Below are 57,671 nucleotides of genomic sequence, written 5' to 3' on the forward strand. Positions count from 1 at the left end.
CGCGAACAGGCGGAACAGAAACACAAGGCCGAGGCCGAAAGCCTCAGGGCCGAGCGTGACAAGGCCCGCGCCGAACGCGACAGCGCGAAACAGGGCCGCGAACAGGCGGAACAGAAGCACAAGGCCGAGGTTGAAAGCCTCAGGGCCGAGCATGACGGCGAGAAAACCGCCCACGAAGAGGCCCTTCAGGCGCAGCGGGGCGAGATCGACAGGCTGACCGGTGAACGCGACGCCGCCCTGACCGAAAACGCCGATCTGAACGCCGCGTTGCTGCGCCTGACCACCCGGAACCAGGCATTGCAGGCCGATCTCGAGACGCGGTTCCATGAACTGGCCGACATCACCCGCCGGGCCGAAACCCTGGATCATGACGCCGCAACCCTTCGCGCCGACATGGCGGCCCTTGCCGCCACCCATGCAGAGACCGTCCAGGCGCAGCGGGACGAGATCGACAGGCTGACCGGCGAACGCGACACCGCCCTGGCCGAAAACGCCGATCTGAACGCCGCCCGGCACGATCTGCAGGCCACGCTGCTGCGCCGGACCGCCCAGACCCAGGCTTTGCAGGCCGATCTCGAGACGCGCTTCCGCGAACTGGCCGACATCACCCGCCGGGCCGAAGCCCTGGACCGTGACGCCGCCGCCCATGAACAGGCCGTCCTGGCGCAGCAGAGCGAGATCGACAGGCTGACCGGCGAACGCGACGCCGCCCTGGCCGAAAACGCCGATCTGAACGCCGCCCGGCGCGATCTGCAGGCCGCACTTCTGCGCCAAACCGCGGACAAGGATCTGTTGCAGGCCGATATTGCGATCCGCTTCCGCGAGCTGGCCGACATCACCCGCCGGGCCGAAACCCTGGAAGCACGGAACACCGAACTGCAGACCCGGCTGTCCGCCGCCCTGCGCGGGGGGCCCGACAACCAGCAGAAAACCGCACCGGACGACAGCGCCACCTGGCCCCGGGAACGCGACCTGATGCAGCGTGAAATAGAGCAGACCAAGGCCATCTACGACAACGCCATCGCCGATGTGGCACAGCGCCTGACGGCCCGCGACAAGAAGGTTCGGGAAATGTCGGCCACCCTGCGGGAGGTGAAACAGACACTTGCCACCACCCAGGGCGAGCTGTCCAGGGTCGGCAAGGAGCGTGACGCCCTGCAGGCCCATGTCGAAGAGCTGCACAACAGCAGTTCCTGGAAACTGACCCGGCCCCTGCGGGGCATCCGCGGCAAAATGGGCAAGTGAAACCATCTGAATCATGAAACTTCCTTCCCGCATCGTCCTTCATGTCGGCACCACGAAAACCGGCAGCACGCTGGTCCAGAACGTTCTGGATCGCGAACGCGCGGCGCTGCTCAAGCGGGGCATCCTGTTTCCCGCCACGCCGTTCACCCGCAAGGACCCGGACGATCGCAGCCGGACATCGGGCCATCTCGAACTGCTGCGCATGCTGGAGCGGGGCGACCTTTCGGCCTTCAGGAAAGAGCTGGAAGAGGCCGGAACCAAGGTTCACACCCTCCTGCTGTCAAGTGAAAGCCTGCTGGACCGTCCGCGGCCGAAAGGCTTTGAGAAGTTCCGCGAGATGCTGGCGGGCCACCGTGTCGATATCGTCGCCCTGGTCCGGGACCAGGCAGGCTGGTTGTCGTCCCTCTATTACGAGAACGTGACCAAGGGCTGGAAGCGCGAGACCCGAACCTTCGATGAATTCTGCCAGGAGGCCATCGAAAGCGGCCTGCTGGACCATGACCGGAACATCCGCGACATGGGCCGGTCGCTGAGCGCGGCATCGGTCCGGGTTCTGAACTACAACGCCCTTGCACAACGCGGCACCCTGCTGCGCGAGACGCTCGCGGCCCTGGACTGCCCTGTCGAGATCGACGAGGCCAGGACGGAACAGCGCGACAATGTCTCCTACATCCTGCCCGAGGCGGTCGAGGCCCATCGCAGGCTGAACACCCTGATGGTCGAGGCGCCCTCGGCCACCACGCTGGCGGTTTCCCATCTTCTGCGCAAGAAAACCCGTGATCTCGGGGAAACCGGTTCCCCGGCCCTTCACCCCTCGCGCGGGATACGCGAGGCCGTGCGCGAAGCGACGGCATTGTCCAACGCCGCCCTGTCGCAGGCCCATTTCGACAATGCGCCCTTCGGCCCCGACCGGGACTGGGTGGAACAACCGGTTCCCCCCCTGCGCCGTGATCTTGAAGACCGCCTGTTCGATGCCGGCCTGGGGTACTTCCTGCGCCAGGAACATCCGATATCCCTGCCCGGCGTCACGCTTGAACATCCGCCCCATGCCCTGCCCGGCCTGATCGCGAAATGCCGTTCTGCCTCCGTGATCCTCAGCTTCGAGCCCGCCCTGGCCGAGTTCCTGGCGGCGGGCCTGCCCGGCCGGTTGATCTTTGTGGCCGGCGCCGACCCCTTTCGCAGCATCGCCGCCCTTCGCGTCATGGACCGGGCCGACAGCCCCGGCCGGGTTGTCTTCCTGAAACCGGGACAGGACCCGCGAAGCGACGCCGAGGCATTCTGGCAGGCCGATTATTTCCGCCACCCGGATCTGATCCTGCTGCCGACCCGGCTGGCGCCCGATCTTCTGTCCTGCCTGCCCGAACGGATCACCCGGCCGGTCCGGGTGCAGGTGCTGAGCCAGGGCATGGGCCCCTACCGCGAGACCACCCTGACGCCCGCCCCCTGACCCCCTGCGGCATCGAAGGTCAGACCCCGTCGGGAGAGGCCAGGTTTGCCAGGATGTCGTTCAGTGGAACCTCGGCCTCGGGGGGGCGGGAGAACCGGCTCTTGCGGGGTGGAAAAGGCACGAACACGCCCTCATCCGGCATCCGTGCGGCCTGCCAGCCGCGCCAGCTCTCGCGATAGGCGGCCCTGGCCGGCGTGACCCCGTGATCGGGATGGATGCCCGTCACCGGGTTGTTCGTCAGGCTGCCGGCCCAATCCAGCGACAGGTTCGCGCAAACCGGAAAGGCCGGAGCGGCACGGCCCAGGGCCGCCGCGACCCGGCCCATCATTTCCTTGTCGGCGCCGAAGCGGGCGCAATCCCATGATCCAAGACGCTCACGAAGCAATTGGTGGTGAAACAGGGTCGATGGCGCACAGACCTGCAGCACCCCATCGAAGACTTCGCGCCCCACCGGCCTGATCTGCGAAAACCGTCCCTCCACGGTCATGCGCAGCATGGAAAGCGTGCTGACCGGCAGGGCCGCGCCCCCTTCCCCGGCCACCCGGTCCATATGCAGCGCCAGCCGCTGGGGATGGGCCCATTCATCGGTATCATGGCAGGTGATCCACTGCCCCGATGCCCGTTTCAGGGCGATGTTCCGGCTGACATAGGGCCCGACGTTCACCGCATTGCGCAGAACGTGCAGCCGGTCGTCCTCGGCCGCAATCCGGGCCAGAAGGGCCGGTGTCGTGTCGGTGCTGGCGTCATCGACCACGATGAGTTCCAGGTTGCGCCAGCTCTGGCCCAGGATCGACCGGATCGACCGGCCGATGGTGTCGCGGGCATTCCAGGCCGCCATGATGACCGTGATCTTCGGGCCACCGGTCACGGCCGGCACATCCCGGGCGGCCAGGCGCGCAAAGGCCGTTGCCCCGCGGCGCAATTGCAGCGGATCCTGCCCCAGCGCGGCAAGATAGGCATTCAAATGCCGCATCCACCGCCCCGGTTTGTGTACCAGCGCATTGCAGTGCAGGATTTCCACCGCGTGACGCGCCGAAGCGGCAAGATCCCGCCGGGCCAGTTTCAGGGCAAGCGGTGCCTGCCCGGCCTGCATCAGATCGTCCGCCGCCTTCAGCACCGCCCCCCGGTCCAGCCCCCGGGGATGGGGATGGTTCAGGTGATGCAACAGCGGGTTGGCCCCGCGCCGCCGGGCGCCTGCATGGGTCTGAAGGTAATATCGTGCCGAAAACCGCGGCCCGGGATCGTAGTTTCCGGATGCCCCATGGGCCAGGAAATGCGCGGCGGGGTCGCCCCCGGCCACTTCGGGATAGCGTTGCCGGTACCAGTCCGGTTCAAACAGGGGCGTGCCACGGATGCTTTCCAGTTTGTCGCCCCTGGCCATGCCCATGGATACCTGCCGTGATTGTCCTGCGACGGGGTTGGAAATTCGACCAAACCTTCATAAGAGCAGTGTCTAGCACCTCCCACAGGCGTCGCAAACCCGGTTCCTTCTGACGCAGCACCAGGCACGCACAACAGAAGATTGGACATGTCATGAACCGATTGCTTGGCCTGTTTTCCAGATTTTCTGCCGCTCACCTGGTTTTGTCCGGCCCCACCGGCCCCCTGGAGGGCCCCGGGGGCGGCACCATCGGCCACCTCTCGGGGGTGGAACTGCGACAGGACCGGCTGCATGTGCACGGACGGGTCGAGGCCGGCCATCCCCTGGTCACGCTGCATGTGGGTGCGATGACGGCCCAGGCCCGCCCCGGCCCCTCGGGCGGGGCCTTTGCGGTGAACCTGCCGCGCCCTGTCGGGCTGTCCCTGCGTGATTTCCGCGCCACCCTCGACATCGAGGGGGCCCCGCCCAGAACGATCACCCTGCAACGCCCCGAACCCGTGATGGCGCGCCAGGTCCTGGCCTTTGCCGCCACCCTCCTGCGCCTGGGCCCCGACATTGCCCGCTGGTATCTGCGCCAGGATCATCGCAGCAAGGCGCGGATCAAGGCGGGGCTGGGTCTGAACCGGACGATGACGGCGGCCGGCCCGGTGGCGGACGACTTGTTTTCACCGCCCCCCGCCTCCTCTGCCGACGGGGCCGCGCCACGGGGCATCACCATCGTCCTGCCCGTCTACAACGCGCTGGAGTTGCTTGAGAATTGCCTCGATCGCCTGGCGCGCCATACCGACCTGCCCTGGACTCTCGTCGCGGTCGAGGACGGTTCCAGCGATCCGGCGGTCCGCCCCGCCCTGCGCGCCTGGGCCCAAGGCAGACCGCCTGGCCAGGTGCAGTTGATCGAACAGGACAGGAACCGCGGCTTCATCGCCAGCGTGAACACGGCATTCGCCCGGATACGGGAAGATGCCGTCCGGCGCGAACAGCCGGTGATCCTGTTGAACACCGATGCCCTTGTCCCGGAAGGATGGGCCTCGCGGCTGGTCGCGCCCCTGTCGGAGGGCGCCGATGTGGCCAGCGTGACGCCGATGTCCAACGATGCCGAGATCTTCACCGCCCCTGTCATCTGCGCCCGCCAGATGCTGCAACCGGGCCAGGGCGATGCGATCGACGAGGTGGCACGCAGCCTGTCCCCCGCACGGGCCTTGGCCGAGGCGCCGACGGGCGTCGGGTTCTGCATGGCGCTGGCGCCGCGTTTCCTGGCCCTGGAACCGGGGTTCGATCCGGTGTTCGGCCCGGGATACGGCGAAGAGGTGGACTGGTGCCAGAAGACGCGGCGGCACGGCGGGCGGCACCTTTGCACCGCCAGGCTGTTCGTCGAACACCGCGGCGGCAGCAGCTTCGGCTCCGAGCAGAAGAAGGCCCTTGTGGCGCGCAACAACCGGACCGTATCCCAGAGATACCCCACCTATGACCGCGAGGTGCAGGATTTTCTCACCGTCGATCCCCTGCGCGGGCCGCGCCTGGCGCTGGCGCTGGCCTGGGCCGGGGCGGCGGCGGGGGACACCGGGGTGCCGATCTACCTGGCCCATGCCCTTGGCGGGGGCGCCGAGAACTGGCTTCAGGCCCGCATTGCCCGGGATGCCGCGGCGGGCCGGCCTTCGGTCGTCCTGCGGGTCGGAGGCAGCGAACGCTGGCAGATCGAGGCCCATGCCCGGGGCGGGGTCACGGCCGGATGGACAGAAGACCTTGCCCTGGTCGAACGGCTTCTGCTGCCGCTCAAGCGCAGGGTTGTCATCTATTCCTGCGGCGTCGGCGATCCGGACCCGGTGGAACTGCCCGCCATCCTGCTGCGCCTGCGCCGCGGCCCCGAGGACAGGATCGAGGTCCTGTTCCACGATTATCTGCCTGTTTCGCCCTCGTTCACCCTTCTGGACGGCCAGGGGGCCTATCGTTCGGAGCTCTCGCCCGCGGATCCGGCGCATGTCGCGCTGCGTCCTGACGGCACCCCCGTCGATCTGGCGAGCTGGCAGGCGGCATGGGGCACCCTTCTGCGGGCCGCCGACCGGATCCGGACATTCAGCCCCTCGAGTGCGGAAATCGTCTCTGGGGTCTGGCCCGGCCTGGAAGACCGCATCACGATGTCGCCCCATCGCCTGCCGACGCTGCCCGCGCGGATCGACGTTTCGCCCCGCGCCCCGCGCGTTCTGGGCGTTCTGGGCAATATCGCGCCCCACAAGGGGGCTGGCATCGTGCAGGCCCTGTCGCATCTCGACCAGGGCGAACGCGGCGGCAGGATGGTGTTGATCGGCAACATCGACCCGACCTATCCCCTGTCCCGTGGCTGTCCGGTTCACGGCGACTATGCCCCCGGCGACATTCCGGCCCTGGTGGCGCATTACGGGATCACCCACTGGCTGATCCCCTCGGTCTGGCCCGAGACCTTTTCCTTTACCACCCACGAGGCCCTGGCCACCGGCCTGCCCGTCCTGGCCTTCGACATCGGCGCCCAGGGCGACGCGGTACGCAACGCGCCCAACGGGCGGCCCCTGCGCCACGATCCCGACACCGCGCCGTTGCCGGCACTGCTTGCGGCCTTTGCCCGCCCCACAGGAGAGCCCTCATGAAACTGCCCTACTGGCTGCGTCCACGGTGGTCGGATTTCGGCCGGGCCGACACCCTGGACCGGGCCCGCTTTGCCCAGGACATGGCCCTGCCCCTGCCCGACCTGCAATACGTGATGTTCTTCACACCCCGGTCGGGCAGTTCCTGGGTCGCCGACATCCTGACCCGGACCCGGCGGATGGGCCGGGTCAGTGAATGTTTCAACCCCAGGTTCATGGGGTCGATGACCCGGTCCCTGAACGCCACGAGCCTTGGGGAATACTGCGCCGTCCTGCCCCGCCGCCTGCAAACCGACGGCACATTCGGGTTCCAGATCACGCAGTCCCAGAAACGGGCCGTTTTCGGGCGGGACAGGGCCTTTCTGAACCGCTTTGCCGGGCAACCCTGGGTCTGGCTGATCCGCAGCGACATCGTGCTGCAGGCGGTGTCTCTCTACAAGATGGAGGTGGGCCGGATGTCCCATGCGCCACAGATGAAAGGCCGCGACATCAAGTCCGAAGAACGCGCCCTGCCCTATGATGCCGGGCGGATCGGGTACTGGCTGGAGCATATCCTGCAGATGGAACGCAAGACCGAGGCCCTGATCGCCAAGGCCGGCATAACGCCCCTGCGGCTCAACTACGAACGCAACGCCCTTCTCAAGCCCAACCATATCGCCAATGTCATCGGCCGCCACATCGGCCGCCCGACGATGCGCATGACCCCGATCGCCAGCCCCCATTCCAAGATCGGCACCGACCAGAACGCCGCCTTCGCGGAGCGCTTTCGCGACAGCCACCGCGACCGCATGAAGCGGATCGAGGACGAACGCGCCGACATGGTGGAAAACAGTGTCTGTTACGGCCCGAAAGGCAGCTTTCCCGACGCCTGACGCCCCGGATCAGAACCGCCCGACGGCGGCCGCAAGACGGATCATCAGATCGCCCGCGGCACTTTGCCGCCAGACCCCGGCCGCCTTCGGCCCACCGGCCCTGGCCCCGCGCCCGCGGTTTTCACGCCAGGCGCGGAACCTGGCAAGGCAGGCGCGGTTCTCGGGGGTCAGGTGATCGCCCACCCGCATCAGCGCGGCGATATTGCAATCGATCCAGGTTGCATACTGCCTGTCCCAGATCATCGACAGGCGGCTGAACAGTTTTCCGGCCCCCCGGTTCGCGCCCAGCAGGTTGCCGCTGTGCTGGCGGTAATACAGGCCGGGGCGGTCGTCGTTTATCACGCAGGCCCCCAGACCCGTCATCAGCAGGTAGATCCACCAGTCATGATGGGGCACCCCCCTGTCCCGCAGGGCCAGGGGCGCGGTGCGATGCAGGATCTCTGCGGCAACCGGGTTCAGAACCAGCGTGTTGCCCGCCAGCACGTTCTGCACCAGGGCATTGCCAAAGGCCGGCGGATGGGGATGGCGGCGCGATTCCCGCCTGGGCCGCAGGGCCGCATCCGTCACGATGGTGCGGCTGGCATAGACCACCGGGCGGTCCGCATCCTGCTGCTGCGCAAGCGCCAGGGCATGCTGCAACCGGTCGGGCATCCACACGTCGTCCTGGTCGCAGAAGGCCAGCCAGGCCCCTTCGGGCCATCCTCCCCTTTCGGCCAGGGACAGGAAGTTCGCGGCACTGCCCCGGCCGGGGCCCTTCACCAGGGTGACGGTATGGCCCGGGTGGCTTTCGGCAAAGCTGCGCACGATGGCGCAGGTGTCGTCGACAGAGCCGTCGTCGCTGACATGCAGGGACCATTCTCCATGGGTTTGTGCCGCAATGGATTGCAGTTGCGCATCCAGATGCGCCGCCCCGTTGCAGGTTCCCATAAGGATACAGACATGCGCCGACATACTGAACTGTGCCACCTTCGGAATGTGGTCTGGTCAACCTGCGCCGCTCTATGTAGGAAGATACCTGATTAATCAATCGCGCCTTTCATATCCCGCTTCCTCGCAGGCCCCTGTTTCCCATGGCAGACACACCCCTGAACCTGAACGCCGTGCCGCGCAGCAAGATGCGCGCCCGTCACTGGCTGGTCATTTTCAGCTTTTTCTTCGCCGTGGTCGCCCCGACCGCGGTGGCCTGGTGGTACCTGTGGGAACGTGCCTCGCCCCGGTACGTGTCCACCGTCGGTTTTTCGGTGCGCACCGAAGAGGTGGGATCGGCCATCGAGATGCTGGGCGGGATCGCGGAGCTCTCCGGTTCCAGCGGATCGGATACCGAGATCCTCTATAACTTCATCCAGAGCCAGGAACTGGTCAGCCAGGTCCAGAAAGACCTGGACCTGCGCGGGATCTGGGCAAAGGGCGACCCGGACAGGGACCCGATCTTCGCCTATCACCCCCCGGGGTCGATCGAGGACCTGGTCCAGTACTGGCGGCGGATGGTCAAGGTCTACAATGACGGCAACGGGTTGCTGGAACTGCACGTCCAGGCTTTCACGCCGGAAGATGCCCATGCGATCGCGCAGATGATCTATGAAGACAGTTCCGAGATGATCAACCGGCTGTCGGCCATCGCCCGGGAAGATGCGACCAAATACGCCCGGGAAGAACTGGACCAGGCCGTGATCCGCCTGAAGGAGGCCCGTGAAACCCTGACCCGGTTCCGCAACCGGACCCAGATCGTCGATCCCTCGGCCTCGGTGCAAAGCCAGATGGGGCTGTTGTCGTCCCTGCAGTTGCAGTTGGCCGAGACCCTGATCGATCTCGACCTGATCAAGCTGACCGCATCGGGCCAGGACCCCCGCGTCGCCCAGCTTGAGCGCAGGGTCTCGGTCATCGAGGACAGGATGCGCCAGGAACGCGAAAAGCTGGGGTTCGGTTCGGGGCTGGGCGACAACGAGGGCAGCAATGCCTTTGCCGATCTCGTCGGCGAATTCGAGAGGCTTTCGGTGGACCGCCAGTTCGCGGAGCAATCCTATACCGCGGCCCTGGCCGCCTACGATGCCGCCACCGCCGAAGCGCGACGCCAGAGCCGGTATCTGGCCGCCCATGTCCGCCCCACCCTGGCGGAATCGCCCGAACACCCCCAGCGTTACAAGCTGCTTGGCCTCGTGGTCCTGTTCAGCTTCCTGATCTGGGCCATCCTGGTTCTGGCCGGCTATGCGCTGCGCGATCGCAGCTGATCGTCCGGCGATGGCGGCGCCATGATCATTCTCAAGGATCTGACCAAGGTCTTCCGGTTGAACGGTCGGCGCAAGATCGTGGCGAACCGGATCAACGTGACCTTCCCCACGGGCGTGTCCGTCGGGCTTCTGGGGCGGAACGGGGCCGGCAAGTCGACCCTGCTCAAGCTGATCGCCGGAACGACCCACCCCACCTCGGGGCGGGTCATGTCCACCGGCACCGTTTCCTTTCCCGTGGGTCTGGCCAGTTCGCTGCACCCCGATCTGACAGGCGCCCAGAACACCCGCTTCGTGGCCCGCATCTATGGGGCCGATACCGATGCCCTGATGGATTATGTCGAAGCCTTTGCCGAACTGGGTGAGCATTTCCACCTGCCGGTGCGGTCCTATTCCTCGGGGATGCGGGGGCGGTTGTCCTTCGGCATCAACATGGGGCTGGAGTTCGACACCTACCTGGTGGACGAGGTGACGGCGGTGGGCGACCAGTCGTTCAAGCAGAAAAGCCGCGACGTGTTCCTGAACCGCATGAAGGATGCCGGCGCGGTCTTCGTCAGCCACTCCATGGGCGCCATGCGCGAAATGTGCACCGCGGGGGCCTTTCTCGACAATGGCAAGCTCGAGTATTTCCCCGAGATCGAGGACGCGATCGACCGCTACATGTTCAGCATCGACGAAACCATGTCGGAGCTGATGCCGAAACTGCCCGAGGGCGCCGCCGAGATGAAGTTTCCGCGGGATGCGCGGATGCTCTTCGGCATCGGCCTGTCCCAGACCCGGGCGGATTGGCTGGGCGATTGCCTGCGCCGCCATCGCCCCTGCCACTTTGCCAAGACCCGCGAGCCGAACTATTTCAACACCCGCGCCAACATGTCGGACATCATACGGGACAGGCGTTTCAAGACCGCCCAGCAACTGGCACAGCGGATGCAGGCCGAAACCGGCGAGACCCAGCGCAATACCCTGCGCCTGCTCAGCGAGGTCAGCGCACTGGTCTCATTGCACACCGCCCCCCTGGAGGGCCCCGACCGGCACGACGCCTATATCGACTATCTGCTGACCGGGCGCAAAACCCAGCCCGTGGTCTGCGATTTCACCCCGGGCTATGCCCTGCTGCCCAAGGCGGAACTGACCGAGATGTCCACCGTCGGCTGGGCGCGGTTCGTGGGGGTGCTGCGCGATCCGGCCGAACGGCTCTGGGCGCAGGTCTGGGCACGACTTCCGGGGCGTAACCGCACCCCCGAAGCCTGCGAAGATGCCGCGCGCCTTCTTCTTGCGGCCCCCGAAGAAGAGCTGCCCAAATACCCCGAAACCGATTACCGCCGGATTGTCACCGACCTGGAAGAGGTTGTCGGACAACAGCGCGTGTTCTGGCTGTTCCACGAAAACCTGACCGGGCGCGCGGCCCTGCGGGCCTTCTGCGATTTCCTCGACATTCCCAACGTTCCGGAAATCAGCCTGCCCCCCCTGCCCGAAGCGGACGAACCCGCCATGCCCGATGACATACGCACCGGATTCCATCGGATTCTGGCGCCGCAGTATGACGCGATGAAGGCCCGGTTCGGCGATGATCTGCCTGCGGCATGGGGCAATGCCGGGCCCGGCGAGGGGCCCGGCGGCCGGCTGCCTCAGCCCGCTTCGGAAAACCCGGGGCGGCCGATCGAGTCATAGGCGCGGAAGCCCGCGGCCTTCACATCCGAAACCGCATAGACATTGCGCAGGTCGGCCATGTGCGGCGTCGCCATCGCCTTGGCGATCCGCTCCAGGTCGAGGGCGCGGAATTCGTTCCACTCGGTCAGCAGAACCAGCAGGTTCGCCCCCTCGCTGGCGGCATAGGGGTCTTCGTGCCACTCGACGCCCGGCAGCAGGGCCTCGCCCTCGTGCCGCCCCTGGGGGTCGATCACCCGCACGGTCGCCCCGCCGCCCACCATGGCCGGCACCAGCATCAGGCTGGGTGCATCGCGCATGTCGTCGGTATTGGGCTTGAACGTCACGCCCAGAACCGAAATCGTCTTGCCGTTGAACGATCCGCCGCACATGTCCAGCAGCTTGTCCACCATCCGCCGCTTGATGTCCTCGTTGATCTTGATGACGGCTTCGGTGATCATCATCGGCGCGGCATGTTCCTGGCCGATCCGGGCCAGGGCCTTGGTGTCCTTGGGAAAGCAGGACCCGCCATAGCCCGGCCCGGCATGCAGGAACTTGTTGCCGATCCGCCCGTCCATGCCCATGCCCTTGGACACTTCCTTGACGTTGGCACCGACCTTTTCGCAGAGGCTGGCGATCTCGTTGATGAAGGTGATCTTTGTCGCCAGGAAGGCATTGGCGGCGTATTTGATCATTTCCGCCGATTCCAGATCGGTGGTGACGATCGGAAAATCGCGCAGGTACAGCGGGCGATAGATATCGGCCATCACCTTCTGGGCGCGGTCGTTCTCCACTCCGACGACCACCCGGTCGGGCTTCATGAAATCGTCGATCGCCGCGCCTTCGCGCAGGAACTCGGGGTTGCTGGCCACATCGAAATCGAGACCGGGGTTGGTTTCGGCGACGACATCGCGCACCCGGCGGTTGGTGCCCACCGGAACGGTCGATTTCGTGACGATCACCACGTAGTCCTTGGCGATCTGCGCGATCTCGCGGGCGGCGGTCATCACATAGGTCAGATCGGCATGGCCATCCCCGCGGCGTGTGGGGGTGCCCACGGCGATGAACACGGCTTCGGCACCCTCCATCGCCTCGGCCAGGTCCAGCGTGAAGCTGAGCCGCCCGGCCTCGACGTTCTTGGCCATCAGGACATCCAGCCCCGGCTCGTAGATCGGAACCTCGCCGGCATTCAGCATCTCGACCTTGCGGGGGTCCTTGTCGACGCAGACGACTTCGTGCCCAAAATCGGAGAAACATACACCCGAGACAAGCCCGACATAGCCTGTTCCAATAACAGCGATACGCATCCTAAAATTCCTTGCCTTGAAAATCCGCACCTTTGTGCGCGACCGGTTTCCGCCGCTTCCTTCACATATTCGAAAAGAAAAGGGAACCTTGAGATAGGCCCCCCGGCGGCATTGTGGCGGGTCTTGGCCTTTGGCCTGCAAGCGCGTAGAACGCCCCTGCTGTCGTCATGCGGCATCCCGTTGAAAGATACCTGATGGTGACCCATAACGCCCCACAGATGTCAGCCCGCCGCAACCGCGGAAAGATATCCTCGTTCCGGATCATCACCGCGCTGATCCTGCGCGAGATGAGTTCGACACACGGGCGTTCTCCGGGGGGATACTTCTGGTTGGTCCTGGAACCGGTTCTCGGGATCATGTTGCTGAGCTTCATCTTCGCCTATGGCTTCAGAACCCCCCCCCTCGGGACAAGCTATGCGATCTACTTCGCCACCGGCATGATGCCCTTTGCCTTCTTCAACGACCTGAACGGCAAGGTTTCCCAGTCGATCAACTATTCCAAGGCGCTTCTTGCCTATCCGCGCGTCACATTCGTGGATGCGATGGTGGCCAGAGTCATTCTCACGCTCCTTACGCAGATGCTCGTGTCCTGCCTCGTGTTCAGCGGAATTCTTCTGGCCTTCGAGACGCGGACCGTCCTGCAGATCGAACGGGTCTTCATGGCCTATGCCATGGCCACCGCCTTTGCCGCGGGTGTGGGGACACTGAACTGCTACCTGTTCACCGCCTACCCCCTGTGGCAACGGGCCTGGGGCATTGCCACGCGCCCGCTGTTCCTGATTTCCGGTGTGCTGTTCCTGTACGAGGCCATGCCGGCGGGCATGCAGGATATCCTGTGGTACAATCCGTTGCTGCATGTCACCGGCGAGATGCGCGGGGCCTTCTATCTGCAATACGAGGCGAAATACGTCTCGCCGGCCTTCGTCTTCGGGGTGTCCCTGGTTCTGATCATCAGTGGCCTTGTTCTTCTGAGACGCTATCACCGTGACATGATGGAGCGCTGAGCCCTGCCCCGGGGCGTTGTTCTTGCGTGCCCGATGCCAAGTCTATAGCAATTTCCAGACAGGGTTGCGCAGAGGGTTCCGATGACAAAAATCACTCCGGTCGTTCTGTGCGGTGGTTCGGGCACCCGATTGTGGCCGCTGTCCCGCAAGAGCTTTCCCAAGCAGTTCGCCCGGATCGCCGGGGCGGACACCCTGTTCCAGGCCTCGGCGCGGCGGCTTTCGGAACCTTCGCGGTTCGAACCGCCGATGGTCGTCACCAACAGCGATTTCCGCTTCGTCGTGACAGAACAGCTTCTCGAGGTCGGCATCGATCCCGGCCCGGTCTTCGTGGAACCCGAAGGGCGCAACACCGCCCCTGCCATCCTGGCGGCCGCGCTCTTTGCAATGGAACGCGACCCCGACGCAGTCCTTCTGGCCGCCCCAAGCGACCACCTGATCCCCGACACCGCCGCCTTCGACAGGGCCGTGCACCATGGCCTGGACGCCATCCGGCAGGGGCGGATCGTTACCTTCGGCATCGCCCCGACGCGCCCCGAAACCGGATATGGATATCTTGAACTCTCCGCCCCCCCCGATGGCTCGGGCTGCGCGACCGACCTGGTGCGCTTCGTCGAGAAACCCGACCGGGACACCGCCGCACACATGCTGTCGGAAAGCAACTTCCTGTGGAACGCCGGGATCTTCCTGTTTCGCGCCAGGGATCTTCTGTCGGCATTCGAACGCCATGCACCCGATCTGATCCCCGATGTGCGCCTGGCCGTGGAGACGGCCGAACCGGATCTGGGCTTCCTGCGGCTGGCGCCCGAACCCTGGTCACGGCTAGAGAACATCTCGATCGATTATGCCGTGATGGAAAAGGCCGGAAACTTGTCGGTGGTTCCGTTTTCGGGCGACTGGTCCGACCTGGGCGACTGGCAGGCCGTATTCCGTGAAAGCACGCGGGATAGCGATGGCGTGGCCACATCGCCCTGCGCCCATGCGATCGATTGTCACGACACCATGTTGCGCTCGGAGAACCCCGATCTTCAGGTGGTGGGCATCGGGCTGCGCAACATCATCGCCGTTGCGATGCCCGATGCCGTCCTGATCGCGGACATGGGCCGCGCCCAGGACGTCAAGCAGGCCGTCTCCCTGCTGAAAGCCCAGGGCGCCCCCCAGGCCGAGACATTTCCCATGGATCACCGCCCCTGGGGCCACTTCGAGACACTGGCCCTGTCGGACAAGGACCGTTTCCAGGTCAAGCGTATCGTGGTCAAGCCCGGTGCGACCCTCAGCCTGCAAAGCCACATGCACCGGGCCGAACACTGGGTCGTGGTCTCGGGGACGGCGCGGGTCACCATCGACGACAAGGTTCAGCTTCTGACCGAGAACCAGAGTGTCTACATCCCCCTGGGCGCGCGCCACAGGCTTGAGAACCCGGGCAGGGTGGCGATGGTGCTGATCGAAGTCCAGACAGGGATCTATCTGGGCGAGGACGACATCATCCGCTACGAAGATCTCTATGCGCGCGGACAGGGCGCCAAGGGCTGATCCCGGTTCGAACCTTTCGCATGCGAAAGAAACCGACGGCCCGGGCGGGGCCTCAGTACCAGCGCCCGATCGCCAGCAGATGCACGACGACATCCACCGCCGTCGTAGCCGAGGACATCATCGCCGCCTGCACGAAGGTGACCTCGGACAGGCCGACCCCCCGGACCGACACGGAATGCGCCCGTTCAGCCGCCGAGAGGATGTCGATTTCCCCCGTGGCCGTCACGGCGCCGACACTGGAAAAGGCTGCCGGATATGTCCAGTTCACCACGCCCGTCCTGTAGGGATCGCCGCGGGTTCCGCTGCCATAGGCCACACGCGACCCCAGGTTGATCCGCCGGGTGCACATCTGCGTTCCGTCGGCAAACCGCGTGAAGCCGCCATTGGCGTTCGTGCCGCTCTGGAATGCGGCGCCGCTTGGCATCCCGCCCGACTGAGCCACCGTGCCCACCAGGTTGCCGGGGCTGTATCCGTAATCGGCCCGCATCAGGCGCCCCGGCGAGGTATCGGAGGGGCCGGCCTGCACCGCTTCTCCCGAGACCCGCCCGCTGGTGGCATCGAACGCCAGCGCCGTGGTCCAGGCGCCGCCATCGGGGCTGACCTTGATCGACAGGTCGTCATCGCCGCTCAGGCCGATCTCGGCCCGCCCCGAGAAATCGGTCTGATACAGCAGGCTGGCCGTGTCCGGGGCGGTGGCCTTGTTGATCTTGAGCTGATGCCCGCCCCCCGCATGGTTCAGCAACACCGCCGGCGAGGACACGGCCAGACGGTTGGTGGAATCCGCCGTGGTCGCGACGCCCAGGGTCGCGACATTGCCCAGATCAAGGCTACGGTTCTGCCATGCCGTGCCGTCGAAGACCACGCTGGTGCCGTCGGCCAGGACCTCGGCCCGCCAGCCATGTTCCGGCATGGCAAACCGCCAGGCGGCCCCATCGTAGGTGGCCACGGCCTGTTCGTGGCCGGCCCAGGCTCCGGTGGCATTTTCACCCACGATATGGCGCTGCCCCGCCACCGGCACGGCCGGGGGCGTCGGCAGATCGCGGTTCCGCACCGCAAGCTGCACCAGGGATTCGATCTGCAGAAGGGCTTCGTTGTGGGTGACATGCTTCTGCGCCTGCGAGGGCATCAGCAGCGGCAGGGACAAAACAGGCGAGGTATCGGACATTGCAGGCCTCATGTATCAGGGACCCCGCAGACGATAGGCAAGTGCCATGAACAGACCCTGATACCGGCGCGCGCAGGACGCGCCGGTCGCGCAACGCCCCCCGTGCTCAGTCGGCCTGCCCGCGCAACCAGGCTTCCAGCCTGGCACAGAAGGCATCGTCCACCCCCGCGCCCGTCAGCTCCAGGCGCCCGGCCACGGCCCGCAACTTCATCTGCGGTGAAATCCTGTGCACCGGCGCCCTGTCGAAGGAAACGCCGGGGGCCTTTTCCTTCCGGCCCGGCCGGGCCGCGGCACCCGTCCGTTTCTGCAGATCCTGTATCATGGCCCTCTCTGTCTCGGCGGTCCGCGGCCCGGAATCCGCAAGGCCCCTGCGCAGCCGCTCCCCGAGATCCGGATCGCGGCCCAGGGCCTTGGACAGTGCCAGCCCGTCACGCTCGGTCAGCGCGGCCGGAAACTGCACCACCCCATCCAGTGCCGCAACCACGGGCAGAAAGGACTTGATCTTCGAACGCCGGGCATAGGAGGCCGATGAAAACAGGCTCTGCAAGGCGGCTTTTTCCGTGTCATAGACCCCGACCTCCAGGGCCTTGGCCACGATGCGCGCCCGCTCGAAATACGACAGCCCGGCGCGGATCTCGTTTTCCTCGACCATCGCCACATAGCTGTCGGCCAGGCTTTCCGGCTGGCGCACCAGGGCCAGAACCCGGGCGAACCTGGGCGCGCCGGTCTTCTCGAACAGCCCGCGCAGGGCCAGAACACGCCGCCAGCCCGAGATCAGCCCGAAGCGGGCCGTCCCCTCGGAACTGCCGGGCAGGGACTGCACCTCGATCGGTGTCTGCTGTCCCCGCGCCGTCAGGCTTTCCTTGAGGGCCGCCATCGCCTCGTCATCGGCCTGCAGGCGGTCGCGCACCAGGAACCCCGTATCGATCTGATCCAGGTCCAGGACGCGCACCATGCGCCCTTCCTCCTCGGCCCGCACCAGAACCTCGGACAGTTCCCCCAGGGCCGCCACTGCGGCGCTGTCGCCGGCGACCTGGGCAATGGGCGGGCGCAACCCGGTGGCAATCGCGCCCTTGCGCACCGGTTTGTCGTCATCGGCGGCCCGCCCGGTTTCGGGGGACAGCATGCCCAATCGTTTGCGTTTCGCCATTCCTGTCTTCCTTCCTTCACCCGGTCCTGTCGTCCTGGGCCATCTCGTCCCGGCGCCATACGCCGACCAGAAGCCGTTTGAATGCCGCATAGGTGGCATCGAAGGCCTGTCGCCCGCGCACATAGGTTTCGCGGTTGAAATCCCGGTAGTCGGCTTCGTAGATGCCATTCACCTGTTCACCGGCCTGGCCGATCAGGGCCGTGAAATCCTGCCTGTGCGGCGACAGGACCGATCCCAGATAGACCTGCATCAGGGCGGCCAGTTCGGCCTGCTGGCTGCTGTCATAGCGGGTGACGACGGCCCGCACGGCATCCCACTCGAAATGCAGCCCCTCCCGCCCCAGGGCGCGGGCCGCCATGTTCTCGACTTCCTCGATGCTCGAGAAGGTGGAATGCAGCATGTCGAAGAACCGCCCGGTGGAATCGAATTCGAGAAAGGACGCCCCCAGCGGCACCAACAGGATATCCGCCGCCGCCAGGCCATTGATCGTCAGGTATCCAAGGGCAGGGGGGGTATCCAGGAAGATGATGTCGTATTCGTCCAGAAGGCCGTCGGCCTCGAGCCGGTCGGTCAGGGCATCCCACAGCTTCCACCCCCGCGATTGCATGCGCCAGACGGGAATCTGGAACTCGGCCCAGTAGAGGTTCAGCTGGGCCCCGATCAGGTCGATGTTGGGCCAGTGGGTCTTCTGGATCAGATCCTGCGCGCCGATCTTCAGGGCTTCGGAGAGGGTATCGTCCAGCGGCAGCGGGTCTTCGCCCCGGTCGCTTCTGGCGCGGTTGTCCCGTTGCAGATGGCTGGCGTAGTGGCGCGCCAGAAGCGGAAAGACGGTGGACCATTCATCTTCGACCCGGCCGCCGAAAATCGAGGTCATCGACCCCTGGCTGTCCAGGTCGACCACCAGCACCCGGTATCCGTCCAGGGCGGCGGACATGGCCAGGTGGGCGCAGGTCGATGTCTTTCCCACGCCGCCCTTGAAGTTCGCCACCGCCACGATCTTGGCGGGCTGACCTTCGGGGCGATAGGGCCGGTACTCCTTGGCCTGGCTTCCCTCGGCGGCGAAATGGGCGCGCAGCCGAAGAACCTCGTCCAGGGTAAACCACTTGGCCCCCCCATCCGAGGCCGAGCGGCCCTGGGGCAGGGCAGGGTTCTGGCGCAGCACCCGGCGGAAATGGGCCGCCGCCACGGGGATGAGATAGCGGGTGATCTCCCATGTCGAAAACATGCGAAGCGTCTTGCGCCCCTCCTGGTTCAACCCGCGCCCGGCCAGGTCGGCCCGCCCCCTTGCGCAGGCCTCGGCGATACGCGCAAAACCCGCGCTGTCGGTTGCCGCGCCCAGCTCCTCCATCGCCTTGTCCGGATCTATGTTGAAATAGGGGGGGAGGTCGAAGGTTTCGGATGCCATCAAAATTTCCATGTAACGCCTTTTCTCAAGCATACCACAAAAGATGGATCATGAAAGGTTTCGCGGCATTCGCACCGGATATTTTCGCAGGATTCGCCCCTGGTGGCCGTGAGAACGCCCGTTGTTGCGGGGATTTTGAGGCCGATCCCGAAAACCTCCCAAGTTATTTTTTGTTATTATATAGTTAAGGCTTTCAGGGTGTGATGCCATCCTTCTGATTTTGCGGCCTTTTCGATGATATCTTCCGGGTGTGGTGACTCTGAAACCACGCTAGGCCGATTCCGAACCCCCGACAAAGCGATTCCGAACCCCCGTCGCGGCGGAATTCGCTCTGGATCGGGCCAGTCGGCAAATCTATGGTGGGTGTCATTGAAACCACGAAGATGAAGCGGCTCGTCAGAAGCCGCGCGATCATCCACAGGGCAAGACGATCGGGGCGGGCGATGAATGCAACCAGCGTATCGGAGGGGGGCGGAGGGCTGTCACCCGTGCGTCACCCCACCCCGGATTTCTTCGTCTGCGACATTTTCGATGCGGCCCCCAAGGATGACATGGCCTCGATGGAGCATCCCCTGTTCAGCCTTGCCACCCGCCCCGACCGGCGGATCCTCAGCTACGAGCACAACGGAACCTGCATCGAGGTGACACCCAGCGTGAAAGGCCTGGCGACGATCCACGACAAGGACATCCTGATCTATTGCATCAGCCAGCTGATGGCGGCGCTGAATGCCGGCCAGGCCGTCAGCCGCACCTTGCACCTGCGGGCGCATGATCTTCTGATCGCGGTCAACCGGGAAACCAGCGGCGATGCCTACCGGCGCCTGCGCGAAGCCTTCGAGCGGCTGGCGGGCACCCGGATCACCACGAATTTCGAAACCGGCGGGCAGGAGGTGACCAGCGGCTTCGGCCTGATCGAAAGCTGGCAGATCGTGCGCAAGTCGCGGGGCGGGCGGATGGTGAGCGTTGCCGTCACGCTGTCGGAATGGCTGTTCCGGGCGGTCCTGTCGAAATCCGTCCTCACCCTCAGCCGCGATTATTTCCGCCTGCGCAAACCGCTCGAGCGGCGGATCTACGAACTGGCCCGCAAGCATTGTGGCCGCCAGCCCTCGTGGCGGGTGTCGATCGATACCCTGTGCAAGAAATCCGGGTCGGCCAGCCCGCGCCGGGTGTTCCGGAAGATGATCCGCGACATGATCGCGGCCGATCACCTGCCCGACTACCGCCTGTCCGAGGAACCCGGAGACATCATCCGTGTCACCTCGCGCATCGACTCCGGGCAGCAGGCAGGCGCACCGCCCCACCTGGAGGCCGCCACCCTGGATGCCGCGCGCGCCCTGGCGCCGGGGGCCGATGTCTATGCCCTGGTGGCCCGTTGGGAAGCGATGTGGCGCAACACGGGAAGTCCGCGCCTGCGCAGCCCCGACAAGGCCTTCCTGGGCTGGCTGGCCAAGCAGGAAGGCTGACCGGCCGGGTGGTGGACAGGCTGGGGAGGCCTTGCTAAGAGCAACCCGATATTGCTTGTGATTTGAGGTGGGCTTTGGACGTCGAGGATACGCTGCTTGCCGGCGTCAAGTTAATCACGCCGCGCCGTTTCGGCGATCATCGCGGTTTCTTCTCCGAAAGCTACAACCGCCGCGCCCTGGAGGCCCATGGCGTCGATGTGGAGTTCGTGCAGGACAACCATTCCGTGTCGCAGGAAATCCGCACCGTCCGCGGGCTGCATTTCCAGGCGCCGCCCCATGCGCAGTGGAAACTGGTCCGTTGCGGGCGCGGGGCGCTGTTCGATGTCGTGGTCGACATCCGCCAGGGCAGCCCCACCTACGGGCAGTGGGTCGGGCATGAACTGTCGTTCGAGAACGGGCGGCAGCTGCTTGTGCCCGCCGGGTTCGCCCATGGCTTCATGACATTGGTGCCGGACACGGAAATCATCTACAAGTGTTCCGACTACTATGCCCCCGAAACCGAGGGTGCCCTGTTGTGGTCCGATCCCGATGTCGGGATCGACTGGCCGCTTGCGCCCGAAGGTGCGGTACTGTCGCAGAAGGACGCCATCGCGCCGCGTCTTGCGGATCTGAAGACACCCTTTGTCCAGGAGACATGACCGATGAAACTTCTGATTACCGGGGGTGCCGGCTTCATCGGCTCCGCAGTGGTGCGTCTGGCAATCGCGCGGGGGCACGGCGTGGTCAACCTGGATGCGCTGACCTATGCCGCCTGCCTTGAAAACGTGGCGGATGTGGCGGATCATCCCGATTACGCCTTCGTCCAGGCCGATATCTGCGATCGCGCCGCCCTGGATGCGGCCTTTGCCGCACATGCGCCCGACGCGGTGATGCACCTGGCGGCGGAATCCCATGTCGACCGTTCCATCGACGGCCCCGGCACCTTCATCCAGACCAATGTCATGGGCACCTTCCATCTGCTTGAAGCGGCCCGGGCCTACTGGACGAAGCAGGGGCGTCCCGACAGCTTCCGCTTTCACCACATCTCGACCGACGAGGTCTTCGGCTCGCTCGGGGCGACGGGGCAGTTCACCGAAACCACGCCCTACGATCCGCGCAGCCCCTATTCCGCCTCCAAGGCGTCTTCCGATCACCTGGTGCGCGCCTGGCACGAAACCTACGGGTTGCCGGTGGTGCTGACCAATTGTTCCAACAACTACGGCCCTTACCATTTTCCCGAGAAACTGATCCCGGTGGTGATCCTGAATGCCCTGGCCGGGCAGCCGATCCCGATCTACGGCAAGGGCGACAACATCCGCGACTGGCTTTACGTCGAGGATCATGCCGATGCCCTGCTGCTGGTCATGGAAAAGGGCGCGAACGGCGAAAGCTACAATATCGGCGGCGAGAACGAGCGCAGCAACCTCGACCTGGTGCGCACCATCTGCGGCATTCTCGATGAGAAGCGGCCGCGCGCCACGCCCTATTCCGATCTGATCACCTTCGTGACCGATCGCCCGGGCCACGATGCGCGCTATGCCATCGACCCCACGCACCTGCGCAACGAACTGGGCTGGCGCCCCAGCGTCACGGTGGAACAGGGCCTGGAACGGACGGTGCAATGGTATCTGGACAACGAAGACTGGTGGCGGGCGTTGCAGAAACGCGATGGCGTGGGCAAGCGGCTGGGCACGGGATGAGACATCGCTCCCGCCTTTGTCCCCGGTCCTGCGAAACCCGGCCGTCATGACGGTTCTCGTCTTTGGCCGCTCGGGGCAGGTTGCCAGCGAATTGCGCCTGCTGGGGCCCTGCATCGCCCTGGGGCGCGACGAGGCCGACCTGGAAGACCCGGCGGCCTGTCGCGCGGCGATCGAAAGGCATGGGCCAGCCGCCGTCGTCAATGCGGCCGCCTTCACGGCGGTGGACCAGGCCGAAACGCAGGAAGCGCTGGCCACCCGGATCAACGGCGAGGCCCCGGGCGAAATGGCACGGGCCTGTGCCGCGCGGGGCATTCCCTTCGTGCATCTGTCCACCGATTACGTGTTCGACGGCACCGGCACCGCGCCCTGGCGCCCGTCGGACCCTGTCGCGCCGCAGAATGCCTATGGGCGCTCGAAACTGGCGGGGGAAGAGGCGGTCCGGGCGGCGGGCGGCATCCATGCCATCCTGCGCACCTCCTGGGTCTTCTCGGCCCGGGGCGCGAATTTCGTCAAGACGATGCTGCGCCTGTCGCAGACCCGTGACGCGCTGAACGTGGTCGACGATCAGATCGGCGGCCCGACCCCGGCCGATGCCATCGCCGCAGCCTGCATGACCATCGCCCGCCAGCTTGCCGCAGATCCGGCCGGATCGGGCACCTATCACTTCAGCGGAGCCCCCGACACCAGCTGGGAGTCTTTCGCACGCGAAACATTTTCCAGGGCCGGCCGGCCGGTCGCGGTGACGGGCATACCCACCTCGGCCTATCCGACACCGGCCAGGCGGCCGCTGAATTCGCGGATGGACTGCAGCAGCCTGACCCGGACCTTCGGAATCGAACGCCCGGACTGGCGCGACGGACTGGACCGGGTACTGGCACAACTGGGGCAGGTCGACTAAACCGCAGACGCACCATTTGAACGCAAGGAATTAAGATAATGACGGATCGCAAGGGCATCATCTTGGCAGGTGGTTCGGGAACGCGGCTCTATCCCATCACCATGGGAGTCTCCAAGCAACTCCTGCCGATCTTCGACAAGCCGATGATCTATTATCCGCTGTCGGTCCTGATGCTGGCCGACATCCGCGAGATTGCCATCATCACCACCCCCCACGACCAGGATCAGTTCATCCGCACCCTGGGCGACGGCAGCCAGTGGGGCATTTCCCTGACCTACATCGTCCAGGACAGCCCCGATGGCCTGGCCCAGGCCTATCTTCTGGCCGAGGATTTCCTGGCCGGCGCACCAAGCGCGATGGTGCTGGGCGACAACATATTCTTCGGCCATGGTCTGCCCGACATGCTGGCCGAGGCCCGCAGGCAGCCCGAGGGCGGAACGGTCTTCGGCTATCATGTGGCCGACCCCGAACGCTATGGCGTCGTCGATTTCGACAGTGCGGGCACGGTGCGCAGCATCATCGAAAAGCCCGAGAACCCGCCGTCGTCCTATGCGGTGACCGGGCTTTATTTCCTCGATGGTTCCGCGCCCGACCGGGCGCGCCGGGTGCGCCCTTCGGCCCGCGGCGAACTCGAGATCACCTCGCTTCTGGAAAGCTATCTTGCGGATGGGCTGCTGTCGGTCAAACGCATGGGGCGGGGCTATGCCTGGCTGGACACCGGCACCCATGGTTCGCTTCTGGATGCGGGGAATTTCGTGCGCACGCTGCAACTGCGCCAGGGCATGCAGACCGGCAGCCCGGACGAGGTGGCGTTCCAGATGGGATGGATCGACAAGAAGGCGCTTCTGGAGCGCGCGTCGACCTTCGCCAAGAACGACTATGGAATCCACCTCAGGGCGCTTGCACGCGAAACCGACCACTAGTCGGGCGCAGGCGGCCGGGAATCTGTACCTCGTTGCGACTTTGAGGTAACGCTGGCCTGGGATGTACGGAAATACGGGTGAAGATGCATGAGTACTGAAGCTGGGGTCGTCATGGTCACGGGAACCGCACGGGGGGGCGTGACGATGATCGCAGAGGCCCTGAATGCCCATGCATCGGCCTGTATCGGGATCGAGCGTTACAAGTTCCGGTTCCTGCGCCACAAGACCTATGATGGCGAATTGTTCGAGAAGGAGCGCTTCTTCCGCTTCCGCAAGGCCGACACGAACCAGACCCCCGACCGCTCGGCGGCGCTGCAGAAAACCTATCTGCTGATGAAGGCCAAATGGGACGGCGCCAGGATCGTCGGCGACATGGTTTCCGACCTGCTCCCGTTGCAGGGCGACATGATGCAGGCCAACCCGGGGATGCGGTTTGTCTGTGTCCTGCGCAACCTCAAGGACGTGGCGCTGTCCTGGGAGGCGCGGGCCAATCGCACCGGATCGGCCTGGCCAGCGGAAAAGGGCTTTGCCGCCGCCTGCGAGAAATGGGCCCAGCATCAGGCCGACCTGGCCGCCCTGGTCGATCAGCCCGATCTGCGGTCACGGATATTCCTGCTTGATTTCGACCGGCTGGTGGAGGACAGGCAGGCCCAGGCCGACGCCCTGCGCGGGTTTCTGGGGCTTGGGCAGGACCGCAGCTATCTTGGCGAATTCGAACGCCACGCCAGGCACCTGTCGCGCCAACCGGTCCACCGCATTCCCGAACAGTTTCACGATGCCTACAAGGCCGTGAACCAGGCCCCCGCCCGTCTTCTGCGCCGCGCCGCACAGGAGGATCTGGAGCAGTGGGGAAAAGAGGCCGCCGGATGACGGGAACGGTGGCAATCCGGCCTTGCCCCCGGCCCGCCGCACAGGCCGGGTGAGATCGCGACATCACCGGGGCAGGCAGGTTCAACCTGGCGCCCGGTTCCACCGGCGGTTTTCCCGCGGGCCCTCGACATGAAACTCTCCGCCGCCCATGTCCCCCGGGATCTGATTCATCATACCCTGGCCTCGCGGTATTTCTTCGTGCTGTCGTCGCGAAGTGATGAAGGCAGGTTTGCCGATTTCTTCCGGGGAACCGGCTTTGCCAGAAGCGGGGTCGTGTTCGGGGCTGCGGGGTTCCGCGCGTTCCGGGCCGCCCACCCCGACCGGTTCCTGTCCGATGAGCTGGAAGACGGCCGGTTCGTGATCGGCGAGGCGCGGGGCAAGGCGTATATCCTCAAGTCCGATCCGATGGGCAAGGCGGTCCTGTACCTGTGGCGCGAGGGGGCGCAATGGGCGGTCAGCAACAGTCTCTATGTGCTGGCCCGCGAGGTCGAATGCCTCGGCCATCGTCCGCGGATAAATCCGGGCGCGCTTGCCGTATTCTCGGCGGGCACCGGGGGGCGGGATCACGGTCAGCCGATCAGCCCGAACACCGCCCTGTCCGGGGCGGTCACCGTACCTCTGGGGCATGCCCTGCACATTTCGTTCTCATCGCGCGAACCGCGGATCGAACTGGTGCAGGATGCGGCGTTCGAAATCGGCGAGCGCGGCGCCCGGCCCTATCTGAACCGGCTGAACGGTTTCATCGACACCTGGCGCAACAGGTTCGCGACCCTGGCCCACCATGGCGTGAAGCTGCACCTGGAACTGTCGGGCGGCAAGGATTCCCGTGCGGTTCTGGCCATCATGAAATCCTGCCTGAATGACAGGGACATCGTCGCACATACGAACCGGGACGGGTCCGAGGACATGCCGATTGCCCAGGCGATCATGAACGATCATGTGCCGCGGCAGGTCTCGGCCCCTGTCGGCAATCCGACGCCCAGCCTGTCGGAGTCCCTGGCCCTGCACCTGATGAGCGTCGGCGGGGTGCGGCGGACGCATCTGTGCGACTACCTTCTGGAACCGCTCGATTACTGCACGGTCACCGGCGGGGCGAGTTTCGATACAAAGGTGTTCCGGTCTCCCTTCGCCAGGCGGATCGGGAACGCGCAGAATACGCGTCTGATCCGGAACGAAGGGATCAGGGCAGAGGTGATCGCGCAGTACCATGCCGGGCTGGAGCCCTTTCCCTGCGAAGCCTCGGACCCTTCGGCGATCCTGTTCCACTACTGCGGATACCGCAGCCGGTTTCACTATGGGATGCGGACCTTCCTGTCGAATGCGCAGGTCGTCTCGCCGCTGCATTCCAGGGATATGGTCGATATCGTCCTCAGTGCCCCGACCATGAAATACGTCAGCCAAAGCGGGATCAACTACGACATCGTCGACATATGCGCCCCCTATCTGCGGCATTATCCCGTCACCGGGCGGCAGGACGACCCGAAACTGGTCTCGCGGACGGTGCCGCGGCGCGATCTGCCCCGCCCCGCGATATCGGAGGTCTACGGCACCCCGAACGGCCAACCGCCCCGGGAGCGATATTCACGGGTATACGGGCCGGGGGGGAAGACAGTTCTCGAAAATTCTCTTACGAAGGCCATTGACCGCTTCGGGTACATCTTTGAAGACAGCGTGACAGAAAACGCCCGTATGGAAATCGAGAAAGGCCGGGACATGGCACAGTGCCGCAACGCATTCCTGCTGTGCAGTCTGGACCGCATGTTTTGATCGAACCTGAATTCTTTCCAGGAAGGCCCTGAAAAAAGGGAGCATTACCCATGTCCTACACGCCCGCCTTTTCCGCAGACGAACCGCGCGTCAAGACGCATCAGTATCTGTTGCCCGACGCCGGGGGTCGCAGGATCCTCTATACCTACATCCGCAAGAACGGATGCAGTGCGTTCAAGAACTACATACTTGCCAATGCCGGGCTGAAATCCCTCTCCGATCCGGGCATATCGAAATACCGGGTCAAGCGTACGCCGGGGGAAGCGGATGCACCGGACCTGTCGATCTTCGTCTATCGCGACCCGCTCAAGCGGCTGGTTTCGGCCTATGTGAACAAATTCGTGGTGCAGGCCGGGGCCAAGGACGTGTTCGCGGTTTACACCAAGCACACGGGCAGGGACCCGCAGGAAGCCAGTTTCCTGGATGTCCTGACCTATCTGGAACTGGGCATCGAAAAGATGGATCCGCATTTCTGGCCGCAAAAGGCCCACCTGCTGACCATCCCCTATACCCACCCGATTCCGCTGGAAGACATGTCGGCAGAGATGTCCCGCATCCTGGGCCAGCAGAACACCATCGACATGTTTCAGCAGAAGGCCAATTCCACCCAGTACGGAAGCGCGGAAACCTCGGCGCTGGCCGATCTGCCGGCCAGGGAACTCAGGCGCTTGCGGGACGAGGGGCGGTTCTTCTCTCCCGAAAACTTCGTCACCGACGAAACGCGCCCGCGGGTCGATGCGCTCTACAGGCAGGATTACGACCTGATCGACCGGTTGACCCGGTCGGCCTGATGCGGGCCTGACAGGGGACGTGCCGGCGGGGCAGGGGGCGAAGGATCACGCCGCCAGCCGCCGCCGGGCGGCGATCCTGTCGATCATCACCGACAGTTCTGCCGCGCGATGGTCGAAGGTGTGGCCGGCCATCACGATGTCATGGGCGCGGCGGGCCTTTTCCAGGTAGGGTTCGGGATTTTCCAGGCAGTCGCGCAGGATCGTCGCGAAGCTGTCGGCATCGCCGGCCTGGGAAATGGCATCGCCGAACACATCGGCCAGCCCGGCGACGGGATCGGTCAGGATCGGGGTCGCGACCCCCGATCCGTCGAACAGCCGGTTCGACAGAAAGCCGTTTTCGCGCATGCTGTCCCAGTGATCGTTCAGCAGCATCAGGTGGCCGCCGTAGAAATCGGGCAGGTCGGCATTGGCCACCGAGACGCCGCTCAGAACGCCATCGGGCAGGACACCGTCCCAGCCGCCGCCATAGAGCTTGAGCGGAATGTCCTTTTGCAGGCACCATTTCACCATGGTGCGGTATTCCTTGCGGGAATTTCCGACGAACAGGCAGGCGGGTTCGCGGGGGCGGTCGGGGTCGGGCCGGAACAGCGTGGCATCGGTGGCCTGGTGCAGCACGCTGACCGAGGGCAGCCCCCGGGCGGCCAGTTCGGCGGTGTAGATATCCGAGGCGACGAAGACATGGTCGTAGTCGGCATATTCATCGTCGGGAATCCGGTCGGGATGCGAGATGACCCACATGATGTTGATCTTCGAGGGGTCCACCTTCACCCGGTGCCGCCCCCGGATCGCCAGGACCACGTCTTCGCTGGCCGATTGGGCATACCACATGTCGGCCGTGTCGACATTGGCCTGGTGGCCGATGCGTTCGAAGGCGGCCGCCAGGGAATTGGCGAAGTGGTAATCGCCCCACATCGGGGCTTCCTTCAGGTTGGGCGTCGAGATCTTGACGCGGATCGCCAGTTCCTGAAGGGGGCGGAAAACCGCCCCGAGGGCCGGCGCGGCCCCCTGTGACGGTGGCAGGAAGGTGACATGCCCACCGTCCAGCAGGAAATCGGACCCGGCAAGGCCCAGGGTGATGTCGCGGGGGTGATCGGCCCCTGTCACCCGGGGCGGCAGGACCATCACGAAGCGCCCGCCCTCGGCGGCCCGGGCCACGGCGACGGCCAGGGGGCCTGTATCGTCGAAGGCGATGACGGCCGCATCCCGGCCGGGGTGGCGCAGGTTGTGGGCGCGCCCCGTGATCAGACCGCCCTGCACCCGCTCTACCCGGCCCGACCAGCCACCGACCTGGATCTCCAGCGCGGGATGGCCGGGCCGGTTCAGCGTCAGGTCGCCAGTCGGGCGGGGCTCGATCAGCAGCCTGCCGGTTCTGCCGATGGGCAGAAGATCGGCGGCCGTGCCGTTCCGGTCGGTGATGGCAAGGCCGGAGGGATCTCCGGCCCCGATCACCACACCGTCATGGACGATGGGAACGATCGTCGCCTCAGGGGGTGCCATGGATCAGTTCCTCCTGGGGAATGTCGTGCAGAAGCCGGTACAGGGCATGGGCCAGGCGCTCCTGCGCAAGCTCGGGATGACAGGCGATGCGATGAACGGTCAGGCTGCGTTCGGACAGGCGTTGCATGCCGTTGGCATCGCCCAGCAGCTTGCGGACCTTGTCGAAGATCCACTTGGGATCGTTGACCTTGATTTCATAGGCGGCCCGGGCATCGATCCACTGGCGGGCAAACCCGGTGGCGCGGGCGCGCCCCTCGTCGGGCAGGACCGCACATGGCACGCCCCGTCCCTGCAGGGCGTTCAGCAGGGACAGACCGAAAGGGTCCAGCTCCGACACCGGGGTCAGGTTGACGGCCATGGCAACCCGGCCGATGGCCGCGGGAAGGTGATGTTGCGGATCGACCTCCAGGGCATGAACCCCCGACCTGTCGATCTGCGTCCAGCCCAGTTCGTCCATCGGCGGAACAAGAAGGGTCAGGCCGCGGCGCTGCGCCTCGGTGACCAGCTGTTCGCGCAGCTTTGCACGGGCCGGCCTGCCGGCCTGCTGGGGCAGGATGGTCAGGACGGTCATGTCGGCATTCGCATGGGGGCCTTCGGGCAGGTCGACCGGAACCGCCCCCATGTGGAAGCGGAATGTCGGCGTGTCGAGCGCCTGCAGCACGTTGCCCTCGCCCGATCCGCGCAGCCGATAGACCAGCCGCGGTTCAAGTCCGTGGATCGACCGCAGGTATTGCGCGCTCAGCCCCACCCCCAGAACCGGGCAGCCGCGCAACATGCCGCCAAGAGCCTTGCCCAGGCGCGCGGGATCGCGTTGCAGGGCGGCGGGCACGCCATGGCGCGTCAGGCCCTCCACCCGGGGGCCGGCATCGGCGGTTTCGGCATCCACCCCCAGGACGATCAGGTCGACATCGACCAGGCGCGCGGCCATGCGGGCCAGGTTCTCGGCAAGCATCCGGTGCCGCGTGTCCGGGGCGGCTGTCGTCTGCCGGCGTTCGGGATCGTTGCACAGGATGGCGATGCGGCCCCGCCGGGGCCAGTCGATCTTCAGGCGCTCGTGGCCCTCTTCAAGGCGCTTGCGGGTCTTTTCGTTCACCGTGTTCTGGGTGCCCGCCCCCATGAAGAGATGCGTCACCTGGCCCCAGGCCACGTTGCGCCGGTAGAAGACGCCGACGTGGTTCACGAAGACCGGCCGGAAGACCGAGGTATAGCGCAGCGACAGGTCCCAGTCCTGCAGCCGCGGCAGATCGTTGTCAAAGCCCCCCATCCAGTCATAGACCCGCCGGTGGTGGACGATCGAGTTGAGATCCATGAAGTTTTTCGACGACAGCGGGATCGGGCGGAAATGCGACCGCGGAATGTCCAGCAGGCGCACCCGCGCGCCGGTGATCTCGGTGTCCAGGAAGGTGCTGTAGGCGATGCAGCAGCCCGGATTGCCCATCAGGCGGCGGATCATCATGCTCAGGAACAGCGGGTGCCAGATGTTGTCGCTGTCGAGATAGGCGATGTATTCGCCGCGCGCCCGGGCCAGCCCCTTGTTGCGCGCCCCCGCCCCGTTGGATTTCAGGAACTTCATGTACCGGATGCGGGGGTCGTCGAACCCGCGCACGACTTCGCTTGTCCGGTCGTCGCTGGCGTCGTCGCAGACGATCAGCTCCCAGTTTTCGTAGGTCTGCTCAAGCACGCTCTGGATGGCTTCGCCGATGGTGAAGGCACGATTCCAGCTGGGCATCACGATGCTGACCAGGGGCGCGCGCTCCAGTCCGACGGACCTGATTTCGCGGCGCATGAGCTGTTCGTCCTGCGCCAGCTCCGCGCGGGTGGCATCGGGCAGCTCCAGGCGCGAAACCCAGGCGGCATAGATCGCGCTGGCGGGGTTCTGGGCCTGGGTGGGCAGGGGAAGGCGGGTGGCGGTGAAGGTCGGCGGCAGGGGGGGCAGGGGCTCTTCGGCCGGTGCGATGGTGTCCTGCGGGCCGGTGTGCTGCAACTGCCGGGCGGTGTCAGGTGAAAGCCCCGCCAGGGTTTCGATCTGCCCGGGGCGCAGGACCAGGGACAGGGCAAAGGCACAGGGCAGCCGCCCCTGTGCGATGGCCTCGGCCAACTCGGGGTATGTCTGGCGGGCAGTGGTTTCGTCGAAGAACGGCCCGGGGCCGATACCCCCGGGGGCGCCGACGTCCCGGTAATGGGCGATCAGGGCCTCGGGGTCTTCCAGGGCGGTGGCCCCGGGGTGGGACCAGCGATACCAGAGCGGGTCGAAACGCGCGTCGGGGGCTGCGCAGAAGGCCGAGAAGGCCTCGGTCGCCGCGGCACAGCTTTCGTCGCTCAGGCTTCCGGGGGGCAGTTCGCGCAGCGGGGCAGGGGCCAGGCCACCCCCGGTCAGGGCCAGGCGCGCCAGGGTCGTGCCCGCGAGGTCGCGCACGACGATGCTGCCCGCACCCGGGGGCAGATCGAAGGCGATGGTGTCGCGGCGGGCCTCGCCCTGGAGGATCTTGCCGTCGGCCAGCAGTTCGAAATCCTGCGCGACCGGCCGCCCCTTCAGGTCGCGCAACCGCAGGGCCAGGCGATGGCCCTTCAGCGACACGATGTCCACGAAAGGCCGCCCCGGGACGAGGCGAAAGTCGACGGGCGATCCGTCGAGGGGGGTCAGGGTGCCGCTGAAGAAGACCTGCGCCCTGTGCTGCGCGCCGTCCTTCAGGTCCTCGGGTATCGCCAGGCGGAAGCCGGGGCGCAGACCGCTGCCAAAGCCCGGCACCTCGTGGCGCAGGGCAATCTCGCGCGGGGTCTGGTCGTCGAAAACCACCGAGACGCCGGTGCATCCCAGGGCCCAGCCGCTGATGGTTTCGCTTCCGGCCTCCAGAAACGCCACGCCTTCGGCCGGAACGGCATCGGCCTCGGTTTCGTCGGCAAGGGGATGCTGCCCCGAGGAGGCGGGAACGTCCAGTGTTCCGCCCCGCAGGATCGGCCCGTCGGCCCCCAGCCGCAGTTCCAGTCGGTGCGCGCGCCCGTCTCTCAGGCGCTTGGGCAGGGTCGTGTCGAAACCGCAGTGCAGCGGCCCGAAACCGGCCGCCGACACGTCTTCGCGCGGGATGTCCGCCACGATGTTCATTTCCGGCTTGCCGTCGACATAGAGGCTCAGGAGGGCGGGCTGATCCGGTTCGTTCGGATCATGGGCCCAGCCGGCCACCCGGAGGCTGTCGAAATGATCGATGTAGCCCGGCGCGCCGCGGCTGCCGATCAACCGGGCAAGCCGGGAAAGAAAGACCTTCATTGTCATCGCGATAGGCCTGTTTCCTGGGGCAGCATATTGTCTGCGGTATCGGGGCGGGGATGAACGGGGCGTCTCAGGACGGGGCGTTCCGATGGAAGGTGTCGGCCCATGTCGCGATCTGTTCGTCCGAAATCTTGCGCAGCCCCCGGATGTGCCCCTGGGAAACGGCCTTGTAGGGCTCGATGAACTGGGGGGGCACCTTGCGCGTCTTGCGGGCCGTCACGAAGGCCGCATGCTGGTGCAGGGTCTGCAGGAAGGCCCCGTTCGGCGCCAGCCCGAGAAACGCCGAAAGGGCGGCTGCCGTGCGCACCGGATCGTCGTACATCGTGTCGTAGTCAAGCATCAGGATCTTTTCGCGCATGGGGCGGTCGAGCATCAGGTCATGCAGTGTCTGCATCTGTTCGGCCCAGCTGGCGCAGGCGGCCTCGAACCCCTTGCCCGCAGGCCAGGAGTCGCGCGGCTTGTCGGCGCGCGTCTGCCAGGACAGGGCCACGTCCTTGAGGTTGCGCAGGATGCAGATATACTTGAAATCCGGGTTGGCGGCGATGAAATCCGCCAGGATCGGCAGAAGGTCGGGCACCTTGTCGCCGATGATCTCGGCATCGTCCCACTTTTGCGCGATGGAATCGTAGACGGGTTTCCAGGCCGGGCGCAGGGCAGGATCGAGATTGGTATCATCGGGCCGGAAGTCGAAGAACCGGTCGCGCTCGAAGAAGGCGGGGGAATAGACGTTCTTCCTGAGATACTGGAACTTGAACCGTTCGATCCCGAGACAGACCCGGGGATGGGCATTCAACAGCTCTCCGAGTGCCGTCGTGCCGCTTCTGGCGACACCGGTGACGATAAGATGTTTCTTCTCGCTCGACATGAATTCTTTCCATATTGTGGCACGAAGGCGGATGCCCGGCCCTCACTTCGGTCGACCGGCGGTTTCATGTTGCGGCGCATCTGGCGGAATGGGCCTGTTTTTATCGGTTATGTGCCGCAGTATGCCTGCCTGCGCAACCATTTTACCGACGGGGGCGGGCTCGGTTTTGCCTTGCGAAGCCATGGCAAAACCCGTTTTGTTGCCATAAATGAGGCATGCAGGCGAAAACGTGCCGCCGATGGCCTGTCGGCGCGGCCGTCCGGACGGCGGGGCCCGAAAAACATAGGATCTGACCAAAGATGACTTCTTCCAAGGATGCGCTCGAGACCAGCCGGAACAATCCCCATGGCCGCTGGAGCGGGGGCGAGGGCGCGGCAGAGGATCGCATCGCGGAACGCATCGTCGTGCCGGCCGGGCGGCAAAGCTTCACGGCCCGGCCCGGCGACACCTTCTTCGCCATCGGGTCCTGTTTCGCGCGCAATGTCGAGGAACGGCTGGAAATGGCCGGCGCCACGGTGACCAGCCGCAGGATCGACGTGCGCGACCTGGGCAACGCCTCGGCGCGCGAGGGCGGGGTGTTCAACAAGTACACGCCCCCCTCGATCCTGCAGGAGCTGAAGTGGGCCGCCGGGATCGAAACCTATCCCGATACGGCCCTGCTGGACGTCGGCGGCGGGAACTTCATGGATCCCTATCTTTCGGGAAAGGCCGCGCAGGGCCCGAAATCCGAGATGCTGGCCCGGCGCGCCGAAATCGGCAGGTATTTTGCCCAGGCATTTCAGGCCGACGTGGTGGTCCTGACCCTGGGCCTGATCGAATCCTGGGTCGACCTGAAAACCGGGCTGAGTCTGAACGAGGCGCCGCCGCCCCGCCTGTTGGCGCGCGGGGGCGACCGTTTCGCCTTCGAAGTGCTGAGCCAGGAAGCCTGCGAGGCGGCCCTTGAAGAGATCTGCGCGATCTTCAAGAGCCACGGCAAGCCGGGGCAGAAGATGATCGTGACGGTTTCGCCCGTCCCGCTGGGGCGCACCTTCACGCAGGACGACATCATCGTCGCCAATGTCACCTCGAAGGCGACGTTGCGCGTGGTGGCGCACCGGGTGGCCGAACGGACCGAGGGCATGGATTACTTTCCCAGCTACGAGGCCGTGCTGCATTCCGATCAGAACCTGTCATGGCAACGCGATCGCCGCCACGTCAGCGACGTGGTGGTCGGTCACATCATCCAGACGTTCCTGCGCCGCTACGGAGTATCGGACGCGCCGCTTCCGGACCTGGGCGAAGCCATCGACCGGATGAAAAGCGATCCCTCCTTTCAGAAATGGGCCGCCGAGGCCGACGATACCGAGGCGCTGCTTGCACGTCTGAATGCCGAGGTGAACAAGTACAAGAACATGAGCATCAAGCTTCAGAAAGAGCTCAAGAAGCTTGCTCCCGGCCAGTAGCAGGCCGGCCCCTCCTTTGCACAAAGCGCGATCCGCGCACCCCTTGCCGGGGCCTGCAACCGGGCGGGCAGGGCGTGGCAGATCGGTGACACCTTTGTCGGTTTAATCAAAAGCCCCCTATCCAGGCAGCGGTTTTTTTCCGACGTCTTAATGAATTCGAAGCGAAAAATCGCCCATCAAGGTCCCGGAACCATTGCCTGCTTGCAGGGCAGGCATTTTAAAATTTGTTAGGAATCATCCAAAATGCCAATAACGATTGGCCGCTTGACTGCGGACTCCGACCGGATCACCGGAAACAGCGATGACGAACTGATCGAAGTTCCCTCCAGCAACGCGAACCTTTCCGCGCTGGACATCCTGGAAGGTCGGGGCGGGTTCGATACATTGCTGTTCGAACGCACCAATCCCCTGGGCATCAACGCGGCGAACCTGATCGGCGTCAGCGGGATCGACAACCTTGATTTCCGGGCCACCAGCACCGCTACCGTCACCCTGAGCGATCGCCTGATCCTGCAATCCGACAACGATATCCTGCGCCTGACCTTCGATGCGGACCCGCTTGCCCTCGACATGCGGGATGTCACCCCGGGCACCGGCACCGTCGAACTGTTCGGAACCGGCAGGGTCACGCTCTATGACGCCCCGGCCCAGGCCGTCCGCATCGCGGATGCGGTTGCCGACGGGGGCCATGTCATCGGTGGCACGGGCCGCGACACCCTTGCCGGGGGCAGGGGCGCCGATACCCTGACCGGCAACGACGGCGATGACAGCCTCGTGGGGGGCAACGGGAACGATGTCCTGTCGGGCGGCGGCGACAACGACCGGCTGCTTGGCGGCGCGGGCGCGGACCGGATGAGCGGCGGATCGGGGTACGATGTCCTGACCGGCGGCAGCGGCAGCAACACCGCCAGCGGCGGGGCGCAATCCGACACCTTCGTGGTCAGCGCGGCGGAAAACCTGTCGATCAGCGATTTCGACGCCACCGATCCCTTCGAGCGGATCGACCTGCGCAATGTCGGCGTGTCCGGCTTTTCCGACCTGCGGATCGTTGCCGACGGGGCAGGGGCCCGCGTCAGCGTCGGTGACGTGGTCATCACCCTGAGCGGCGTGGCGCCATCGGCGCTGAGCGCGGCGAACTTCATCTTCGCCGGCGACAAGGTGCAGACCCTGGCCCAGGAACTGAGCAGGGCACCCGATTTCGAATTCAGCGAAGACCGCGACATCTTCGCCGGCACCGGCGGGGACGAGGTGTTCGAGGTGAAGGGCAACTTCGGCAAGCTGACCAACGACGATACCTTCGATGGCGCCGGCGGTGTGGACACCCTGCGCATCTGGGGCGATTCCCGCGCGCTTGCCGAAAACCGTCTGGGCGGCATGTCCGGGATCGAGATCTTCGACCTGAGCGGCGCAACCGACAATGGCGGTCCGCTCGAGGTGCAGGTCACCCAGAACATGGTCGATTCCTCGTCGACGGGGGCGATCACGGTCAGGTTCGGGACCAACGACATCACCATGCTGACGGGATCGGTCGGATCGGCGGAAGAGGTCATCGTCGAGGGAACCGGGGTTGTCCGCCTGCGCGATGTCGACGGGCAGGGGGTCACGATCTCGGACGCCTATGACGGCGTCGTGCTGGGCCAGAACAAGGACGACACGATCATCGGTGGCGCGCGTGACGATTCCATGCGCGGCGCCGATGGCGACGACACGATCATCGGCAATGGTGGCGACGACACGATTGCCGGCGAGGCGGGCAACGACGTGCTGGCAGGTGGCAGCGGCACGAACCACATCACGGGCGGCGCCGGAACGGACACCTTCGTCATCACCGCCGGCGGGTCCACCACCATTGCCGATTTCGCGGGGGCGGCCGCCTTCGAACGCATCGATCTGCGGGCCTTCGAAGGCCTTCGGTTCCGTGACCTGACCATTGAAACCCCGGTTTCGGGGCGCACCCAGGTCACCCTGCCCGACGGGACAACGATCACCCTGCTTGGTGTGGCCGCCGACAGCCTGTCGGCCCGCGACTTCGTTTTCGAAGGCGACGCGGTACCGCAGCAGTTCGTCCTGTCGTCCGGTGCCGACACCATCCAAGGAGGAAACGCCAACGACCTGATCGACCTGATCGGGCAGACCAACCAGCTGGATGCCGGTGTCGACCGGGTCGATGGTGGTGCGGGCATCGACGTTCTGCGCGTCTTCGGTGCCGATCGCGTGCTGGGCGATGTACGACTGGATGCGCTGAACCGGGTCGAGGTGATCGACCTGACCAATGCCACGGGCACCCATGACGTGGCGATCGATGCCGACAACGCCCGCAGTTCGGACACCGGCGCGATCACCCTGCGCTTCGGAGATGCGCCGCTGAACCTCAACACCGGCGGTGTGACCTCGGCACGGCAGGTCGTGCTCGAGGGATCGGGCGCGGTCACGCTGGCGGCGGGAACGCCCGGTCAGATGGTCAGCGTCAGCGATGCCGTGGGTGGCACCGTCACCGCCGGGGTCAGCGCCGCCCACCTTGAAGGTGGTGCGATGGGCGACCGGCTGACCGGCGCCGAAGGGTTCGACACGATCCTGGGCAATGGCGGCAACGACACCCTGGAAGGCGCCGGGGGCAACGACACGATCTTCGGCGGCAGCGGCCGTGACCGCATCACCGGCGGTGCGGGCGAAGACCGGTTGTTCGGGGAATCCGGCAACGACACCCTGAACGGCGGCGATGGATACGACCTGATCTCGGGCGGCGCCGGCAGCAATGTGGTGACCGGCGGCGACCGGGCCGATGCCTTCATCGTCACGCCCGGCGAACAACTCACCATCACCGATTTCGCCATGGGCGACATCTTCGAGCGGATCGATTTGCGCGCCTTTGCGGGCCTGTCCTTCGGCGATCTGAACATCGCCGCAAGGGGCGGCAACGCCGTCGTCGCCCTGCCGGACGGAACGACCATCACCCTGAACAACGTGACGGCTTCCGACCTGGACGCCGGGAAGTTCGTGTTCGACGGGGATCCGCGCGTCCTGTTCGCGGCGGGGCTGAGTGCCGCGTTCGATTTCCAGTTCACGGCAGGCGAGGACAGCTTTGCCGGAACGGCCGCCGACGAGATATTCGACCTGACGGGCCAGTTCTCCAACCTCAGCGGGATGGAGGATACGGCCTCTGGCGCTGTCGACGACGGCATTCTCGACCGGTTCGACGGGGGGGAAGGCATCGACGTGCTGCGCATCAGCGGCGCCGACCGTTCCCTGTCGCCCGACCGGCTGTCGGGGATGAACGGGATCGAGATCATCGACCTGCGCGGTGCCACGCTTGTCAACGAAAGCGCTCTTGCCGTGACGGTGGACGCCGACATGGTCGCGCAGTCGGACAACGGAAAGATCCGCATCCGCCACGGTGAGAACCCGCTGTTCCTGGATACCTCGGATGCGCCCGAAGGCTCGGTCATCACCGAGGGAACGGGTCGGGTGACCCTGCGCGACGTTCCCGGCCAGAGTGTCATCGTCTCGGATCTGGTCGGTGGCGACATCCTCGACGGCAACGACGGCAACCTTCTGGTGGGCGGTGCGATGAACGACCGGTTGAACGGTGCCGATCGCCCCGACACGATCTTCGGCGGGGCCGGTGACGACACGCTGCTGGGCGGCGAGGGCAACGACATCCTGACCGCCGGTGCGGGCAACGACATCCTGAGCGGTGGCGAGGGCAACGACATCCTGATCGCCAATGCCGGGGCAAACCGTCTGAACGGCGGCGCCGGATTCGATCAGTACGTGGTGAAGGATGGCGCCCTTGGCACGGTTCTGACCGACTACAATCCGCGCAACTTCGTCGAACGGATCGACCTGACCGATCTGGACGATCTGCGCAGCATCGATGACGTCACCATGGTGAACGTGGGTTCGGATGTGCGGATCCAGGCGAACGGGCTGGATCTGACCATCCTGAACGTGCAGACCAGCCAGCTGGACGACGGGGATTTCCTGTTCAAGGGCGAAGACCCGCTGCTTTACAATGTCGCCGCCGGAACCAGCGGCTCCGAGTTGCAGCAACTGTTCGACGGTGTTCCTGCCGGGGCGCTTATCCGGATGGCGGCCGGCACCTATTCGATCCGCGAAACCCTGGTCATCAACCGCAGCGACATCACCGTCGAGGGGGCCGGAGAGGGGCAGACGATTCTGCGCTCGGACATTCCCAGGACGAATCCGGGGCCGACCATCCTGGTAACCCCCGATGACCTTCAGGTGCGTTACGGGACGGCCGCCAGCGATGTGCCCGAAGGCAGCAGGACGGTTCTGCTGCCCGATGTCGAGGCCCTGCGCCTGGCCAACCCCGACCAGGAATTCGACGATTTCGAGGTTGGCGATCTGGTGTTCCTGTTCCAGGCCAACGACGAGGAATACCTCATCGAATCCGGCAACCTGAACAATCCCGACCGGGCCGACTGGCGCCAGCCCACGGCCGAAACCGAACTGGAGGCCGAGCGGTACTACCTGCGCGAATTCCGTTCGCGGATCGAATCCATCGACGAGAACGGCGTGGCCACCCTGGCAGAGGCTTCGCCCTACAGCTTCGCGGCTGGGGTGGCGAACATCGCCAAGAACACCTTCCTCGAGAACGTGAACCTTTCGGGCTTCACCATCCAGGGCAATTTTGACGATGATGCAGGCGGTGCGCCCGACCCCTTCCTCTTTGAAACCACGATCGAGGAATGGGAATCCATCGCGGCGCTGGAATTCGACGGTGTCCGCGACAGCGACCTGAGCAACATCACGATCACCGATCCCGCGGCCCATGCCTTCAAATGGCAGCGTGCCCATGAAACGACGGCAGAGAACCTCACCGCGGTCGGCGCCCACAACAAGGACGGTTCGTCCGGCTATCACTTCTTCTTCCAGGAAAGCTTCGCGAACACGCTGACCAACCTGTCCAGCACGGATGCACGTCACGCCATACTGTTCTCAAGCGAGAATGCCGAACACTTCAACACCATCGGCCTGAGCTTCACGAACCGCGACATCAACTTCCACGGCAGCGCCGACGACGAGAACACCATCGTCGTGGATCGCAACGAACAGGATTACCCCGCCGGATCGCAGCCCCAGTGGAAGGCGGTGAACCCCGGGGTGCAGGGCCTGCATCCCAAGGAAACCATCGAAGAGAACGACGTGACCTTCCGCTTCGCGCGCACCAGCGATGAATCGGATATCGTCGTGGCCCATGTGGACGGCGGCAACATCGGGTTGCGCGACGGCAGCGACCTGGGCATCGGGCAGGGCGGCAACGACACCCTGAGCGGTGATGCCGGCAACGACACCCTGCAGGGCAACGGCGGCGACGACATCCTCGAGGGCGGCGACGGCAAGGACGAGTTGTACGGCGGAGCGGGCAACGACCTGTTGCGCGGGGGCGATGACAACGACCTGCTGCGCGGCGGCGATGGCAACGACACGCTCAGCGGCGGGGCCAATGGCGACAACCTGTTCGGCGGAGCGGGGCAGGATACCTTCCTGCGAACCTATTTCGACTTCACCGACACCTACCTCGATTTCGAGGCCGGAGCGGGCGGCGACATCATGGATATCCGCGGGTCGGCCTATGGCCGGTTCTCGGAGCTGTTCCTGGAGCAGCGCGGCGATGATGTGGTGCTGGAATTCGGGCCGACAGGTTCGACCACGTTCCGCAACACCAGGGTGGCCGATCTTGTGGCCGCGAACTTCGTGTTCAATGGGGACAACACGCCGGGTCAGTCGATCACCCTGAAGGCCACCGAAATGAAGGCGGTGGGCACGAACCGGTCCGACGACTTCTTCGCAAGCCGCGCCCATATGGACAGCAACACCTTCGCCATCCTGGGCGGGAAGGGCTATGATCGGATAACGGTCGCGCAATCCAGCCTGAACGCCGACCTGGGCGCGACGGGCGCCTATTCCGGGATCGAGGAATTCGATCTGTCGGGGGTGGGCACCCTGGGGCTGACGATCGATAACAAGCTGGTATCGCAGTCCAACAGCGGCAAGCTCTATCTGGCGATCGGCGATGAAGGCACGCCGGTCCTGCTGGATGTCGGGCCGCTGGGCCGTGGCAAGAACGTGTTCATCGACGGCGCACGCGAAGTCCGCCTGACGGGCGGGCGCGAACATACCGTCAAGTCGGCCGATGATACCGGAACCAATATCGTCGGGGACGACCTGCGCGATATCATCTTCGGCGGGCGCGCCGGGGATTCGCTGCGCGGCGGGGATGGCAACGACAACCTGTTCGGCTCGGCCGGCGACGATACGCTGCGCGGTGAAGGCGGGAACGACACGATCAACGGCGGCCCCGGCTCGGATACCATCTATATCGACGATCTCGGGGATCGCGTGGCGGAAAGCAACCGCTGGGAGGGGACCGATACGGTGATCTCCTCGGTCGATTTCCGCATGGGCCGGGCGCATATCGAGAACCTGGAGCTGACCGGGGATGCCCGGCTTGGGGCCGGGAACGGATTGCGCAACATCATCACCGGCAATGACGGCGACAATATCCTGGATGGCGGCAAGAACGTGGATACGCTGATCGGGGGTGCAGGGGACGACATCTATCTTCTGCGTGCGCCGGGCGACAATGCCGTCGAAGAGGCCGACGGGGGAATCGATACCGTGCGGGCCTTCCGCTCGATCGAACTGGATGCCAATGTCGAGAACCTCTATATCCAGACCCTGCGCAACGCCGCCGGCGAAGGTGTGCCCGGGGTCAACGGGATCGGGAACAATCTGGACAACATCATCGTCGGCAACCCCTTCGACAACGTCATCGTCGGCCGCGAAGGCAACGATACGCTGCGTGGACAGGCCGGCGCGGATACCTTCGTGTTCGACCGTGCCCTGGGGGCCGACAACGTGGACCGGATACTCGACTTCAACAGGAACGAAGCCGATGAAGGCGATACCCTGCGCATGAGCCAGGATGTCTTTGCCGGCGTGACGAAGGGGCAACTGGACCAGGATCTGTTCGTCGAGGGCAGGGCAGCTGTCGATGCCAATGACCGCTTCATCTTCGATCAGGCCTCGGGGCAACTCTGGTTCGACGGCAATGGAAATGCAGCCGGAGGCCAGGAGCTGATCGCGATCTTCGAACAGGACGCGACCGTGTCGGCAAGCGATATCTTCATCGTCTAGGGCCTTCGGGCGCCGCCCCGGGGCCAGGTGACGGCAAATGCACGATCGCGCGAAAGGGCGGACCGTGCATTTGCCGCCAACCCCGATCCCGCGCGCCCGGAGCCTGCCTTGGAACGCGGTGCGGCGGTCAGACTTCGAAGTAGTCGCGGTACCAGGCGACGAAAGCCGCGACCCCGACCGGCAAGGGGGTTCTGGGAAGGGGCCCGATCAGGGCCTCGATCAGGTCGGTGCTGGCCCATGTGGCAGGTACATCGCCCGGCTGCATGGGCATCATCGTCTTGCGTGCCGATTGCCCCAGCGCGGCTTCGATCGCCTCGACGAAGGCCATGAGCTCTACCGGGCGGCCGTTGCCGATGTTCACGACCCGCCAGGGGGCGACGGATGACAGGCTGTCGGTATCGCCCCGGTGGGTGGCGGGGGCCGGCACGGCATCGATCAGGCGCAGGATGCCATCCACAAGATCGTCGACATAGGTGAAATCGCGCTGCATCCGGCCGTGATTGTAGATCTCGATCGGCTCATTGCGCAGAATGGCCCGGACGAATTTGAACAGGGCCATGTCCGGGCGGCCCCAGGGGCCATAGACGGTGAAGAACCGGAAGGCCGTTGTCGGTATACCATAGAGATGGGCATAGGAATGGCTCATCACCTCGCAGGATTTCTTGGTCGCCGCATAGAAGGACATCTGCCTGTCGGTCTTGTCGGTCTCGCGATAGGGCATGGTGGTGTTTGCCCCGTAGACCGACGAGGTCGAGGCGAAGAGCAGATGTTTCGGGGGATGCGCGCGGGCCGCTTCAAGAAGCCGGTAGGTTCCGGCAATGTTGCTGTCGAGATAATCCTGCGGGGCGTCGATCGAATGCCGCACCCCCGCCTGTGCCGCCAGATGGATCACGACATCGGGGCGATCCGCGGCCAGCACATCCTGCATCACCCCGGGGGTCTCGATATGGGCGTCGATCGCGCGAAACCCCGGCAACGCGGTCAGCCGGCTTTTGCGGGCGGTCTTCAGGGCCACGTCGTAGTAATCGGTCATGGCATCCACGCCGGTCACCTGCCATCCCTCGGACAGCAGCCTGTGGCAAAGATGGTATCCGATGAAGCCGGAAGATCCGGTAACGACTGCGCTGGATGGCATGGGCTCGCCCTGAGTTTCGGCCCTTGGTATTTCAGATGCCCGGATGGCGCAATCATTCTGGGGGTGACGCCCGGGGCAAATGCCCGGCCGACACAAAATTCAACATAACCCTGATTATTAAGGATGTATTAACCCCGGGGTGCGCGCTACCGTGAAGTGCGACTCCTATCAGAAACCAATGGGTTATCTGATAGGAGCTCATGGCATGGGAGCCGTTTACACGCAACTATCACTGAAAGAACGTCGCAAGATCGAGGACTGGTGGCACGCAAGGGTGCCTGTCAGAGAGATGGCACGCGTCTTGAACCGCCACAAATCGACGATCTTTCGCGAAAAGATGATGGAAGAGATGGCCCGATCACCCTCCCCTCAGAAGCAATAGGAGTCGCACTTCAGGTATCGCTCACACGGCCCGCAGGGCGCCGGCACGTTCCCGGCCCGGGGGGCATGGGGGCATTTTGCCCCCTGCCCGTCCGGTCCGTTGCCCAGGCCGCCGGGGGTCAGCGGGCGGCGTTCAGGGCGGTGCGGGTTTCGGTGGTGGCCAGCACGTCGTGCAGCCGCTGGAACTCGGCCCGGGCCTTTTCCTTTTCCCCCAGCCGCAGGTAGGCATAACCGCGCAGCATCGCCAGGTCGCGGCGCAGGTTGCCTTCAAGCTGTTCGAGGGCGTTGAAGTAATCGACGGCCCGCTGGTTGTCGTTGGCGTTGAAGGCCTCGACGCCGCGCTGGTCCAGGATGATCGCCTCGACGTTGCGGCGCTGTTCGTCGGTCAGGTCGGTGGCGGCGGCAACGCGGGCGGCATCGTCGGTCATCGTCCGCTTGAGAAGCGACAGCGCCATGCCGAAGCGTGCATCGCGCCTGACCGTGGCACCCAGCCCGCCCTCGGCCACCGCCGAGAACAGCGCCAGGGCCTCCAGCGGACGTTCCATGTTGTAGGCGCACCAGGCCCGTTCATAGGCCAGGTCCAGCGAGCGGGGCCGCGCCGAACGGGCCAGGCAATCGCGGAAGGCCCCCGACTTGGCGGCGCTGCGGGTGGCGCCCAGCCGGCCATCGCCCGAGCGGGGCAGCGACGACAGCGCCGGGGCCGTCACCACGGGAGCGGCAGGGGCCGCGACGGGTGCGGGCACCGGTGCGGATGCACTCGGCGCCGGGGCCGGGGTGCGCGGGGTGGCCGCCGGTTTCGGGGCGGGTGCCGGGGCCGGGGTGGCGGCGGGCGCGACCGGGGGTTGCGGCGCGCTGCCGCGTCCGCGCCCGGCCAGCAGGCGCTGACCCAGGCCATCGAAGGTGGCGGCGTGGTTGGGGAACCGCTGCCTGGCGACACTCACCAGGCTCAGAAGCTCGTTGTCGCTGGTGACGGCCTCGGCCTTTTCGATGGTGGCCACCAGGTCGGGGATGGTGGTGCAGGCATTCACGATCTGGCGATAGGTGGCCAGGGCGCGTGCCGGGCTGCCCGCCGAGGTCTGCAGTTCGGCCAGGTTCCAGGCGTTGTTGATCCGGTCGCAGCGGAACAGCGCCGGGGTCTGGGCCCCGGTGCGGGTGGCGGCGGCCACGTCGCGCCCGTTCACCGCGCGGTCGAAGGTCACCTGGGCCTCGGCCAGTTCGATGGCGCGCGCCAGGTCCGAGGGCATCTGCCAGCCGGGATAGCGGGCCTTTGTCTGTTGCACCACCCGGCGCATGCCCTCGATGTCGCCGCGCCCGATGCGGGCATAGATGTCGGCGATCTCGGTGGTCGGGCCGCTCTGGGCGCGGTTCAGCTCGCTCAGGTCGGCGGGCGGGGTCCAGCCGGGGAACTGCGCCTTCAGGCGGCGGATCTCGGCCTGGATCGCGGCGGTTTCATCCTTCTGGATGTAGAACCGCAGGGCGCGCAGGTCTTCGGAGCCGGGCACGGCCTGGGCCAGCGCGGGCCCCGAGAGGGGCAGCAGGGCCAGAACACAGATGGTGGCAAGGGAACGGAAGGGTTTCATAGGGGCACACACTCCGGGGCGGCGGTGATCTGGGCGATCAGGGCCATCAGGTGAAGGGTTGCGGGATAATAGGCCTGGTCCTGCGTGCGGTAGCGCGCGATCGCGCTGCCCCGCCGGTCACCGACGGCACAGTCCACCACGCCGGCCACGGCACCGTATCCCACGTGGCGGCTGGTTTCGATCACGTCGCCCGAGGCGCGGGCGAAGACGGTCACATGGTTTCCCGCGCTGGCCTGGCCGCTGTTTTCGGCACGCCGATAGGCCTGGGCCTGGCGCATCAGCGCCGGATGGGCGGTATTGCCCGACCATAGCAGGAACAGCGGCACGCGGATCGCCTCGTATCCGTTGCGGTCTTCGCGCCCCTCGGGAATGGCGGTGCCGGAGGGGCCGATGGCGATCCAGTCGGGGATCAGCCCGTCGCGCGCCAGATCGGCCATCAGGGTTTCGCCATCCGCGGCACAGACCGCCAGGTCGCGGGTGCCGGTGGCGCGGGCCACTTCGCGCATGGCGCGGGGCATGTAATAGGAGGGGTTGATCACCAGGCTGTCGCCCTGCACGAAGCCCTGGGCCGCGGGCAGGAACAAGAGCCGCCCCGATCCGTCGGGGGCGGGACGCACGCAGGTGGCCACCAGGTCGCGGGCGATGGCGCCGGCCCGGTCGATCAGCGCCGGGGCCCCGTCGCGCGTGCCCCGCAGCACCAGCCCCCAGGCATAGAACAGATCGCCGTCGCTGGCGTTGTTGCGGTCGGGCACGGCCTGGCTGCCCTGGGGAAGCCAGCGCCAGGCCAGAAGGGCATCGCCCCGGATCGCCAGGTTCGCCTCGGTCCAGGCGAAGATGGAATCAAAGGCCGCATCGTCGCCGAAAAGCGCCGCCAGAAGCAGGCCATAGCCCTGGCTTTCGGAATGGCTGGCGCCCTTCTGCAGGCTGTCGACCACCCTTCCGTCATCGGTCAGATAGGCCGCCTTCCAGGCCGCCCAGGGCGCGGCCAGCGGGTTGTCTTCTTCGGCCAGGAAGGGGTTGAACCCGTCGCGCGCCAGCGCGGCGAAGGGAAGGGCGGCCCCCAGGGCGGCAGCCCCCAGGCGGCTCAGGGCGGTACGTCTGTTCATCGTTTGCGCCGTCCTCTGGTGGTTACGACAAAGATCAGCGCCAGTGCGACCGACAGCAGCGTCAGCCCGAACAGCGCCAATCCGAAATAAAGCGGCGACCACGAGGCATAGTTGCCCGCGACATCGCGGAAGTTGGCCAGGGTCAGCCCCTCGAACAGGCGCGGCGGATCGTTCCGGTCGTGCCAGCTTTCCCAGGTGCCCTCGGAGGTGAGAAGGGCCACCCGTCCGACAGGGCCATGGGCCGAAAGCCGCGCCTGGGCCAAAAGGATGCTGGTGCGCTGGGGGTCGGCCCCGGCGCCCAGCACCAGCCACAGGTCCTGCGCGGCCTCGGCATCGGGCAAGAGAACGACGGCCTCGCCCCGGCGTGCGGCCAGCCAGTCGGCCAGGGGCGGATCGCCGGGCAGGGCCAACTGGCGCAGGCGGTCTGCCACGTCCTCGAGCAGGCCAAGCAGGGCGCCGGGGGCATCCTCGCCCGGGGTATCGGCATCCGCCGCCGGGGGTGTTGCCGTATCGGCGCCGGTTTCGGCCTCGGCGGGGGGGGACAGCACCCGGTCCAGGTCGCGGCGGGAAATGCCCAGCCCGCCTAGGGGGATCCCGGGCGCCGACAGGTCGGCCACGGTCAGGCTGGCGCCTTCAAGGCGGGTCGTCTCGGCGATCGGGCGCAGGGTCGAGCCGAGAACGGCCAGGGTGTCGGGCACGATGGGCGCGGTCGGGGCCTCGAAGCTGGCCGGCACGATCTGGTCGGGGCGCAGCGCGCGCAGCACCGCCGCCATTCCGGGCACCGCCATGCGCGGGCTGGGCGCCACCTCGAGCGTCGAGGCGCTGTCGATGCGCAGCAGCGGCGCGACGATCGGCGGACAGGGCAGATCCGGCGGATCGCCCGGCACGATGGCCACGAAGGTCAGGGCATTCACCCCCGGATGCAGCAGCCGCGCGGGAAAGCCCACATCCAGAAGCGGGCGCGCCTCGTTGGCGCCACGGTCCAGCGGCAGAAGCCGCACGGTGGTGTCGTTCACCTTGACCAGCATCAGCGCCCCTTCGGGCAACCCGTCGGCGAAATCATAGGCCAGCCGCAACAGCGCCTTCTGCGAGGCCAGCACCAGCCAGTCGTCGGGCAGGCGGAATTCGACCGGCAGTTCGGCATAGCGGTTGAAGGTCAGAAGTTCGTCCTGGATCAGCCCGGCCAGCGGGGTCGTCGTGCCGGGGGTCAGCAGGGCATTGCCCCGCACCGGGGTGGGCAGGGGCAACAGGCCGGTGAAATCGGGAAGCTGGCCATCGGCACCGGTGGACAGCACCAGCACCAGCGCACCGTCGGCCCCGCGCCGCACCTCGGCCAGGGGGGCGCCGCTGCGCAGCACGGTGATGCGCGCATGTTGCGGGCCGGCCTCCTGCACGCCGTAGACGGGTTCCGGGCGCAGGATCACCGGCGCGCCATCGCGCAGGGCGGCCAGGCGGGCGGGAAAGCCGTTCAGAAGCTCGGCATCGGCGGGGTTTTCCAGGCGCACCGGCAGGCTGCCCTCCATGGCCAGCTGCGCGCGCAGGGCCAGGGCCAGGTCGACGGGATCGGTCGCCAGGTCGCCGGCGGTCATCGCGGCGCCGCTGGTGTTGGTGTCGATCTCGGTCCAGACGGCGAAGGTGGCATCGGGGCCACAGAAGATGCGGTGGGCGTGGCGCACGGCAATCTCGATCCGGTTGCGCCCGCCCTGCAGCAGGGTGCCGGGAAGGGTGATCGGCTCGAAGCCCTCGAAGGCGGTCGGGCGCACCGGGTCAAGCGGGATGCCGTTGACGGTGATGCGCAGCTCCGACTGTTCGGGCAGCACGTTGATGGCGATGCGGTAGGAGATCACCAGGTCGCGGGCGATGCTGCCCTCCGGCAGGTCGACGAAAAAGCCCGCCTCCTGCACCTCGCCCGACAGGCGGGTGATGCCGTCCATGGTGGGGCGGTCGGCGCGCAGGGGCAGAAGCAGGGTCGCGACGGGGGCGGGGGGCGCCACGGGGGGGGCGCCCGCCCCGGGCGCCGGTGCCCCGGCGGGGGAGCCGGTGGCGCCACGGTCGTATTGCGGCAGGGTCAGTTCGTCTTCGGGCACCGGTTCGGCCCCGGTAACGCCGGGGGTTTCGGGCAGGGCGACGGGAATGTCCGGCGCCGGTGCCTCGGGGACAGGGGCCTCGGGGGCGGCGGGTGCCGGAATGGGTTCGTCCAGGATCGGCCCCAGATCGATCACCGGCACATCCTCGGGGGGGGTCTGCCCCTGCTGGGCCTGTCCCGGCAGGGCAAGGCCGGCCCCGAGCATCAGGGCCAGGAGGGCGAAAGCGAAACGCGGCATCGTCAATTCCCCGCCTGCGGGCCCGCGGGTGCGGGGCCTGTGCCGCCGCGCGGGGGCGGGGCGGTGGTGTCGAACCGGGCGATCTGGGCATCGCGGGCGATGGTGTCGAGGTCGACCCCGAAGGCCAGCAGGTGGACCGGCTTGGATGCGGTTTCGGGCGCGGTGCGCAGGGCGGCGCGCCGTCCCGGTTCGCGCGCGAGGTCGGCGATCAGCGCCGGGAAGCCGCTGATGAACAGCCACAGGGCATAGCCGAACCCGGCCAGCATGCCCTTGCGCCCGGAACTGGCCGCGCGCACCCGGCGCCAGCTTTCGCTTTCCCCGAAGATCAGCAACGCGACGGTCTGCTGGGCGGCCGTGTCCTGCTCGGCCTCGTGCAGAAGGTGCAGCATGTGGCCTTCCGGGGTGGTGCGCACGTTCATCACCCGGGCCAGGATCGGGGCGGCCAGGTGCTGGGTTTCGGTGAAATGCGGGCAGAAGTAGATGTTCCTGTCCTTCAGCTGGCTGACCACGGTCGCGCCGGGCGTGCCGTTGGCCACCAGAAGGCGCACACCGCTGGTCGAGGCATTGACGATCCTGACCTCCAGTTCGTCCTGGGGTTCGGGGCCGATCCACATGGTGGCGGGCATGTCGGTGGCCACGCGGGGCGCGGCGCGGCGCTGCTGTTTCTCGGCCACGGCACGATAGGCGATCGAGACCAGCAGGAAATTGAAGATCCCCCAGCCGCCGACGACCGCCAGCACCGACCTGTCGCCGGGAAAGGCGACCCAGCGGATGCCAAGGGCGATCAGCCCCGCCAGCATGGCGATCCAGAGGATGGTCAGGGGCCAGTGGATGGGCGAGATATAGTCCTGCTCGAGGGTTTCGTCCTTGGCCGTCACGTTGAACTTGGCCCCGCGCGGGCGCAGGATCGTCTTGAGCACCGCGCGCGCCAGGTAGGGCGCCTGGGCCACCTCGTAGATTTCCGAGATCAGCGGCCATCGCACCCGGGCATAAAGCGCGTTCTGCACCAGGAAGGACACCGCCAGGTAGGTCAGCATGTAGGCCATGACATCGGGGAAGGTGGCGACGAAGATTTCCACCCCGAAGAACAGGTAGACCAGCGGCACCAGCAGATAGGTCAGCCGGATCAGCGGAAAGAGCCAGAAGCTCATGGAGTTGATGTAGCAGAACCGCTGCGGAATCCGCAGGCCGCGCCGGAACAGCGGGTTCTTCAGCAGCAGCATCTGCATCATGCCGGTGGCCCACCGCCCGCGCTGTTCGATGAAGGAGGCGAAGGTTTCCGGCTGCAACCCGGCGATCATCGCCCGGTCGAGATAGAGGCTCTTCCAGCCCTGGGAATGGATTTCCAGCGCGGTTTCGGCGTCTTCGGTGATGGTTTCCCCGGCAAAGCCGCCCACGCTGTCCAGCGCGGCGCGCCGCAGCACGGCGGCCGAGCCGCAGAAGAAGGCCCCGCCCCAGCGGTCCAGCCCGCGGTGGATGCGCGAATAGAACATCTCGTTCTCCGGCGGGCAGTCGGCGCGCAGCTTCAGGTTCCGCTGGATCGGATCGGGGTTGATGAAGAAGTGCGGCGTCTGCACCAGGAACAGCTTCGGATCGTCGGCGAAATAATTCACCGTGCGGGCCAGAAAATCGCGCGACGGCACGTGGTCGGCGTCGAAGACCACCACCAGGTCGCCGGTCAGATCCTCCATCGCGGCCGACATGTTGCCGGCCTTGGCGTTTTCGTTCCTGGCGCGGGTGGAATATTTCACCCCCAGTTCGGCGCAGAGCTTCTGCAGGTCGGCCCGCCGCTTGCGCGCGGCGGCGGCCAGCTCGGCATCGTCGGAATTGCACCGCTGATCGGTGCCCCCGTCATCGCACAGAACCACCGTGCGCTTGTCGGTGGGATAGATCATGTTGCGCGCCGCGGTGAGCGTGATGCTCAGCATCTCGATCGGCTCGTTGTAGGAGGGCACGAGGATATCGACCGTGGGCAGCTTGTCGGGTGTCACCTGGGGGGGAAAGGGCCGGTCGGTGGGGTCGGCGTTGATGAAGGCGTTCAGCATGAACACCAGGATCGAATAGGTTTCCACCACGAACAGCAGCACCGCCACCAGGAAGGCGACCGAGACCGAGGGATCGGGGATCGTTTCCAGCAGCCGCCACAGCCAGTAGCGCATGACGATCACCGTCGCCGTGGCCAGCAGTACGAAGCGCGGGATCATCGCACCGGTGAAGGGTTTCAGAAGCGCCACGGCAATCACCGCGACAATCCCGAGAAAGGCCTGCCCACCTGTCGAGGTGGGCACGCTGACCAGGATGACGATGGGAATGCAGCTCAGCGCCCAGAGCGCGAAGACCGGACGGTTTCGGGTTCCGCCTTTGGAGGCAAGGAAGGTCATGGCGCTTGGGTCATCTTTCCATGGCTATTGCGGAGGGGCCGCAAGCGGTGACAGGATACGGCTGCCGGTTGCCGTGCCCAGTCGGACCTGGGTGTCGCGGATCGGGGCCAGCGCCTGTTCGATGCTGCCGTCCACGCAGTTGCGCAGGAACACCTCAAGCGACCTCGTGCCGCGCGGCAGGCTGCGCGCGCCGCTTTCCAGCCGGCGCAGGGCCAGCACGCAGTTGGTCGAGGCACCGCTGCGCCATTCCTGCCAGACATAGCTGCCCAGGGAATCCTCGGCCGTGCGCAGGTTGCGGTCGTCCAGGGTGCGGAAGGGCGCGGGCACGCCGCCCGCCCGTTCGACCACCCCGGCAAGATCGAACCGCCCGCCGATGCCGCCGCCATGGGCGCGCAGCCAGAGGAAGTTGTCGCCTTCAAGAGAGGTGGCGTTTTCCAGGCCGATGATCTGTTCGCCGCTGCCTGCGCCGGTGCGCTGGATCACGGTCTGCGCGGCGGGGGCGGTTGTCCACATCTGGTTCAGGCGGGTGACGCTGAACTGCGGGCTGGGGCGGGCCTCGCCCAGGTCCAGCCCGCCGAGGCCGAAATCGTCCAGGGTGGGAACGGCGGCACAGGCCGCCAGGGCCAGGGTTGCGGTCAGGGCAGCCCGACGCAGGGCCGGGCCCGCCATGGCGGACAGGGCGCAACGCATTGCGGCACACATCATCATTTCTCCCCTTCACGCGTGGAGACTATAGTATGGTCAGTTGGATCCGACGCTGCTCATTGCCGATCTCCGGTCCCGCTGAAGCGGGCTTCTCGTGACATCGGCGCATTTACCTTTACGGAACATCGGGGGATTTTCCAGCCCGCAATTCGAAAACGCCCGCATCCTGTGGTAATTTCCGAACGGGTCGGGGTTTTGCGCCACAGATCGCCTCAATAGCAGATCGCACCAATTACAGATCGCATCAATTGCGGCGTAAAGATGGTCAAAGCCCGGAAGGCTGCCCTGATTTGCGCCACAAGATGTCCCGCTCCGGCCACAGGCCCTGCCGAATTGCGCCACGATGGCATGGTTAACATTCTTTCACGGCCCGTAGCATCGGTTGTTCATGGGCCCCCTGTCGGAGAACCGGCGGGCCCGGAAGACAGGATGGCGACCCATGACCCAGATGACACTTGCACAGCCGAAGATGCGCACCCCTGCCGACCACGGGATCACCGCGCGGATCGCGGACATGGCGCATCTGGTGCAGGGGCCGCGCGCACGCCTGTTCCTTGTCCTGATCGCGGTGACGGTCCTGCCGCTGCTGGGCAGCGTCGCCTGGCTTCTGGCGGGCGCGGGCACCGGAACGATCGACCCGATCCCCTATACCGTCGCTGTCGGCCTTGTCGGGCTGACCTGGCTGATCTGCGCCAACCACAACATGGACATGCGTGCGGGCCGCGGTGCCGCCCTGCACCGGACCCGCCACCTGGAAGCCGCCCTGAACGCGGCCGAAGCCCGTCTTGCGGACATGGCCGGACAATGCGCCGACCTGGAACGCCAGCTGAACCTCGACCCGCTGACCGGTGTGAACAACCGCCGCGGGCTGGAAGCCGCCTTCGACGCCCATGGCGCGGGCACGGTGATGGCGCTGCTGGACATCGACCATTTCAAGAAGATCAACGACACCTACGGCCATGCCGTCGGCGACCGGGTGCTGAAGGATTTCGCCCGCCTGCTGCGGGTGCGCCTGAACGATGCGCTGCCGGTCTACCGGGTGGGCGGCGAGGAATTCGTGGTCTTCTTCCCCGAGGCCGAGCTGGAAACCGTGGCGGCCTTCTTCGACAAGTTCCGCCGCGATCTGCAACTGGACACCTTCACCCGCACCACCGACCGCGTGCCGGTGTCCTTCTCGGCCGGGCTGGCCCTGCGCAATCACGCGGGCCTGGGCTTCAGCGAGATGTTCAAGCTGGCCGACGACCGCCTTTACGCCGCCAAGACGGCAGGGCGCGCACGCACCGTCTTTGCCGAGGACGCCCCCGAAGAGATCCACGCCCTGGCAAGCTGACGACGACCGGCGCGGCGGGCCGGGGGCAAGCGCCCCCTTCCCCGCCCCCGACAGCCAGGCAAACGGTCAGGCGGAACCGCCGCAATCCGGTTTCGGGCCTCTTTCCGGGGGGCGGCAGGCCGCGCCCCGGTGGTCGGTCCGGGCCCTGTTCAGACGATGTTGAAATCGTCGGCGGCCAGGGCGTTCTGGTTGGACAGCACCGCGAAAAGCTGCTGTGCCGCGGCACCCGATCCGTCGGCGTCATACCAAAGCTGACCGGTGTCGCGATCATAGATGATGTGGTCGTTGGCATCGCCAGCCGAGGTGCCAAGGTGGAAGTTGTCGGCCCTGAGATGGTCGTCGGCGTCCCGGTCAAGCCCGGCAAACACGTTCGAGCGCAGCAGGATCTGGTCGTCGCGGGCCAGGAAATCGGTGATCGTGTCGATGTTGTCGGCCCCCAGCGCCCGGTCGAAGACGAAGGTATCGTTTCCGCCGTTCCCGGTGATCGTGTCCGACCCCTCGCGCCCGGCGATGGTGTTCCCCAGACCCGATCCGACGATGACGTTGTCCAGGCCATTGCCGATCCCGACCTCGGCGTCGCCCAGCAGGCGCAGCCGTTCGACATGGGCCGAAAGCGCGTAGTCGACGCTGGTGCGGATCATGTCATCGCCCGCGCCGAAACCTTCGATCACCACGTCCTGCTTGTTCTCGACCACGTAGACATCATCGCCCAGCCCCCCCAGCATGGTATCGACGGCCCGTGCCGCACCGTTCAGCACGTTGTCGCCGGAATTGCCGCGCAGGGTGCCCGACAGGGTGCCGTAGCGCCCGTCATAGCGCGAGGCGTCGATGTCGTCGGTGCCCACCAGGGTGATATTCTCGATATCCTGGTAAGATTGGGTGAAATCCACCGAAACCGACGCGATCACGGTATCGCGGCCGTAATAGTTGCCGCTGTACTCCGAGCGCAGGAGGTCGCCGGCATCCTCGATGAAATAGGTATCGTCGCCCCGGCCGCCGTAATAGGTATCGTCCCCCGCGCCGCCGCGCAGGGTGTCGTTGCCGCCATCGCCGAAAAGGGAATCGTTGCCGCCAAGCCCCTGCAACAGGTTGTCGGCGTTGTTACCCGTGATGCGGTTGTCCCCGGCATTGCCGTTGCCGACCCGCGCATCGCCCTGAAGGTAAAGGGATTCAAGCGCCGCCGCCAGGTTCGTGTCGAGGGTGGAAAACAGCGTGTCGTTGCCACCGTTCGCGGCCTCGATCACCCGGTCGCCGACATCGTTTATGAAATAGCTGTCGTTGCCAAGGCCCCCCGCCATCACGTCGGCCCCGGCGCCACCATCCAGCCGGTCCTGCCCGGCGCCCGAAATCAGCGTGTCGTTGCCGTCGCCGCCGTAGAGGTCGATACTGCGGTCCTTGGTCATCACGATCCGGTCGTCGCCCCCGTACCCGAAGACGTCGATGTACTGTCCGACCGAGGTGATCCGGATGCTGTTGTCCAGGTTGTTCGCCAGGACATCCAGATAGGAGGACGACCCGGTCACCGAGATGTTCTCGACATGCTCGCCGCGCAGATCGACGTTGGTGTTCACCGCGATCACGTGGTCGGTTCCGCTGTGGATATCCAGTTCGACCACCCGGTCGCCGTATCGGCTGTAGTAGCGCGATCCCGATGTCACCACGTAGGTGTCGGATCCGTCGCCGCCGATCATCGTGTCGTATCCGTCGCCGCCGTTCAGCGTATCGTCGCCGCCCTGCCCGATCAGCGTATCGTTGCCCCGGCCGCCGAAGATGGCATTGTCGGCCATGTTGCCGGTCAGTTCGTTGTTCAGGACATTGCCGAACAGGTTGGCCGCCTGGGTCATCTTAAGGGCGATGTTCTCCACGTTCTCGATGGCCGCCGTTTCGATATAGGCATGCACCGTATCGTCGCCCGCGTACCGGGCTTCGCTCACCACGTCGCCCGCATCGCGCAGGATATAGAGATCGTCCCCCATCCCGCCTTCCAGGGTGTCGTTGCCCATCCCGCCATCAAGGGTGTTGTTCCCGACATTCCCCAGCAGCAGGTTGTCCAGATCGTTGCCGATGCCCCTGAAGTTTCCGTTGCCGGTCAGCTCAAGCTCTTCGAAATGGCCCACAAGGGTGTAATCCATCTCTGCGATCACCCGGTCCGTGCCTTCGAAGTCGCGGCTTTCGATCAGCACGTCATGGTCGTCGGTCCCGGAGGACACCCAGTAGATGTCCGACCCCGGGCCGCCACGCAGTTCGTCCACGCCCTCGCCGCCGAACAGCGTGTCGTCGCCGAAAAACCCGCGGATCGTATCATTGCCCGCCCCGCCGTTCAGCAGGTCGCCGTCATTGCCGCCGTCCAGAAGGTCATCGCCCTCGCCGCCCAGCACCGTATCGTCACCGCCCTCGCTGCGGATCGTGTCGTCGCCGATGCCGCCGTCCAGCCGCTCGGGCGCGTCGGTTCCCACGATCAGGTCATCCTCGGTAAGGCTGCCGTTGGGCAGCGAGGACAGCGCGATTCCCTCGCCCGCGGCAAAGCCGCTGCCGGGCAGCGGATTCGTGGCCGTGCCCGCGGCAAGCATGGGCCAGAAGGTGGCGGCATCGCTGATGTCGAACAGATCGCCCCCCAGCAGCACCGCATAGCCCCGGTCCTCGACGGTATCGTGCAGGGTCAGGGCATAGGTCGTCTGATCGCTTCCCCAGTCATAGCGCACGATATAGGTGTCGAGATAGGGATCGGGGGCCAGGATCGAGGTCTGCCCGATCAGGACATCATAGACGTCGATGTCAAAAGAGCTGTTGAACAGCCCGTCCGGTTCGCGCCAGTTGACCGAATAATCCAGGAAAAGATCCGAACCATCGCTCTGGATGGAGAGTTCGACCGGTTGGAAATCCTGTGTGGAAAAACCGGTATAGCGATAAGTCGTCACGTCAAATCCCCTTCATGCCCAAATGCTTGGTGCAAAGGATACAACCGGCCCGGCCTTGGTGCATGGCGCCATCGGGGTATCGGCGAAATTCCGCCGATACCGGACAGGGCCATGCCCGCCGTCAGAACAGAAAAATATCCTCCGCACTCAGATCGGCATCTTGCGCGAAGGTGGCGATCAGTTTCTGCACCGCACCGCCCGTACCGTCGGCGTCGAACCACAGCTGCCCTGAAGGCCGGTCGAAGATGAAACGGTCGTCGGCATCCATCGCTGCCGTGCCGGAGCGGAACAGGGCCGGATCCAGCCCGCCCGCAGCCATGTCGCCGAAAACAGCGCCTTTCATGAGCAGCCGATCACCTTCATCCGCCTCGTTGGTGTTGAAATCGATGATCCGGTCCACGTTGCCAGGCCCCGGCGTGCGATCGAAAACGAAGGTGTCGGCCCCCGCCTGCCCCTTCAGCGTATCGCGCCCACCACGTCCGGTGATGAAATTGTCGAAAGGGTTTCCGACGATGGTATTGTCCAGATCGTTGCCGATTCCGTTGACGCCTGCCACCCCCTCGCCTGCGGCGTTGCGCAGAGTTTGGATGTAGAGGTTTTCGACATGGTCATCCAACGCAACGCTGCGAAAGGCCAGAACGGTATCGATTCCGCCATTCGCCTCTTCAACAGCGTTGTCACCCGGCGCGCGCAGCAAGTAGCGGTCGTTCCCCAGCCCGCCCACCAGCGTATCGACGTTCCTGCCCCCGTCCAGGATGTTGTCGCCGTCGTTACCAGTGATCAGGTTGCGAAGGCCATTGCCGGCCCCCAGGCGGGCCTCTCCGGTCAGTTCCAGGTTTTCGATGTGCCGGTTGCCCATGCGGAAATCGACATTGCTTGCCACAGTATCCGTCCCGGCCCAATTGCGGCTTTCGATCACCCGGTCTTCCACATTGTCGACGATGAACCGGTCACTGCCCGGCCCGCCGATCAGCAGATCCGCGCCGCCCCCGCCATCGATCCTGTCGTCACCGACACCACCGTCGATCGTGTCGTTCAGGGAGCCGCCCGTCAGATCGTCGTTTCCTTCCATTCCGTTGATCGCAATGGCTTCATCACGACCTCTCAGAACGTCGTTGCTCCTTTCGCCGGACATCATGATGCCATCATCGTCAATGACCGTGAAGTCGGCGCTGATCAAGGGAGCGACACCGAAACCGGGATCCGTAACCTTTTCGTAGACGGAAAACCTGAAAAACTCGTTCTTCTCTATCGCGTCATCCGCATTGAGCGTCGCCCTGAAGGGCGTGGGGTCCTCGAAGGACACGAAACCCGAAAGCGCAAATTGGTTGGCCGGTTCGCCACCGATCTCGTTCGACCAGAAGGTATCCCAGAAATCCGTGGCCGAACCTGTAATCCCCTCGATGCGAACATATGCCGAGCGGAAAACCGGGTCGATCTGCTCGACCATGAATGAAAGACCCCGGCCAGGCCCCTCGCGTGACCCCCTCAAAGATCCTTCCTGAACCGAAAAACCGAAGCTGCTGAAAATACGAAAGGAACCATTGTCGGAAACAATCTCAGCCATTTGTGCTTTCCTGTGGGAAACCAAGCCGAATACTTGGCGCCAATAGCGTCATCACAAGGCAACCTTTCGGGCAAGTGCATTTCCGGCGTGTTGAAAAGGGGCGCCAATATAAAAAAGGCTGCCTCTATCTGCAGGGACGACCGGTATTCGTATTGACCCTCACAGGAAGCGGCCCCTTTCCGTCAGACGACCCGCGAAAGGCAAGGGCCATTCCCCGCCCCCAGCATCGTTTCCCCCTGCGCCGGCGTGCCGGGCGGTCAGAAGAACCATATGTCCTGCGCGTCCAGGGTCACGTCGCCCTCGAGGATGAAGGTCAGCATCTGCCGCTGCGGGCCGGTGCCGTCGGGGTCGACCCAGAGGGCGCCCGTGGCATCGTCATAGATCACCCGGTCGCCGCCGTTTTCGGCCACCCTGCCCGGCTGGAAGGCCCCCGCCGGCAGGGCCCCCGGCAACAGGCCGAACAGCGCGGCCTTGATCCATATGGCATCCTCGCCGGGGGTGAAATCGATGATCCGGTCCACGTTGTTGCGCCCGGCCTGCCGGTCGAACACGAAGGTGTCGCTGCCGCCCAGGCCCTTCAGCGTATCGCGCCCGCCCCGCCCGGCAAGGATGTTGTCGCCCATG

Annotated in this window: 36 protein-coding genes and 2 pseudogenes (1 of these 38 running past the window's edge); 20 read left to right on the plus strand and 18 right to left on the minus strand. The window is 65.7% G+C overall.

Going from position 1 to position 57,671, the window contains the following annotated elements; all coding sequences use genetic code 11:
- Both H7828_RS20910 and H7828_RS20915 read left to right on the plus strand, forming a co-directional pair.
- On the plus strand, nucleotides 1-1,245 hold a 1,245-nt coding region (locus H7828_RS20910), incomplete at its 5' end, for a coiled-coil domain-containing protein (protein WP_281070796.1).
- 13 nt (nucleotides 1,246-1,258) lie between these two features.
- A complete protein-coding gene (locus H7828_RS20915) occupies nucleotides 1,259-2,692 on the plus strand; it encodes a hypothetical protein (RefSeq protein WP_226783020.1) in 1,434 nt (477 codons plus the stop codon).
- Between the two features lie 19 nt (nucleotides 2,693-2,711).
- On the opposite strand, the gene H7828_RS20920 is transcribed toward H7828_RS20915, so the two are convergent.
- Complete coding sequence (locus H7828_RS20920) at nucleotides 2,712-4,073, minus strand: glycosyltransferase family 2 protein (RefSeq protein ID WP_226783021.1); 1,362 nt, start codon at nucleotides 4,071-4,073, stop codon at nucleotides 2,712-2,714.
- Nucleotides 4,074-4,225: 152 nt separating this feature from the next.
- Between H7828_RS20920 and H7828_RS20925 the strand changes: the two genes are divergently transcribed.
- Both H7828_RS20925 and H7828_RS20930 read left to right on the plus strand, forming a co-directional pair.
- Entirely contained in the window at nucleotides 4,226-6,694 is a 2,469-nt protein-coding gene (locus H7828_RS20925) for a glycosyltransferase (protein WP_226783022.1), read from the plus strand.
- A complete protein-coding gene (locus tag H7828_RS20930) occupies nucleotides 6,691-7,563 on the plus strand; it encodes a Stf0 family sulfotransferase (RefSeq protein ID WP_226783023.1) in 873 nt (290 codons plus the stop codon). The genes H7828_RS20925 and H7828_RS20930 overlap by 4 nt, the downstream gene beginning before the upstream one ends.
- 9 nt (nucleotides 7,564-7,572) lie before the next feature.
- Here H7828_RS20930 and H7828_RS20935 read toward each other — a convergent pair whose 3' ends face one another.
- Nucleotides 7,573-8,490 (minus strand): glycosyltransferase, encoded by a 918-nt coding sequence (locus tag H7828_RS20935; protein ID WP_245398808.1) that lies wholly within the window; start codon nucleotides 8,488-8,490, stop codon nucleotides 7,573-7,575.
- Nucleotides 8,491-8,633: 143 nt separating this feature from the next.
- Here H7828_RS20935 and H7828_RS20940 point away from each other — a divergent pair, with 143 nt between their 5' ends.
- Nucleotides 8,634-9,791, plus strand: a complete 1,158-nt coding sequence (locus H7828_RS20940; protein ID WP_226783025.1) for a KpsE/RkpR family capsule polysaccharide export protein — start codon at nucleotides 8,634-8,636, stop codon at nucleotides 9,789-9,791.
- A gap of 21 nt (nucleotides 9,792-9,812) precedes the next feature.
- Nucleotides 9,813-10,448 (plus strand): annotated as a pseudogene (locus H7828_RS20945) (ABC transporter ATP-binding protein); the annotation flags it as partial.
- Nucleotides 10,449-11,416: 968 nt separating this feature from the next.
- Here H7828_RS20945 and H7828_RS20950 read toward each other — a convergent pair.
- Entirely contained in the window at nucleotides 11,417-12,742 is a 1,326-nt protein-coding gene (locus tag H7828_RS20950; protein ID WP_226783026.1) for a UDP-glucose dehydrogenase family protein, read from the minus strand.
- A gap of 194 nt (nucleotides 12,743-12,936) precedes the next feature.
- Between H7828_RS20950 and H7828_RS20955 the strand changes: the two genes are divergently transcribed.
- The gene (locus H7828_RS20955) at nucleotides 12,937-13,746 is read left to right on the plus strand and encodes an ABC transporter permease (RefSeq protein WP_226783027.1); all 810 of its coding nucleotides are present in this window, start codon (nucleotides 12,937-12,939) and stop codon (nucleotides 13,744-13,746) included.
- Nucleotides 13,747-13,827: 81 nt separating this feature from the next.
- On the plus strand, nucleotides 13,828-15,276 hold the full coding sequence (locus tag H7828_RS20960; RefSeq protein ID WP_226783028.1) for a mannose-1-phosphate guanylyltransferase/mannose-6-phosphate isomerase: 1,449 nt from the start codon (nucleotides 13,828-13,830) through the stop codon (nucleotides 15,274-15,276).
- Nucleotides 15,277-15,328: 52 nt separating this feature from the next.
- On the opposite strand, the gene H7828_RS20965 is transcribed toward H7828_RS20960, so the two are convergent.
- From H7828_RS20965 to H7828_RS20975, 3 genes are all read right to left on the minus strand, one after another.
- The gene (locus H7828_RS20965) at nucleotides 15,329-16,441 is read right to left on the minus strand and encodes a DUF2793 domain-containing protein (protein WP_226783029.1); all 1,113 of its coding nucleotides are present in this window, start codon (nucleotides 16,439-16,441) and stop codon (nucleotides 15,329-15,331) included.
- A 106-nt stretch (nucleotides 16,442-16,547) separates the two neighbouring features.
- The gene (locus H7828_RS20970) at nucleotides 16,548-17,591 is read right to left on the minus strand and encodes a ParB N-terminal domain-containing protein (RefSeq protein ID WP_226783030.1); all 1,044 of its coding nucleotides are present in this window, start codon (nucleotides 17,589-17,591) and stop codon (nucleotides 16,548-16,550) included.
- 16 nt (nucleotides 17,592-17,607) lie between these two features.
- The gene (locus H7828_RS20975) at nucleotides 17,608-18,996 is read right to left on the minus strand and encodes an AAA family ATPase (protein ID WP_226783031.1); all 1,389 of its coding nucleotides are present in this window, start codon (nucleotides 18,994-18,996) and stop codon (nucleotides 17,608-17,610) included.
- A gap of 443 nt (nucleotides 18,997-19,439) precedes the next feature.
- On the opposite strand from H7828_RS20975, the gene H7828_RS20980 reads away from it, so the two are divergent.
- The 8 genes from H7828_RS20980 (at nucleotide 19,440) to H7828_RS21015 (ending at nucleotide 27,387) form a co-directional block, all read left to right on the plus strand.
- The gene (locus tag H7828_RS20980; RefSeq protein WP_226783032.1) at nucleotides 19,440-20,459 is read left to right on the plus strand and encodes a replication initiator protein A; all 1,020 of its coding nucleotides are present in this window, start codon (nucleotides 19,440-19,442) and stop codon (nucleotides 20,457-20,459) included.
- Between the two features lie 74 nt (nucleotides 20,460-20,533).
- On the plus strand, nucleotides 20,534-21,097 hold the full coding sequence (gene rfbC, locus H7828_RS20985) for a dTDP-4-dehydrorhamnose 3,5-epimerase (RefSeq protein ID WP_226783033.1): 564 nt from the start codon (nucleotides 20,534-20,536) through the stop codon (nucleotides 21,095-21,097).
- A 3-nt stretch (nucleotides 21,098-21,100) separates the two neighbouring features.
- Complete coding sequence (rfbB, locus tag H7828_RS20990; RefSeq protein WP_226783034.1) at nucleotides 21,101-22,138, plus strand: dTDP-glucose 4,6-dehydratase; 1,038 nt, start codon at nucleotides 21,101-21,103, stop codon at nucleotides 22,136-22,138.
- A 46-nt stretch (nucleotides 22,139-22,184) separates the two neighbouring features.
- The gene (gene rfbD / locus H7828_RS20995) at nucleotides 22,185-23,036 is read left to right on the plus strand and encodes a dTDP-4-dehydrorhamnose reductase (RefSeq protein ID WP_226783035.1); all 852 of its coding nucleotides are present in this window, start codon (nucleotides 22,185-22,187) and stop codon (nucleotides 23,034-23,036) included.
- Between the two features lie 38 nt (nucleotides 23,037-23,074).
- Nucleotides 23,075-23,959 (plus strand): glucose-1-phosphate thymidylyltransferase RfbA, encoded by an 885-nt coding sequence (rfbA, locus tag H7828_RS21000; RefSeq protein WP_226783036.1) that lies wholly within the window; start codon nucleotides 23,075-23,077, stop codon nucleotides 23,957-23,959.
- Between the two features lie 87 nt (nucleotides 23,960-24,046).
- Nucleotides 24,047-24,829, plus strand: a complete 783-nt coding sequence (locus tag H7828_RS21005) for a sulfotransferase (RefSeq protein WP_226783037.1) — start codon at nucleotides 24,047-24,049, stop codon at nucleotides 24,827-24,829.
- A gap of 129 nt (nucleotides 24,830-24,958) precedes the next feature.
- A complete protein-coding gene (locus H7828_RS21010; RefSeq protein WP_226783038.1) occupies nucleotides 24,959-26,596 on the plus strand; it encodes an asparagine synthetase B family protein in 1,638 nt (545 codons plus the stop codon).
- A 50-nt stretch (nucleotides 26,597-26,646) separates the two neighbouring features.
- Entirely contained in the window at nucleotides 26,647-27,387 is a 741-nt protein-coding gene (locus H7828_RS21015; protein WP_226783039.1) for a sulfotransferase family 2 domain-containing protein, read from the plus strand.
- 45 nt (nucleotides 27,388-27,432) lie between these two features.
- Here H7828_RS21015 and H7828_RS21020 read toward each other — a convergent pair whose 3' ends face one another.
- The 3 genes from H7828_RS21020 to H7828_RS21030 all read right to left on the minus strand — a co-directional run bounded on the left by H7828_RS21020 (nucleotide 27,433) and on the right by H7828_RS21030 (nucleotide 33,017).
- Complete coding sequence (locus tag H7828_RS21020) at nucleotides 27,433-28,884, minus strand: CgeB family protein (RefSeq protein WP_226783040.1); 1,452 nt, start codon at nucleotides 28,882-28,884, stop codon at nucleotides 27,433-27,435.
- A complete protein-coding gene (locus H7828_RS21025; protein ID WP_226783041.1) occupies nucleotides 28,871-32,155 on the minus strand; it encodes a glycosyltransferase family 2 protein in 3,285 nt (1,094 codons plus the stop codon). The genes H7828_RS21020 and H7828_RS21025 overlap by 14 nt, the downstream gene beginning before the upstream one ends.
- 67 nt (nucleotides 32,156-32,222) lie before the next feature.
- Nucleotides 32,223-33,017, minus strand: coding sequence for a sulfotransferase family protein (locus tag H7828_RS21030; RefSeq protein WP_226783042.1), 795 nt, complete (start codon nucleotides 33,015-33,017; stop codon nucleotides 32,223-32,225).
- A 299-nt stretch (nucleotides 33,018-33,316) separates the two neighbouring features.
- Here H7828_RS21030 and H7828_RS21035 point away from each other — a divergent pair, with 299 nt between their 5' ends.
- Nucleotides 33,317-34,459 (plus strand): GSCFA domain-containing protein, encoded by a 1,143-nt coding sequence (locus tag H7828_RS21035; protein WP_226783043.1) that lies wholly within the window; start codon nucleotides 33,317-33,319, stop codon nucleotides 34,457-34,459.
- Nucleotides 34,460-34,723: 264 nt separating this feature from the next.
- The gene (locus H7828_RS21045; protein WP_281070797.1) at nucleotides 34,724-41,620 is read left to right on the plus strand and encodes a hypothetical protein; all 6,897 of its coding nucleotides are present in this window, start codon (nucleotides 34,724-34,726) and stop codon (nucleotides 41,618-41,620) included.
- Nucleotides 41,621-41,747: 127 nt separating this feature from the next.
- Here the strand turns inward: H7828_RS21045 and H7828_RS21050 are convergent, their stop codons facing one another.
- A complete protein-coding gene (locus H7828_RS21050) occupies nucleotides 41,748-42,755 on the minus strand; it encodes an NAD-dependent epimerase/dehydratase family protein (protein WP_226783044.1) in 1,008 nt (335 codons plus the stop codon).
- 205 nt (nucleotides 42,756-42,960) lie between these two features.
- Here H7828_RS21050 and H7828_RS23030 point away from each other — a divergent pair.
- A pseudogene (locus tag H7828_RS23030) lies at nucleotides 42,961-43,089 on the plus strand (helix-turn-helix domain-containing protein); the annotation flags it as partial.
- Nucleotides 43,090-43,255: 166 nt separating this feature from the next.
- Here H7828_RS23030 and H7828_RS21060 read toward each other — a convergent pair.
- Genes H7828_RS21060 through H7828_RS21080 form a run of 5 tightly spaced genes read right to left on the minus strand, consistent with a single transcriptional unit; the run spans nucleotide 43,256 to nucleotide 51,232 of the window.
- The gene (locus H7828_RS21060) at nucleotides 43,256-44,716 is read right to left on the minus strand and encodes a hypothetical protein (protein WP_226783046.1); all 1,461 of its coding nucleotides are present in this window, start codon (nucleotides 44,714-44,716) and stop codon (nucleotides 43,256-43,258) included.
- Nucleotides 44,713-45,822: a family 8 glycosyl hydrolase gene (locus tag H7828_RS21065; RefSeq protein WP_226783047.1), complete on the minus strand. Its 1,110-nt coding sequence runs from the start codon at nucleotides 45,820-45,822 to the stop codon at nucleotides 44,713-44,715. The genes H7828_RS21060 and H7828_RS21065 overlap by 4 nt, the downstream gene beginning before the upstream one ends.
- Nucleotides 45,819-48,146, minus strand: a complete 2,328-nt coding sequence (locus tag H7828_RS22895) for a cellulose biosynthesis cyclic di-GMP-binding regulatory protein BcsB (RefSeq protein ID WP_281070798.1) — start codon at nucleotides 48,144-48,146, stop codon at nucleotides 45,819-45,821. The genes H7828_RS21065 and H7828_RS22895 overlap by 4 nt, the downstream gene beginning before the upstream one ends.
- A 2-nt stretch (nucleotides 48,147-48,148) precedes the next feature.
- Nucleotides 48,149-50,527 (minus strand): UDP-forming cellulose synthase catalytic subunit, encoded by a 2,379-nt coding sequence (bcsA, locus tag H7828_RS21075; protein ID WP_226783048.1) that lies wholly within the window; start codon nucleotides 50,525-50,527, stop codon nucleotides 48,149-48,151.
- A gap of 24 nt (nucleotides 50,528-50,551) precedes the next feature.
- On the minus strand, nucleotides 50,552-51,232 hold the full coding sequence (locus H7828_RS21080) for a hypothetical protein (protein ID WP_226783049.1): 681 nt from the start codon (nucleotides 51,230-51,232) through the stop codon (nucleotides 50,552-50,554).
- A 439-nt stretch (nucleotides 51,233-51,671) separates the two neighbouring features.
- On the opposite strand from H7828_RS21080, the gene H7828_RS21085 reads away from it, so the two are divergent.
- Entirely contained in the window at nucleotides 51,672-52,562 is an 891-nt protein-coding gene (locus H7828_RS21085) for a GGDEF domain-containing protein (RefSeq protein ID WP_226783050.1), read from the plus strand.
- 149 nt (nucleotides 52,563-52,711) lie between these two features.
- Here the strand turns inward: H7828_RS21085 and H7828_RS22900 are convergent, their stop codons facing one another.
- The 3 genes from H7828_RS22900 to H7828_RS21110 form a co-directional block, all read right to left on the minus strand.
- On the minus strand, nucleotides 52,712-55,480 hold the full coding sequence (locus H7828_RS22900; RefSeq protein WP_342592312.1) for a calcium-binding protein: 2,769 nt from the start codon (nucleotides 55,478-55,480) through the stop codon (nucleotides 52,712-52,714).
- A 121-nt stretch (nucleotides 55,481-55,601) separates the two neighbouring features.
- Nucleotides 55,602-57,047 (minus strand): calcium-binding protein, encoded by a 1,446-nt coding sequence (locus H7828_RS21105; protein ID WP_226783051.1) that lies wholly within the window; start codon nucleotides 57,045-57,047, stop codon nucleotides 55,602-55,604.
- 257 nt (nucleotides 57,048-57,304) lie between these two features.
- Nucleotides 57,305-57,671 carry the final stretch of a M10 family metallopeptidase C-terminal domain-containing protein gene (locus H7828_RS21110; RefSeq protein WP_226783052.1) on the minus strand. The gene runs 2,123 nt beyond the window's last position, so only the last 367 of its 2,490 coding nucleotides appear in the window; the start codon falls outside the window, past its right edge; it ends in the stop codon at nucleotides 57,305-57,307.

Source organism: Oceaniglobus trochenteri (assembly GCF_020529025.1).
Lineage (GTDB): Bacteria > Pseudomonadota > Alphaproteobacteria > Rhodobacterales > Rhodobacteraceae > Oceaniglobus > Oceaniglobus trochenteri.

Bases quoted from the DNA above. Each gene is read 5' to 3' on its own strand.
- H7828_RS20930 (WP_226783023.1), top strand. From the start codon at position 6,691: ATGAAACTGCCCTACTGGCTGCGTCCACGGTGGTCGGATTTCGGCCGG.
- H7828_RS21020 (WP_226783040.1), bottom strand. From the start codon at position 28,884: ATGGCACCCCCTGAGGCGACGATCGTTCCCATCGTCCATGACGGTGTG.
- H7828_RS21060 (WP_226783046.1), bottom strand. From the start codon at position 44,716: ATGAAACCCTTCCGTTCCCTTGCCACCATCTGTGTTCTGGCCCTGCTG.
- H7828_RS21080 (WP_226783049.1), bottom strand. From the start codon at position 51,232: ATGATGTGTGCCGCAATGCGTTGCGCCCTGTCCGCCATGGCGGGCCCG.
- H7828_RS20965 (WP_226783029.1), bottom strand. From the start codon at position 16,441: ATGTCCGATACCTCGCCTGTTTTGTCCCTGCCGCTGCTGATGCCCTCG.
- H7828_RS20925 (WP_226783022.1), top strand. From the start codon at position 4,226: ATGAACCGATTGCTTGGCCTGTTTTCCAGATTTTCTGCCGCTCACCTG.
- H7828_RS21030 (WP_226783042.1), bottom strand. From the start codon at position 33,017: ATGTCGAGCGAGAAGAAACATCTTATCGTCACCGGTGTCGCCAGAAGC.
- H7828_RS20940 (WP_226783025.1), top strand. From the start codon at position 8,634: ATGGCAGACACACCCCTGAACCTGAACGCCGTGCCGCGCAGCAAGATG.
- H7828_RS21015 (WP_226783039.1), top strand. From the start codon at position 26,647: ATGTCCTACACGCCCGCCTTTTCCGCAGACGAACCGCGCGTCAAGACG.
- H7828_RS21105 (WP_226783051.1), bottom strand. From the start codon at position 57,047: ATGGCTGAGATTGTTTCCGACAATGGTTCCTTTCGTATTTTCAGCAGC.
- H7828_RS22895 (WP_281070798.1), bottom strand. From the start codon at position 48,146: ATGCCGCGTTTCGCTTTCGCCCTCCTGGCCCTGATGCTCGGGGCCGGC.
- H7828_RS21010 (WP_226783038.1), top strand. From the start codon at position 24,959: ATGAAACTCTCCGCCGCCCATGTCCCCCGGGATCTGATTCATCATACC.
- H7828_RS21085 (WP_226783050.1), top strand. From the start codon at position 51,672: ATGACCCAGATGACACTTGCACAGCCGAAGATGCGCACCCCTGCCGAC.
- H7828_RS20950 (WP_226783026.1), bottom strand. From the start codon at position 12,742: ATGCGTATCGCTGTTATTGGAACAGGCTATGTCGGGCTTGTCTCGGGT.
- H7828_RS21035 (WP_226783043.1), top strand. From the start codon at position 33,317: ATGACTTCTTCCAAGGATGCGCTCGAGACCAGCCGGAACAATCCCCAT.
- rfbA (WP_226783036.1), top strand. From the start codon at position 23,075: ATGACGGATCGCAAGGGCATCATCTTGGCAGGTGGTTCGGGAACGCGG.
- H7828_RS20955 (WP_226783027.1), top strand. From the start codon at position 12,937: ATGGTGACCCATAACGCCCCACAGATGTCAGCCCGCCGCAACCGCGGA.
- rfbB (WP_226783034.1), top strand. From the start codon at position 21,101: ATGAAACTTCTGATTACCGGGGGTGCCGGCTTCATCGGCTCCGCAGTG.
- H7828_RS20935 (WP_245398808.1), bottom strand. From the start codon at position 8,490: ATGGGAACCTGCAACGGGGCGGCGCATCTGGATGCGCAACTGCAATCC.
- rfbD (WP_226783035.1), top strand. From the start codon at position 22,185: ATGACGGTTCTCGTCTTTGGCCGCTCGGGGCAGGTTGCCAGCGAATTG.
- H7828_RS20915 (WP_226783020.1), top strand. From the start codon at position 1,259: ATGAAACTTCCTTCCCGCATCGTCCTTCATGTCGGCACCACGAAAACC.
- H7828_RS20960 (WP_226783028.1), top strand. From the start codon at position 13,828: ATGACAAAAATCACTCCGGTCGTTCTGTGCGGTGGTTCGGGCACCCGA.
- H7828_RS21050 (WP_226783044.1), bottom strand. From the start codon at position 42,755: ATGCCATCCAGCGCAGTCGTTACCGGATCTTCCGGCTTCATCGGATAC.
- H7828_RS20975 (WP_226783031.1), bottom strand. From the start codon at position 18,996: ATGGCATCCGAAACCTTCGACCTCCCCCCCTATTTCAACATAGATCCG.
- H7828_RS21005 (WP_226783037.1), top strand. From the start codon at position 24,047: ATGAGTACTGAAGCTGGGGTCGTCATGGTCACGGGAACCGCACGGGGG.
- H7828_RS21025 (WP_226783041.1), bottom strand. From the start codon at position 32,155: ATGACAATGAAGGTCTTTCTTTCCCGGCTTGCCCGGTTGATCGGCAGC.
- H7828_RS20920 (WP_226783021.1), bottom strand. From the start codon at position 4,073: ATGGCCAGGGGCGACAAACTGGAAAGCATCCGTGGCACGCCCCTGTTT.
- bcsA (WP_226783048.1), bottom strand. From the start codon at position 50,527: ATGACCTTCCTTGCCTCCAAAGGCGGAACCCGAAACCGTCCGGTCTTC.
- H7828_RS20980 (WP_226783032.1), top strand. From the start codon at position 19,440: ATGAATGCAACCAGCGTATCGGAGGGGGGCGGAGGGCTGTCACCCGTG.
- H7828_RS20970 (WP_226783030.1), bottom strand. From the start codon at position 17,591: ATGGCGAAACGCAAACGATTGGGCATGCTGTCCCCCGAAACCGGGCGG.
- H7828_RS21065 (WP_226783047.1), bottom strand. From the start codon at position 45,822: ATGAACAGACGTACCGCCCTGAGCCGCCTGGGGGCTGCCGCCCTGGGG.